The following is a 55,951-nucleotide window of genomic DNA, read 5'->3' as shown; positions in this document are numbered from 1 at the left end:
GGAGCCGGGGTCCAGCAGGAGCCCGATGCGCTCCCGGGCCGTCAGCTTGCCCTTGGCATGCTGCGACGCGGTGGCCCGCTCACCGGGGCCGGCCGCGGCCGCCGCCCGGATCTCGGCGAGTTCCGCCGTGCGCCCGCCGGTCAGCTCGTGGGTGACCTCGTAGGTCACAGACATGGTCCCTCCTCGGGTTCCTCAGGCGGTGTGGACGTGCGGGCTCCGCTCGGCGGCGAACGGGCACGTGCCCGCCCCCGAGCACAGGGCGGCGAATCCGCGGTCCACGTAGACCGCCGGCACCCCCTTCTCCTCGGCGTGCACGGACTGCACCTCGCCGAGCAGGATGATGTGGTCGCCCGCGGGGTAGCGGTCGCGGACCGTGCACTCGACGACCGCGAGCGCTCCGTCGAGCACGGTCGATCCCCGGGCGGTGCGGATGAACTCTCCGCCCGCGAACTTGTCCGCGGACTTGCGCGCGAAGCGCATGGCCAGCTCGGTGTGGTCGTCGCGCAGCACGCTCACCGCGAACTCGCTGCAACTGTCGAACACCGGGAAGGAGTTGGCCGTACGGGCGAGGCAGACCAGCGCGAGCGGCGGCTCCATCGAGACGGACACGAACGAGCTGGCGGTGAAACCGTGCGGAACTCCCCTCCGGTCATGGGCGGTGACGAGCGCCACCCCGGCCGGCACCCGCGCCATGGCGTCACGGAGCATTCCCTGGTCGATGGCCATCCTTGACTCCTTGACTCCTTGACTCCTCAGGCGAGGCACGTGGGCAGCCGCCCGCCGTTGTAGACGACCAGCTCCGCGAAGATCTCCATGGCGTCGCGTCCGGGTCCGCCCAGCAGCTCCTCGTGAGCCCGGTGCAGGTTCGCCACGAGGCGCTCCGCGTCCAGCAGGTCGGCGAAGGCTCCGAGGTCCGCCTCGCGCGCGGCCTGCAGTGGCGTCAGCCCACTGTCGGCCGCCTCGGCGGCGAGGTGCTGGACCCACTGCAGGTAGGCCCGGTTGGCGTCGAGCACCTCGGGTCCCGCCACCGGGCCGTGCCCGCCGACGACCACCTCGGGCTCCAGCTCCGCCAGCCGGTCGAGCGCGGCCAGCGTGCCGGCCACCGAACCGAACAGCACGAACGGGGTGACGCCCGACATGACGATGTCCCCCGCGAACAGCACCCGCTCCTCGGGCAGCCAGACCACCACGTCGTGTCCGGTGTGCGCGGGGCCGACGCAGAGCAGTTCGGCCCGTCGTTCACCGACGTGCACGGTGAGGCGGTCGCGGAAGGTCACGTTCGGCGGCGTCACCTCGATCTCGCCCCAGTCGGTCCGTGGCCAGAGCCCGGTGAGGGCCAGGCCCGTCGACACCATGGCGGTCCGCATGTCCTCGTGCGCGATGATCGGCGTCCCCGGCGGGAAGACCTGGTTGCCGAACGCGTGGTCGCCGTGGAAGTGGGTGTTGACCAGGGTGCGGCCCGGTCCCGCGGCGAGCTTGTCCACCGTCTCGGCCAGCTGCCGGGCCCTCGGGATCGTCGACAGCGTGTCGACCACGAGCGCGCCGTCGCCGCCCACGACGATGCCCGCGTTGCTGACACACCAGCCGCCGGGGGGCTGTTCGTAGGCGTAGACCCCCTCGGCGACCTCGTGGACGGCGGCCGTCACGGCGCCGGCCTGGCGGCAGCGGCCGCAGCGTGGCTGAGCGTGGCCCGGCTGTTGGCGCCGAGCGCCTCGCGCAGGTAGACGCGGGCGTCGGCGACGGTCTTGCCCTTGCCCAGGACCTCCTCGATCCGGGTCGGGTCGATCACCACGGTGTGCCGGGCGGTGACCGTGGCCCTGTCGAAGAGCCAGGCACCGCTGTGGCCGATGAGCAGGGCGGGCGGAACGAGCTGCTTGTACACGATGCTCTCGCCGGGGAAGCAGAGCCGGATCGAACGGGTCGTGTGCGTACTTCCGTCGGCGGTCACGGTCTCCATCGTCATGTCCTGAACGCCGGGGGAACCGGCGCCCGCCGCCTCCTCGGTCAGGGTCACCTTCCCCACGTGCGGCAGCCGGTCCGGCCACAGGTCGCTGCGGTCGATGAAGGCGTAGGCGTCGTCCCCCGACGGCACCTCCAGGGTGTCCTCGAACGTGAACAGGAGCTCCTCGACCGGGTACGGCTGCTCCGCGAGCCGGGCCAGCGCGGCCAGCTCCCGCTCGCTGTTCGCGTCCAGCGCCTCGCGCAGTCCCGGCAGGGCCGCCTCGTCGACCGCGGCGAAGTCGTGGGTGAGCACCACCTCGGTGATCTGGCCGTCGCCCCGGAACTCCCAGCTCCCGCCCATCGAGGCGATGGGCGGCTGGGTGCGCTCCTGCCGGAACGTGACCCGCAGGGCGTCGGGGTCCAGTGTCCGCCGCGACGTCCAGGCCTTCACCTGGCCGGCCACGCGCGCCCAGATCTGGAAGCGTTCGGTGCCCGGGCCGCGCTCCAGCATCCGCACATGCACGGTGGGCTCGAAGACGGCCGGCCAGTGCTCGGCCCGCGCGACCAGCTCGTAGAGCCGCCGCGCCGGGGCCGAGACCTTCAAGGTGTGCACCACCCGGTGCTCTTCCGGCCCGCTCATGCCTCGGCCAGCGCGCCGTTGACCAGGTCGAGCAGCTCTCGCGGCGTGGCGACGCGGACCGCGATGTCGTCGGGGACGGACACCTGGTAGCGGTTCTCCAGCCGTGCCGCGGTCTCCATGAGCGCGAGCGAGTCGTAACCGATGGTCTCGAAGCGGGTGTCGAGTATGTCGCCGGACAGGTCCGTCGCGTCCGACTCACCGGCGCATTCGATGAGGATGCGGCGCAGGTCGTCGATGGTCAGCAGTGTTGCCATGTCGGTCTCCAGTTCTCTGTTTCTCTACGGGGTCGGTTCGGGACGGCGCAGGACGACCGCCGAGTTGAACCCCCAGCGGCCTCGGGCCAGGACCAGGGCGGTCCGCAGGGGCGCGGTGCGCGGCTCGCCGAGCACCAGGTCGATGCCGTACTCCTGCGGTACGGACCGGACGCCCGCGGTCGGCGGGATCACGCCTTCGCGGAAGGACATCAGGGCGGTGACCGCGTCGAGCGGGCCGCCGCCGGAGTAGAGCCGGCCGGTCGTCGTCTTCGGCGCGGTGACAGGTACGCCGTGGCTGCCGAACACCTGCCGGAGGGCAAGGGCCTCCGCGGCGTCCAGCTCGGGTACGCCCGCGGCGTCGGCGAACACCACGTCGACGTCCTCGGGGCCGATCCCGGCGTCGGTCAGCGCGAGCCGGATCGCGCGCTCCAGGCCCGGGGGACGTCCGGAGCCGGGGGCGGGGTCGAAGGTCGAGGCGTAGCCCGCGAGTTCGCCGTACGCGTCGTGCCGGCCCCGGGCCTCGGCCGCGGCGCTGTCCTCCAGGACGAGGATGGCGCCGCCCTCGCCGGGAACATAACCGGCCGCCTGCTCGTCGAAGGGCAGATAGGCCCGCTCCGGGTCGGTGGCGGTGCTGATCCGCCCGCTCGCGATCTGCGAGACCCAGCCCCACGGGTCGAGCGCCGAGTCGACGCCGCCGGAGACCACCAGCGGGGTGCCCCGCCGGATCGTCCGGCGGGCGTGGCCGAGGGCGTCCAGGCCTCCGGCCTGCTCGGCGACCAGGGCGCTGCTCGGGCCGCGCATGCCGTGCCTGATGGAGATCTGGCCGGTGTTCACCGCGTAGAACCAGGCGAAGGACTCGTACACGCTGACCGACTTGGGACCCTCGGTCCACAGCTTGCGGAACTCCCGGTGCGTGAAGGCGAAACCGCCGCACGCGTTGGCCGTCACCACACCCATGTCGTAGTCGGTCAGCGACTCCGGATCGGCCTTCGCGTCCTCGAGCGCCCAGGCCGCGGCGGTCAGCGCGAGCCGGGTGGACGGGTCCGTCTGCGGCAGCAGCCGGCTGGGGACGTGGTCGGGGGCGTGGAAGTCGTCGATCTGGCCGGCGAGCGTCGCCGCGTACCGGCTCACGTCGAAGCCGGTGACCGGGCCGAGGCCGGAGCGGCCGGTCAGCACGGCCGCCCAGTAAGGCTCCAGGCCAAGGCCGTTGGGGGCCACGACACCGACACCTGTGATCAGCACGCTCATGCGACGGCCCCCGCCGCCTCGGCGCCGCGCAGGACCATCGCGCTCTGGAAGCCGCCGAAGCCGCTGCCCACCGTGAGCACGGTCCCCAGTTTCCGTTCCCGCGCCTCGAGCGGGACATAGTCGAGATCGCATTCGGGGTCGTTGGTATGCAGGTTCGCGGTCGGGGGCACCACGCCGTGTTCGAGCGCGAGCACGCTGGCCGCGATCTCCAGCGAGCCGATCGCGCCGAGCGAGTGGCCGACCATCGACTTGATCGAGCTGACCGGGGTGCGGCGGGCGTGATCGCCGAGCGCGCGCTTGTACGCCGCGGTCTCGTGGCGGTCGTTCTGCCGGGTGCCGGAGCCGTGGGCGTTGATGTAGTCGATGTCCGTCGCGTCCGTGCGGGACTCGCCGAGGGCGACCTGGATGGCCTCCGCCATCTCCCGGCCGTCGGTCTTCAGCCCCGTCATGTGGTACGCGTTGCAGCGCGTCGCGTACCCCGAGATCTCGGCGTGGATGCGGGCGCCTCGGGCCAGCGCACTGTCGTACTCCTCCAGGACGAACATCGCGGCTCCCTCGGCCAGGACGAAGCCGTCACGCGTACCGTCGAACGGACGCGAGGCGTGCTCCGGGTCGTCGTTGCGCGCCGTCGTGGCGCGGATCGCGTCGAAGCAGGCGACGACGATCGGGGTGATCGGGGTGTCGGCGGCCCCCGCGAGCATCACGTCGGCGCTGCCCTCCTCGATCAGCCGCACCGCGTGGCCCACGGAGTCGAGGCCCGAGGTGCAGCCGTTGGAGACCATCGCGACCGGGCCCTCGGCACCGACCGCCCAGGCCACTTCGGCTGGCATGACGCTGGGCACCAGGTAGTCGAACATGTGCCGGGACAGCCAGGCGGCGTCGACCTCCCACTCGCGGCCGGAGTCCGACAGCAGCAGATACTCACGTTCCAGGCTGGTCGCGGCGGCCACCGCACTGCCGAGGCTGACCCCGACACGGGCGGGGTCCAGGGTGTCGAACTCGAGCCCGCTCGCCGTGACGGCTTCCCGGGCGCAGGCCACGGCGAACTGCGAGGCCCGGTCCATCCGGTCGAGCTCCCGTGGGCCGAAGCCCTCGGCGACCGGGTCGAAGTCGGCCTCCGCGGCAACCTGTGAACGGTAGGGCGACGGGTCGAAGAGCGAGATCCGGCGCGTCGCCGTCCGCCCGGAGGTGAGCAGCTCCCAGAACTGGCGCGTGCCGTTCCCGCCCGGGGCGCGAACGCCGACGCCGGTGATGACGACTCTGCGTTTCAATCGGAACAGCTCCTTCGATGAGTTCGCCCGGTGGTCGTCGTCATCGTCGGCTCGTTGGCTCGAAAGCGGCTCGAAGGCCGATATGGAGCCCCTCGACAGCGGATCCACCGTCGCGGCGTCCAGTTGCACCCCAACCCCTTTCGACCGCCGTTCGAGGCCGGGGCCAAAGGATGGGCAGGTCCGGGACCGCGAAGCAGGGAGAGGGACACATGGCCACGCAGGCCTCGAAGGTCGCACTGTTGACGGGCGCAACCAGCGGTATCGGGCTGGAAATCGCCCGAAGGCTCGGTAAGGAGGGGCTGCATGTCTTCATCTGCGCGCGCGGCGAGGAGGCGCTGCGCTCGACACTGAAGGAGTTGCAGGAAGCGGGGGTGGAGGCGGACGGCCGGACTTGCGACGTCCGGTCGCTCCCCGACATCGAGGCGCTCGTGGCGGCGGTGGTCGAGCGCTACGGTCCGGTCGACGTCCTGGTGAACAACGCGGGCCGGCCCGGCGGCGGCGCCACGGCCGAGCTCGCCGACGAGCTCTGGCTCGACGTGATCGACACCAATCTCACCAGTGTGTTCCGGGTGACCAAGCAGGTCCTGACGGCCGGCGGCATGCTCGAACGGGGAGCCGGCCGGATCATCAACATCGCCTCGACGGGTGGGAAGCAGGGCGTCGTGCACGCCGCCCCGTACTCGGCGTCGAAGCACGGCGTGGTCGGTTTCACCAAGGCGCTGGGCCTCGAACTGGCCCGGACGGGCATCACGGTGAACGCCGTCTGCCCCGGCTTCGTCGAGACGCCGATGGCGGCGTCCGTGCGCGAGCACTACTCGGAGATCTGGCAGGTGTCGACCGACGAGGCCTTCGACCGGATCACGGCGCGAGTGCCGATCGGCCGGTACGTACAGCCGTCCGAGGTGGCGGAGATGGTGGCCTATCTGATCGGGGACGGGGCGGCCGCGGTCACCGCGCAGGCGCTGAATGTCTGTGGTGGCCTGGGGAACTACTGACGCCCGGCCGCCCGTGAATGCAGTGAAGCCCCTTGCGGTCCGCAAGGGGCTTCACTGCATTCACGGGCCGGTGCCTACGCGAGCACGGGATCACCGTTGAGAATCTCCATGTGCATGCGCTGGATTTCCGGCGTCGGGTCCACCCCGAGTTCGTCGGACAGAATCTTCCGGAGATTTCGGTACGACTCCAGTGCCTCCGCCCGCCGGCCCACCCGATAGAGCGCGCCCATCAACTTGGCGTGCAGGGTCTCGTTCAGCGGATGTGAAACCACCAGGGATCGAAGTTCCGGAATCAGCGGGCCTATTCTGCCGAGCCGCCAATTCGCTTCTATACGGAGCTGCAGTCCGAAGATCCGGAGCTCTTCCAGATGAGCGATATGGCTTTCGAGCACCCGGCCGCACGGCACCGTGGACAGCGCCGGGCCGTGCCAGAGATCCAGGCCCGCGTTCAGCGCGGCGAGCGCCTCCCTGGGCCGGTTGTCCTCGAGCAGCCGGCTGCCCGTGCGGATCAGCCGCTCGAAGACCGTGACATCGAGCTCTTCGTCGTCGATCAGGGCGAAGTAGCCGGGCGGCCGGGTCAGCAGCAACTCCCGCTGCTTGCCGGTCACCTGCTGCTGCGCCAGCAGCCGGCGGGTGTGGTAGACGTACGTCTGCAGCGTGGTCATGGCACTGCGCGGCGGATCGTCCGCCCACAGCTCCTCGATGAGCACCCCGGCCCCCACCACCTGATGCCGCCTGAGCAGCAGCAGTGCCAGGAGCTGGGTCGCCTTCGACGATTTAAGCGGAATCAGTCTCCCCGTATCAGTGACTACGTGCATCTGGCCTAACAGATTGAATCTCACTTTGCCGCCCCCGTCGAGATTCTCCGTTTTCTTTCCTGAGGGCGAGGATAACAGGCAGGCTTGACATACTCAACGTGGTCAGGGTCACAGGAAGATCGTACGTTTCTCAAATATAAATCAGCACGGCAAGCCGTGCTGATTCATATTCCCGCTTTTTACGTGGAAAGGGGAGCCGGTACCTCCGAATCCGCTGAATCGGAGGAACTCGCTCCGGCCATTTCCTCGGGTGAGTCATCCCGCCGGGAGAGCGGGTGCGGCCACCACATCCACCGGCCGACGTCGAGCGTGAGCGCGGTGACCAGCACCGAGCGCACGATCATGGTGTCGAGCAGGATGCCCACCGCCACCGCGAAGCCCAGTTCGGCGATGAAGACCAGCGGCAGCGTGGCCAGTGCGGCGAAGGTCCCGGCCAGCACCAGGCCGGCCGCGGTGATCACACCGCCGGTCGAGGTGAGACCCTTGATCGCACCCTGCCGGGTGCCGAGTCGGCCGCTTTCCTCCCTGATCCGGGTGACGAGAAAGATGTTGTAGTCGACGCCCAGGGCAACCAGGAACACGAACACCCAGAGCGGGAAGGCGGAGTCGGCCCCCGCGAAGTCGAACACGTGGTTGAAGAAGAAGGCGGCGAGACCGAGCGCCGTGAAGAAGGACAGCACCACGCTGGCGATCAGCAGCAGCGGGGCCACCAGCGCCCGCAGCAGCAGAGCCAGGATGCAGAACACCACGAACAGGATCACCGGGATGATGAGCCCGCGGTCACGGCTGGACGCCTCGCGCATGTCGTGCACGACGGCACTGCTGCCGCCCACCCTCGCCTGTGCGCCGTCCAGCCGGCCGAGGGTCTCGCGGGCCGCCGTGACCGCCGCCATCGCCTCCGGGCTGTCGGCTCCGGGGCCGAGAGTCGCCTCGATGTAGGCCAGGCCGTCCTTGACTTCGGGATCCGCGACCTCGGTGACGCCGGGCACCTTCTCCAGTGCGCCGCGCACCTCGGACGCCGAGGAGTCCTTGGCGATGACGACCATCGGCTCGCCGGAACCGGCCGGGAAGTGCCGGGCGAGGATCTCCTCGCCGACCACCGACTCCGGCCTGCTCTTGAAGCCGTCCTTCTGCTGCAGTCCGTCGGCGTTCAGGGTGAAGGCCAGCGTGGCCACCGCCCCCAGCACCAGGCTGGTGGCGATCCAGACCGTACGCGGGCGACCGGAGACCAGCCGGGCGACCCGCGTCCACACGCCCCGGGTGACGTCGGGCTCCGTACCGTGCTTCGGCCGGGCCGGCCAGAAGATCCAGCGTCCGAAGATCACCAGCAGGGCGGGCAGCAGCGTCATCATCGCCAGCAGGCCGACCAGCACGCCGACGGCGCAGACCGGTCCGAGGCCCTTGGTGGAGTTCAGGCCGGCCAGCAGCAGGAGGAGCATGCTGATGGCGACGGTGGCGGCGCTGGCCACGATGGCGGGGCCCGCACGGTGCAGCGCCTCGGCCATGGCCTCGTGCCGGTCCTCGTGCCGCCGCAGTTCCTCCCGGTAGCGGGCGACGAGCAGCAGCGCGTAGTCGGTGGCCGCGCCGAGCACCAGCACCGTGAGGATCATCGCGGTCTGGGCGTTGACCGTGAGTCCCGCGTTCTTGGCCAGCAGGTAGATGATGGCCTGCGAGATGACCAGGGACATGCCCGCGGAGATCATCGGCAGCAGCCAGAGCAACGGGCTGCGGTAGGTGATGACGAGGATCGTCACGACGATGAGCAGGGTGACCAGGGTGAGCTTGAAGTCGGCGCTGCTGAAGGACTCCGCGGAGTCGGCGGCATAGCCGGTCGGGCCCGTCACATGGATGCCGAGTCCGTCGGGCGCGTTCGGCTGCGCGGTCTCCCGCAGATCCTTGGTGGCCTCGTTGAGCCCCTCCCAGCCCTCCTTGCCGAGATGGACGTTGACCACGGTGCGCAGGGCCTTGCCGTCGTCCGAGCGCACCGGGCCGTACGGCTCGCCCACCACGCCGGCGCCGTCCGCGAACTCCGCGGCGTCCGCCCGGGCCTTCTTCTCGTCGGCGGCCGTGATCCCGGACGGGCGGTCGTAGACGACGATGGCCGGGCTGGTGTCGGCAGGCTGGAACTTCTCGGAGAGCTCGAGCACTTCGGTCGATTCCGCGTTGCCGGGAAGCCAGGCCGCGGCGTCGTTGGACTCGACGTCGCCGAGCTTTCCGGCAAGTGGCTGGAGCACGATCAGCAGACCGATCCAGCCCACCAGCACCAGCCACTTGGCCCGGCGTCCGCCCGGCCAGGACAGCAGTTTGCGTGTCATCAGAAACCCTCTTCCTCACGGGGCTTGGGCGGCAGCCGGAATGCCAGCAGGAAGGACACCGCCAGCAGCCCGATCACCACCCAGAGCATGCGGACCATCGCGCTGCTGAAGTTCTCGGTGTGGGCCGTCCGCCAGGCCCGTGCCGCAGCCTCGGCCGCCTTGGGCTCGACCTGCTGGACACTGCGGCAGCTGTCGGGCGCCTGGTCGGAGTCCTGCTGGCTCGCTGATTCCTTCAGGCACAGGCGCAGGTCGGCGAGCAGCCGGTCCTGCTCGGCCGGGGCCACCCCGGCCGCGGTGAGTTCGGCCCGGGTCCGCCTCTCGCCGTCGGCGACGCTCGCCGATGCGTGGGAGCCGAGCAGCCCGAAGAAGAGCGTCGCGAGCACCGCGACACCGACCGCGAAGCCGAGCTGCTGGACCGCGGTGAGGATCCCGGAGGCGGTGCCGGCCTCCTGCTTGTCGACATCGGCCAGGGCGATGTCGAAGAGCAGACCGATCATGATGCCCATGCCGAGCCCGGCCACGGCGATGCCGGGGACGAGCTCCCAGCTGGTCAGCCCGCCGGCCTGGTCGCCGATCGTCAGCAGCATGATCAGTACGCCCAGTGCCAGCACCGCGAGCCCGCCGTGCAGGGCCTTGCGGCCGAACTTCGCACCCAGCACCGCCCCGGTCAGGATGGCGCCGACGACCAGGAACACCGACCAGGGCGTCATCGTCAGCGCCGCCCGGGTCGGGCTGAAGCCCAGGCCCATCTGCAGATGCAGGCCGAGCAGCAGCGACATGCCGGAGATCCCGGTGAAGAACACCAGCGCCACGGCCAGCCCCGCGGCATAGCGGGACCTGCGCAGCAGGCTGAGCTCGATGAGCGTGGCACCGCCGCGCTTCTCCTGCCGCAGCTCGTAGGCCACGAAGGCGGCGAGCACGGCCACTGCGACCACCATCAGCGCGAACGTCCAGGCAGGCCAGCCGCGTTCGCGCCCCTGGACCAGCGGGAAGATCAGCAGGGTCAGCCCGAGCGTCACGAGCAGCGTGCCCCCGACATCGAACCTCGGCCGCACGGGCGCCCTGCCCTCGGGCAGCAGCACCACCGCACCGATGATCACGGCTGCCCCGATCGGCAGGTTGATCAGGAATACGGACCGCCAGCCCGACCCGAACAGGTCGGCGTCGATGAGAAAGCCGGCGACGATCGGGCCGAGCACGGCGCCCAGCCCGATGGCGGGCCCGAACGCGCCGAACGCCGCCGCGGTCTCCTTGGGCGGGAACATCTGCTTGATGAGGCCGAGCCCCTGCGGAATCATCAGCGCGCCCAGCCCGCCCTGCAGGAAACGCGCGGCGATGAGCATCTCGGAACTGCCCGCCACCGCGCACAGCACGGAGGCCAGGGTGAATCCGACGGCGCCGAAGACGAACATGCGCTTGCGGCCGTAGATGTCGCCCAGCCGGCCGCCGACCACGAGCAGGACGGCGAAGGCGAGCGTGTACCCGACAGTGATCCACTGGATGACGCTGAGGCTGCCGCCCAGATCGTCGCGGACCGACGGCGCGGCCACGTTCATGATCGTGCCGTCGAGCAGGTCCATGATCTCGGCGCCGAGGATGACACCCAGTGCCGCCCAGCGGCGCGCGTAGGGCGGGGTCTCGGTCGCGGTCCGGTCCGACCCAGGACCCTGTTCCGGCATCGGCGCCGCCTGGGGCGCCGCTGCCTGCTCCGGTTCGTCTGCTTCAACGGAAGTCATGGCATCCCATGCAGTGCATCGACAGTAGGTCTTTGAGCGACCACCGTTCTATAGTGGAACGGTGGTCGTGTCAAGGAACAGTGGCCCGACGATGCCATACGATGAGGTCCACCAACTGCGAAGGAAAAAGGGAAGGAGGCCCATGCCCGAGGAGATCCCCGTACCTCCGTGGCGCCGGCCGAAGAAGGCCCCGCCGCGCATGCCCCTGAGCCAGGATCTGATCGTCCACACGGCGCTCGGCATCCTGGACGCCGAGGGGCTCGAGGCCCTGAGCATGCGGCGGCTCGCGCAGGAGCTGAAGACCGGACACGCTTCGCTGTACGCGCACGTGGAGAACCGGGACGAGGTGCTCGACCTCGTCTTCGACCTCGTGCTGACCGAGGTGGAGATCCCGGAACCGGAGCCGGGCCGCTGGGTGGAGCAGGTCAAGGAGATGCTCCGGTCACTGCGACGCGTATTCCTGGCGCACCGGGACCTGGCGCGTATCGCGATCGACCGGGTGCCGCTGGGCCCCAACGGGATCATGGGCATGGAACGCACCCTGAATCTGCTGCGCGCGGGGGGCCTGCAGGACGAACTCGCCGCCTACGCGGGCGACCTGCTGTCGACCTTTGTCACGGCGGAGACCATGGAGGAGTCGTCCCGGCAGCCCGCCACGGAGCAGAGCCGGGAGCAGGCCGGCATGTTCGCCGACCAGCTCCACGGCTATCTGAAGTCGCTGCCGGCCGCCCAGTTCCCGAACCTGGTCCACCTGGCCGGCCCGATCACCTCGCTCGACTCCGACCGCCGGTTCGAGCTCGGCCTCGAGATCATGATCGCCGGCCTGGTGGCCTGTGCCGGCGACGGTGCGGGCGATGACGTCAAGCCGGCAGGACAGACCCCTCCGGCGTCATGAAGACGGCCTTCGGCGGTCCGGTCAGCCCGGGCAGAGCGCTCAGCGCCTCCCGCAGCTTCGCCGAGCGCGGATCGGCGGCGAAGTTCTCCCGGTAGGCCTGTTCGCTCTCCCACTGGGCGTAGTTGACGACCGCCGAGCCGTCCGTGCTCGCGTGATACGTGGCCGACAGAAAGCCGGGCACCTCACGGATCCACTCCTGCACCCCGCCCGTGGCCAGCTCCACCAGCTTGCGCTGGGTGGCGGGGCCGTCCACCGGGAAGGTGACGAGGGCGACAAAACCCACCTGCGGATCGTTCACTTCAGTCATCGTTGCTCCTCCTCAGCAGCTCTCCGGCATACAGCGCCGCTCCCGGACCGAACTGCAGCCCGATATGGCTCGCAGCCGCGTGCACATCGCGCCAGAAGCGCTGCATCGGGCTGTCCTCCGCCTGCGCCCTGGTGCCCGCGCAGGCGAACAGCCGGTCGGTCGCGGCGGTCAGCAGCTCGGCCGCCAGGGCGCAGTCCCGTGCCCCCCGGCCGACGAGTTCGTCGGTCACCCCGCCGGCATCGGCGACCGCGGCGACACGCTCCAGCAGCAGCTGGGCCGCGTCGATCTCGCCGGTGGCCCGGGCCAGGGTGTGCTCGTACAGCACGCGGTCGTGGGACGAGATGGCGTTCTGCCCGGTCGGCCCGGCCAGCTTCGCGGCGATCCACGAGGTCCAGACGGCAGCGGCACCGCGGGCCGCGCCGAGCAGCGGCAGTGCGAAGGCCAGCCCGTTGACCGCCCGCATGGGCACGGTGTGACAGATAGCCTCGGCGCCCGGCCCGAGGCCGGTCGCGATGGCCGCACGGGTGCAGGCCCGGGAGTCCGGCACGAACACCCCGTCGATGACAAGGGTGTTGCTGCCCGTCCCGCGCATACCCATCGGGTACCAGCTGTCGACGATCCCGTACGCCTGTCGCGGCACCGCGAAGAACCACGGCTCGTCCCCCGCCTTGGCGCACACCAGCGCCCAGTCGGAGTGGTCGACGGCGCTGACGAACGGCCAGGTGCCCGAGACATGCCAGCCGCCCGCCGTCCTCTCGGCGCGGCCGAGCGGCATCAGGGCGCCGACGATCAGGGCGTCGGGGCCGTCGGACCACAGCTCGGACCGGCCCTCTTCCGGCAGGTAGGCGGCCATCCGGCCGAGACTCGCGGTGAGCGACGCGTACCAGGCGGTCGAGGCGCAGGCCTCGCCCAGCACCGCGACCGGCTCCACGAGCTCGGCGAAGGTCGCCGCCCTGCCGCCCTGCGCCGCCGGAACGAAGTGCGCGGCGAAACCGGCCTCCAGGACGGCACGGACGACCTCGGGGCTCAGCCGGCGCTGCTGCTCTGCCTCGGCTGCCCGCTTCCCGGCGAGCTCGGCGATCCGGCGGGCCTCGGCCGCCAGGGGTGACTGCTCCTGGGCCATCGCGTCCTCACTCATGCCGGATCCATCGGGGCCCAGCCGGTCTTGGCCAGCCACTGGTCGAGGGTGAGCAGCTGCGGGAAACGGGCGCGCAGCGTGGGAATGTCGGCGTGATAGCCGATCCCGTTCAGCCAGGTGTACGAGATCGCCTGCCATTCGAAGCCCGTGCGGTGCAGCTCCGGTATCGGCACCGAGACGAAACGGGCGGGCAGTCCGGTGTGGCGGCCGAACGCGTCCGCGATCTGCTCGCCGGTCAGCTCGTCCCCGGCCAGCTCGATCTTGGCGCCGCTGAAGGTCCCGGGGTCGTCGAAGGCGTCGGCCGCGAAGTACCCGATGTCGGGGCCGCTGATCATCTGCAGGGTGTTGGTGGGCCCGAGCCCCCGCCGGAAGGTCAGCACGCCGTCCTCCATGACGAGGGGCGACATGTCGTGGTTGAGGTTCTCCATGAAGTACGACGGCCGCAGGAACGTGAAGTTGAGCTCGTTCTCCTGGATCCGCTGCTCGATCGCGAGCTTGGACAGCCGCCAGTTCACGCCCTCCGGCTGCTCCGCCCCGCCGACCGAGCTGTGTACGTAGTGCTGGATGCCGAGGTCGCGAGCGGCATCGGCGCAGATCTTGCCCTGCCGCTCCTCGCCCTCCACGCCCGCCGGTGTCATCGGCGTCTGGATGCTGAACACGCCGTACGCGCCCTTCATCGCGGCGCGCACCGACTCGGCGTCCTCCAGGTCGCCGGTGTGCAGGCTCGCGCCCAGCTCCCGCAGCTCCTTGGCCTTGGGCGCGTCCGGGTCGCGGACGAAGGCCCGGACGGTCCAGCCGCGTTCAATCAGGTACCGGGCCGCGGAGCCGCCTTGTTTGCCGGTGGCGCCGAGGACCAGTACGGGCTTGTTCTCATCGGGCATGGCTCTGCCTTTCGTTGGTGGTCGTCACGAGTCGCGGGAACCGGCGGGGGAGGTGGACACCCGCAGTCGGCTGACGGACAGCCGCACCCCTTGGCCGAAATAGCGCTCCAGGAAAAGCCCCAGGCCGAAGCTGAGTCCGCGCGGCTGTACGGGCTCCTCCCGGCCGCCGTTGTCCCGCCGGAGCCAGCGCGCGTCCAGCGCGCGGAAGCCGATCCGGTCCACGGACAGCACGGTCTCCCCGTCCGCCTTCCAATGGGCGGTGGCGGCCGCGGCGTCGTAGCAGACCTCGAGCCGGTGGAGCTGGTCCGGGGTGCGGTCCGCGACCGGGACGACGTAGGTGAAGGACGCGAACGCGGCGTCCGGCTGCAACGCGAGCCGCTCGTAGACCGCGTAGAGCCGGCTGTGCGTGAGGAAGAAGTCGAAGATGATCCCGGTCTCGAGGTCGACCGAGATCAGGCCGCCCGTGCCGAGGCCGGTGTCCGCGGTCGGCTCGGCCACGTCGTCGTACGGATGGGAGCCCAGGCCGAAGCCGCGCAGTCCCATCTCCGCTGTGACCGAGAGCAGTTCGCCGGGCACCGCGGCGAACCCGCCGCGCGCACCGGCGGTGCCGCCGGTGGTGAAGGCCCCCCACCGCAGATGGTGCGGGGCCCCGCCGTTCGGTCCCGGCTTGGGCTCGGTGAACGCGGGCCTGCCCGTCCGGGGATGGGTGGCGCTCGGCACGACCACCAGGCCGTCGGGCCCGCCGCGGACCACCCCGTCGCCTTCGGCGAGACCGTCGACCGGGCGCAACCTCCACGGTGCGCCCGGTCCTTCGGTCACCAGTCCCCCGGTGAAATCCTCACGGAAGAGTTCTGAGCCCATCCGGCCCTCCCCATTGTGTGCCCGTCCAACGGGCTCCACCCTGGCAAGGGCTCGTCGAGGTCCGCTCGAAGCGGAGTCGAAGGCGTCTCAGTCAGACATTCCGGCCGCTCTGTGCGGCGTCGCCGCCGAGACCCCAGGTGATGATGCGCTTGGGGTGGATGCGGATCATCGCGGTGCCGAAGTACGGGTGCGGCGGCTGCGCGTCGGTCAGCGCCTCGGCCCGGCCGCGCACTTCGATACCGCGTACTTCCCAGGGCTGCATGGAGATCAGATCGTCGACGACGAAAGCGACCTGATCGTGCTTGACGACGTTCCGGAACTTCTTGCTGGCCGTCAGATTGTGTCCGCCGATGTCGATCGTGCCGGTCTCGGTGTTGATCCGGAACGAGACGGGATTGACCTGGGGCTGCCCGTCGGGCGCCACGGTGGCCAGTCGGCCGAGGTTCTGGGAGGCGTAGTAGTCGAGCTCGTCAGGAGTGAAAGGCATGTCAGTTTCCTTGGGCCTTGGTGTAGTTGGGGTGCTCCCGGCCGGGCGTGGGGCCCGCCGGGGGCTTCGGAGTCGTAACGGTCGAGGGCAGCCAGCGGAGCACGGCGAGGGCACCCGCGAAGGCCGCCACGGCGGCTGCCCCGGCGGCCAGGTGCATGGCGTCAAGGAACGCCTGCCGTGCGGGCCCGGCCAGTCCGCTCTCCCCCAGCCGGCTTGCGGCCAGGAGCGTGGCGTCCAGGGACTCACCGGCCTCGTGCCGCATGGAGGGCGGCAGTACGGCGAGTTCGCCCTCGATGCCGCTGCGGTAGGCGGCGCCCATGACCGAGCCGAGCACCGCGACGCCCAGAGCACCGCCGAGCTGGCGCATGGTGTTGTTCATCGCGGAGGCCACGCCCGCCTTCTCGCGAGGGATCGCGTTCATGATGGACACGGCTGCGGTCGGCATGACGCAGGCTACGCCTGCTCCCAGCGCGGCGAACAGGGCGAGGATCAGCCACACGGGAGCGTGCTGGGTGACGAAGGAGACCCCGGTCAGGGACGCTGTCACGGCCAGCATGCCCGCCGCGCACACGTACCGGGGGCCGATGGAGCGGACAAGGACCGTGCTGAGCGGTCCGAAGATCACGTTCGCGACGGCCAGCGCCACGGTACACGTCCCGGCCTGCAGCGGGGTGTAGCCACGCACGCTCTGCAGGTAGAAGGCGCTGAAGAAGAGGAAGCCCATCATCGCGAAGCTGACCAGGCCGACCGCCACGACGGCGGTGGAGAAGGCCTTCAACCGGAAGAACCCGAGTTCGAGCGAGGGTTCCGCGGTACGCCGCTCATGCCACAGGAACACGCCGAGCAGGCCGAGGCCGCCCAGGCCGGGTCCCCAGACCGTGGGCTCGGCGACCCCGCCGGTCCGGCCGGCCTCGATGATCCCGTAGACGAGGAGCACGAGACCGGCGATCGAGAGCAGCAGCCCGCCCGCGTCGACGCGCTTGCCCACGGCGCCCCGGGTCTCTGGCACCACCAGCACCGCCGCGATCAGGCTGACCGCCACGATCGGCACGTTGACCAGAAAGACCGAGCCCCACCAGAAGTGCGCGAGCAGCAGCCCGCCGGTGACGGGTCCGATGCCGAGGGCGAAGCCGACCGAAGCCGCCCAGATCCCGAGGGCCTTGGGGCGCTCCCGTGTCGGGAAGACGGCGGCGATGGTGGCGAGGGTGCTCGGCAGGACCGCCGCACCGCTCAGCCCCATGCAGGCGCGGGCGGCGATGAGCTGCTCCGGCGACCCGGCGTAGGCCCCGGCCAGGGACGAGAGCCCGAACAGGGCGAGTCCCAGGAGGAGTACACGCCTGCGGCCCAGCCGGTCGCCGAGCACACCCCAGGTGAACAGCGTCGCGGCGAAGGTCAGGGTGTAGGCGCTGAGCACCCATTCGACCTGGCTGTGCGAGGCACCGAGGCCCTGCTCCGGGTCGGTCAGGGTGCGCAGCGTCACGTTGAGCACGGTGTTGTCGAGGATGATGCTCACGAGGCTGAGGACCAGCACCGCGAGAATCGCCCAGCGCCGCGGATGCCCCTCGTCGGCCGGGCCGCCCGGCGTCACAGGGCCGGCACCAGGACTAGCTTCCCCCGCACGTGGCCCTGCTCCAGTGTGCGGTGGGCTGCCGCCGCCTCGGCGAAGGGGAAGACGGCATCGATGTGCGGCTGCAGGCTGCCGTCGGCGCAGAGCGCGGCCAGGGCGGCAAGCCGGGAGGCGGACCGCACCACCTGCGGCATGACGATGCCCTCCTGGGCCGCGGCACGGAAGTTGGCGATGGTGCCGATCCGGGCCCGGTCCGCGACGAGTTCGAGCGAGACGGCCAGCGCCTCCGGGCCGCCGTGGCAGTCCAGGGCCGCATCGATGCCGTCCGGGGCCAGGGCGCGCACCCGGTCGGCGAAGCCCGGGCCGTACGCGACGGGGAGCACGCCCAGCGAGCGCAGATAGTCGTGATTGCGCTCACTGGCGCTGCCGATCGCCGTGCCGCCCCGCTCCCGGACGAGCTGGACGGCGAGGCTGCCGACCCCGCCGGCCGCGGCGTGCACCAGCACGGTGTCGCCCTTGCCGACCCGCAGTTCGGTCAGGGCGATGTCCGCGGTCTGCCCCACGGCCGAGAGGGACCCCGCGACCTCCCACGACAGCCCCGGGGGCTTGGCGGTGATCTGGTCCGCGCCGACGGCGAGCACCTCGGCGCCGGACTGCAGCACGGCGAACCCCAGCACCTCGTCGCCGGGCGCGAACCCGGTCACCTCCGGGCCGGTCCGCTCGACGACCCCGGCGAACTCGTTGCCGAGGATCTGCGGGAACTCGACCGGATACCGGCCCCGCATGCCGCCGGAGCGCACCCGGCAGTCGAACCCGTTGACCCCGGCGGCCCGCACCCGGACCGTCACCTGGCCCGGTCCTGGCACCGGATCGGGAATATCGATGAGGCCCAGTACGTCCGGCCCGCCGAAGTCATGGATGGCTACGGCCTTAGGCATGCGTTCTCCACGTTGGTTGACGGTTGCTGCTACTTCTTGACCTGGGTGCTGGCCAGGACGGTCTGGGGCTTCGCCGGGTCGGGGAAGCACTCGAACGGGCCCCACTCGTCCAGGATCGGCTGGTAGCGGTACCAGTAGAAGCCGGGCTGCTCATAACTCGAGCCGCCAGGAACGAAGTTGAGCGTACCGGTGTCCTTCGGTGCCTTGTAGGTGACCTTCAGTGTCGGCAGGTCGAACTCGACGCCGCCCTCGAGAGGGCCGGACGCGCTGACGGTGATGTCCTCGCCCTCGACCTTGACCGAGAGAGTGGAGTCGCCGAGGCCGCTGCCGCCGGTGAGCTTGACGTGCTTGACCTTCGCGCCCGCCGGGATCCGGTAGGCGACCCGCACATCGGTGACGGTCTTGTTGTACTCGGCGAATGCGGTGATCGGGGCCGGGTCGTACGTGGCCTGGAAGCGTTCGCCCGGGCGGACCGAGGCGGGCACGGCGACATCGAATCCGCGCTGGTAGTCGTAGACCGGGTGCGTGTTGCCCTGCACCCAGGTGCGGCACTCGTACGGCACGGCGACGGTCGCGGCGTGCGCGCTGCCGCTCAGGCTCACGATTCCCGCCAGTGCGAGCCCGGCCGCGGTGGTCAGACGTATTCCCTGCTGGCCCAACGACGTCATGGAACGTTCTCCTTCGAACTCCGGAATGCGAAACGGATACGGCTCGGGATGAAAGGTCAGGAAATTCAGGGGACGTCACAAGGGACGTCAGGGGATGAGCACGACCCGGCCCAGCTGGGCCCTGGCCTCGACGATGGCGTGCGCCTCGGCGGCCTGCTCCAGGGGGAGCCGGGCATGTACGGCGGACTTCACCTGTCCGTCGGCCAGGAGGCGGGTGAGCTCGGCGACGCCCGCCTCGTACTCGTCCGGGCGGCCGCCCCGCCAGGCCGACAGCGCGAAGCCGGTGACGTACTTGATGCCGATGAGGTCCATCACCGACACCTGCGGGATCTCCAGCTCGCCGCCGGAGGAGCCGTAGAACACCAGCCGGCCGCCCGGGGCGAGCAGGCCGATGCCCTGTTGCAGGACCTCGGCGCCGACGCCGTCCAGGATCAGGTCGGGTCCGCGTCCGCCGGTGAGTTCCCGGACCTCCTCGGCCCAGTCCGGGGAGCGGTGGTCGACGACGGCGTCGGCGCCGGTCGCGCGGGCGAACTCGCGCTTGGCGACCGCGCCCGCGGTGCCGATGATCTGGCCGGCCCCGGCCGCCCGGGCGAGCTGGACCGCGATGTGGCCCACACCGCCGGCCGCCGCATGCACGAGCACGGTCTCGCCCTTGCGGAGTTGCCCGGTCCTGAGAATGCCGAGGGCGATCAGTCCGGTGCCCGGGAGGACCGCGGCCTCGGCTGCGTCCAGCTCCTCGGGTACGGGTACGACGGTGGCGGCGTCGACGACGACCTGCTCGGCGTAGGCGCCGTAGAGGGTGAAGGCCCCGGCCCGGTCCCCCGGGCGCAGGCCCTCGACGCCCGGTCCCACCTCGGTGATCCTGCCGACCACGTCGCCGCCGAGGACGACGGGGAAGACGGGCCGCCACATGGGCGCGGGGAAGACCTCGCGCCGCATCTGGGTCTGTGCATGGCCCACGCTGACCGCCTCGACGGCGATCCGCACCTGGCCGGGGCCGGGCTCGGGGACCGGGCGCTCGGCGACGTACAGGACGTCGGGGGCGCCGTACCGGTCGAACTGCACGGCACGCATCACTTCTTCTCCTCCTGCGACTGGTCGGCCCGCCCGAGGGCGGCCAGTACGGCGTGGTGGCGGTCGTCACGGTCCCGGACGAGTTCGGCATAGGTCCGGTGCCCATAGGCGGCTTCGGTCTGTTCGACCACGGTCTCGACGGCCTGCGGGGTGAGGGCGGGCTGTCCGAGCCCGCGCCAGCCCTGTTCGAGGCCGCTGCCGAGATGCTCGAGCCACTTGCGCAGCCCGCCCGGGCCGCCGCCCAGGTGGAAGGCGTGGAACGGTCCGATGGTGGACCAGCGCAGCCCGATCGACTCGGTGACGATCCGGTCGAGCTCCTCGACGGTCACCACGCCTTCGAGGACGAGGTGGATGCTCTCGCGCAGCAGCGCGGACTGCAGCCGGTTGGCGGCGAAGCCGGGCAGCGCCCTGCGCAGCACGACCGGGGTCCGCCCGACCGACTCCAGGAAGGCCACCGCCCTTTCGACGGCCTCCGGGTCGGTGCGTTCCCCGCCGATCACCTCCACCAGGGGGACGATGTGCGGCGGGTTGAACGGATGGGCGACGACCAGCCGGCCGGGCCCGGCCATGTCACGGCTCAGATCGTCGGGGAGCAGTTTCGATGTCGAGGACAGTACGAGTGCGCGGGCCGGGGCTGCCTCGCCGATCTCGGCGAACAGCCGCTGCTTGAGGGGCAGGTCGTCGGGGGCGTTCTCGGAGACGAGGTCCGCTCCGGCCACCGCCCGTGCGATGTCCGGCTCGTACTCGATCCGCTCGGCCAGCTCGTCCGCCCGGCCCGGGGAGAACAGCTCCAGCCCCTCTCGCACGATGCGCCGAACGTCAGGCCTGCGGCTGTTGACCCGTACGGTCAGCCCGCTGGCGCTGAACAGATTGATCCATCCCAGGCCGATCGTGCCCGCCCCGATCACTGTCACGGTGCTCATGGCGATGAGGCTGACAGTGCCCGCTCGAACCCGGCTCGAGCGGCCTTCGAGGCCTCGGGACGACCGTGGCCGTATGACCATCACAGCGCTTCCCACCGGCCTGTATGCCGAAGTCCTGTCGTTCTACGGCCACCAGATGCAGAAGCTGGACGGCCGCGACTTCGCCGGCTACGCCGCGACCTTCACCGAGGACGGCGAGTTCAAGCACTCCCCCTCGCTGCCTGCCGCCCACACCCGTGCCGGGATCATGGACGTCCTGGAGGACTTCCACCGGAAGTTCGACGCCCAAAGGATCCAGCGCCGGCACTGGTTCAACCACGTGGCGTTGGACGAGGCGGCCGACGGCTCGATCACGGCGACGAGCTACTGCCTGGTGCTCACCGTCCACGCGGACGTCAAGGAGCCGGAGTTCGGCCCGAGTTGTGTCGTCAACGATGTCCTGGTCCGGGGCGAGGACGGCGGGCTGCTGCTGCGGTCCCGCCGGGTCAGCCACGACCACGTCTTCCCCGCCTGACCCGCGTCTTCGCCATGACCGGCGCCGCCAGACGGTAGTGGCCAGCGGCGTCACCCCGGACCCGGATGTGCATCGGCGTCGGTCCGGCCACCGACACCATGTCCAACAGCCGTGAGGGCTCGTGCTCGGCGACACGGAGCACTTGGTCGATGCGTCTGCCCAGGAAGTAATGAGAAGGGGGCGGGCCGGGATCGCGGGCTTCGGGGTCAGCGCTGGGCGAACTGGACCTGGGTGGACTGCACGACGTTCGGCCGGATCGCGATCCCGTCGACGGTGAGTCGTTCTCCGAAGATGTCGGTGACCCTGATCGCGCCGCCGCAGCCGGTGCCGTCTTCGGAGAGGAAGTAGTTGTAGTCCGTACGCGCCAGTTGACGCCAACCGCTGCCGTCGCGCACCTCCAGCCGTGCCACCGGATTCCGGTGGCCTATCACCTGGATGCCGCACCAGTAACGACTGGACCCGGTCTTGTACCGGACGGCCATCGTGTCGGAGGTGCTGGGGCTCACCAGCTTCCATGTGATCGCGATCCGGCCGAGCGTGGGGTCGGCGAGCTTGGCGAAGGCCTCTGCACTGAGGTCGATCTGCCCGGGCACGCACTCCCCCGGGCATTCGTTGGTGATGCGGACCGTGAGGGAGGTCCCGTTGGCCGCGCGGACCGACACGTACGCTCCGCACGCCTTGGCCGACTCGTAGTCGGCGGAGTTCATCGCCCCGGTCATCACGTCGGCGCTCGGGTCGTACAGACAGGCGCCTGAGCCGTCCGAGTCGTAGAAGGTGGCGACTCCTTCGTAAGTGACGCCGGGCCGTATCCGCCCCGCGGGCGGTGCGCCGCCGGAGGCCGCTTGTGGGACGTCCGTGGCCGACGGCTTCGCCGACGCGCTGCTCGCGCCGGCGGACGGCGTCCGCGGAGTGACCTTGGCCGAGGGCTTCGCCGACGCGGTGGTCGCGCTGCCGGAGGGGCTCGGCGACCGCGTCGTGGGCGAGGTGTTCGCCGAGGCGCCGGCGACGGGTGTGGCCGCGGCATGCCCGGCGTCGGCCTCGTGGTCGGAGAGGAACACCGCGACCAAGGAGGCGACTATGAGCGCCGCGGCCGCCGACAGGAACAGCCACCGCCTGGACACCGGACCTCCTTGAGGCCGCCACCCGTTGGTGGGGTGACGAGCGCAGTGATCGTGCCAGACCCGGAACACGGCGGCAAGCCCGAATCCCGGGGGGCAGTTGGGGCCGAAGGGGTCGGGGCGGCGCTCGATCGGGACGGCTGGCCCCGCGGATTCCGATCGCAGCTTCCGGCATGCCGGGGCCCGGTGGGGAGCGTTCCGGGCTCCGGGCAGGCGTTCACCCGCGACCTGCGGTGCGGACTCTCCGTGCCCGGACCGCTACGGAGACAGCCACGGTTCGGCGCGAGCGGTGTCCAGTGCCTCGCGCAGGCCGTCGGGGCGCCCCGTCGCCGTGACGGGCGGCAAGGGTCTCGGCCACGGTCCGTGCCGCGGAGTGTGACCGGGCCCCCGGGGTACTCGGCAGCCGCCGGACGTCGCCGATCACGAAGGGAGAGGTCTGATGGACGACCGCCCGAACCTGACCGACACGGACCTGCTCGGCATCTACCTCAACGATCACCTCGCCGGAGCCGGCCTCGCCGTGGACCGGGCGCGGATACTGGCCGACGCCGAGTCCGAGCGGGACCCGGCGCTCACCGACGCCGTGCGGCCGATCGCCGACGAGATCGCCGAGGACCGGGCAGAGCTGCTGAAGATCATGCGGGGGCTCGAGGTCCCCGTACGCCGCTACAAGATCGTCGCGGGCCGACTGGCCGAGAGGGTGGGCCGGCTCAAGGCCAACGGCCGGCTCGTCAGGCGTTCTCCGCTCAGCCCCATGCTGGAACTGGAGCTGTTGCGTCTGGGCGTGGAGGGTAAGGCCGCCGCCTGGCGGACGCTGCGCCGGCTGTCCGACGCGGACAACCGTCTGGATCCCGTGCACCTCGACGACTTGCTGGAACGCGCCCACGCCCAGCTGGACACGCTGGAACGGCTGCGCATGCGACAGGTCACGACTGCCTTCCAGCAGACCGACGACCAGCCCGCACACCAGGAGTCACTCGCATGAACGAGCACGCCCCTCCCGGGCGTAAGGGGAGCCCGACGACAGGTCCTGAGCCGCTCTGAGTTTGCACACAGCAAGATCCCACCCGGATTCCGGGCAGGATCTTCCTGTCGCGGGCGACTACTTGTCGGGCGTGTCCCGCCACACCTGCGCCGCGAGCTGTTCCGCTTCCGCCTGCGGCGTACCTGCCCTGACCAGGATGATTCCCCGAGACCCGTCCGGGAACGTCACCTCGCGCATCGCCGTACCCAACGGGCCCGGCGTCGACTCCTCCGGCATGACGACCCCAATCATTGGACGAACCTCCAGCGTAACGGAATCGCCCCGCCGAGCCGCGGGACGTCTCCGGCCGGGGCTGTCGTCAGGGCAGCTCGGTCACCCGGTCGGTGCCGGGCGGGGCGAGAGGGCTGTGGGCGGTGAGGTAGTCGGTGAGGGCGGCGATGTCGTCCCCGCCGCCGATGGTGTCGGTGCCCTCGGCGAAGGTGGTGAATCCGTCGCCGCCCGCCGCGAGGAAGGTGTTCGCGGTCACCCGGTAGGTGGCGTCCGGCTTCAGGCGTTCGCCGTCGAGCGTGATCGACGCCGGGTCGATACGGTCGCCGACCGGGGCGCCGCGCGAGAAGGAGTACGTCAGGCCTTTGGAGACGCCGAGCATGAGGGTGGGTGCCCGAGTGCCGGAGTCGTTGAACTGCTCCTCCAGGATCTTCTCGATCTGAGCCCCTGTCAGGTTCACGGAGACCAGGGACCCGGCGAAGGGCTGTACGGCGAAGGCCTCCGCGTACGTGATCTCCCCGGGCGCCTCACCACCCGTCGACGACGCGTACACCAGGTCCGCCCGCACCCCGCCCGGGTTCATCAGGGCGATCTGCGCCCCACCGCGCTCCGGTGCCGAGGTCGCGGCGAGTTGGGCGTCGGCGACGAGGTTCGCCAGGTCGGACTCGGCGTCGCGGGTCTCGGAGCGGGTGATGTCGGCGGTGACGCTGCCGACGAGCCGGTTGGCCAGCGGCGCCGACAGGGCCTTCCACTTGTCGATGACGGCACTCTGGTCGGCGTCCTTGGCACCGGTGCGGGTGACGAGATGGTTCATCGCGGCGACCTGGTCCCGTACGACGTCCCCGGTACGGCGGTCCACCGTCAGCCGGGTCTCGGTGACCACCCGGCCGAACGACGACGCCGAGGTGACCAGGCGGGGGTTCCCCGCCGGATCGGGCAGGGAGCAGATGTACGGCTGGTGGGTGTGGCCGGTCACCACGGTGTCGATCGCCGGGTCGAGCTTCTTGGCGATGTCCACGATCGGGCCGGAGATGCCGTCGCACTGACCGTACGATCCCGCCTGCACCCCGCCCTCGTGCAGCAGCACGACGATCGCCTCCACGCCCTGACGCCGCAGTTCGCGGGCGGAGGCGTTGGCGGTCTCGACCTCGTCCAGGAAGCGTACGGACTTGATGCCGGACTGGCCGGTGACCTCGGGCGTGCCCTCCAGGGTCATGCCGATGAAGCCGACCTTCACCCCGTCCGCCTCCTTCACCCAGGTGGGCGCCAGGAGGGGTTTGCCGGAGGCGCGGTCGATGACGTTGGCGGCCAGCCAGGGGAAGTCGGCGCCGTCGTACGGCTCGTCCTTGAGGTAGCAGCCGTCCTCGGGGTGGCAGCCTCCGTGTTGCATGCGCAGCAGTTCGTCGGTGCCCTCGTCGAACTCGTGGTTGCCGACGCTGGTGACGTCAAGGTGCAGCTTCTCCATGGATTCGACGGTGGGTTCGTCGTGGAAGAGGCCGGACAGGAAGGGACTGGCGCCGATGATGTCGCCCGCGGCTACGGTCAGCGAGGTGTCGGTGCCCTGCCGGAGCTGCCCCAGCCGGGTCGCGAGATATTCGGCGCCGCCGACCGGCGTCGACTTCGGGTCGAGCTTGGAGCCGAGGTTGGCGTCGCGTCCGGTGGGCGGTTCCAGGTTGCCGTGGAAGTCGTTGAAGGACAGCAGTTGGACGTCGACGGTGGACGGCGGGTTCCGGGTTGTGGGGAAGGCGCGGGTGTACGAGATCCAGAGCCGGACGTCGGCGGCGTCCGTACGGCCGTTGCCGTCGAGGTCTCCGGCCGCGCCGGCGGTCGGGACGGCCGCCAGGTCCTTGGCGCTGACGGCACCGTCGCCGTTGACGTCCGGGGTGCGGGTGGCGAGGAGATCCGGGCGGACGGACAGCAGGTGGAACTTCGTGACGCTGCCGTTGAAGCCGAAGTTGTCGTCGGCGACGAGGACGAGCGAGCGGGAGCCGTCGGGCAGTTGCGGTCCCCAGGTGATGCCCTCGACGTTGTCGGCGTCGGTGCCGGAGGTGGTGAAGTCGTACAGCAGCTTCTTCGGCATCGGTTTCTCGGTGCCGGACAGGGCGTCCTTGCCGTTGACGTCCGTCGCGCCGATGGTGCTGGTCCAGTAGAGGCGGATGGAGAAGCCGACACCGGAGGCGAAGGACCGTTCGACGGTGAGGTAGTCGGTCTCGTTGATGGCGAGGATCTCGGAGACTCCGCGGTCCGCCGAGTACGTGCCGACCGGGGCGGGCAGGGGTGCGGTGGGCGCGTCGGAGATCGGGTCGACCTCGTAGACGTGCTCCGCCTTCGGCTCGCCTGTCCGACGGTCCATCTGCAGCAGCCGGGACGGGCTCTTGACCGTCAGCCCGGCCGCGGGGCCGTCCTGGACGAGGGCGTTCTCGGTGATGGTGGCCACCGTGCGCCCGTCCGGGGAGAGGGTGAGCCCTTCCAGGGCCTGGTTGTTGCGCACCCCGGCGGTGAGTGTGCCGGCGGCCGACCGCACGGGGGCGTAGGCCTTGGGGAGCGGCAGTTCGCGTACGTACCCGCCGGAGGTGGCCGCCTCACGGACGAAGGCGGGCTGCCCGGCGGAAGAGGCGCCCTCGCTGGTCCACAGCAGGCTCTCGCCACCCGGCGTCCAGCGGATCGCCTCGGGGTCCACCGCCTTGGGGGCGAAGGGTTCGCCGGTGGTGTCGGCAAGCACGGTCAGGCCGTCGAGGGCGGGCTTGTCGTCGGCGAAGGCTGAACCGTCGAGCGGCAGTCGGAGGGTGTAGAAGCGCGCTTTGCCGTTCTCCGAGCGGTCGTCGCTGAGGGCGACGTACTCGCCGGACTGCGGGTCGTAGTCGATCCCGGACAACCCGCCGAAGGGCATGCCGAGTTCGCTCGTCCCGGCGGGCACCGTGAGGGTGTCGAGGAGCCGCACGTCCTGCGGCTTCCCGGAGGTGTCCGTCTCGGGTTCCGCCGCGAAGCCGTTCGTGAGGGCCAGGCTGCCGAGGAGGCCGGCCGCGGCGAGGGAGGCGAGGAGCGCGCGTCTGCGGCGCGCTGGGGATCTGTGGCGCATGAGTGTCCTTCCAAGGGGAGGCGCACGGGCGTGCGGGCATGGCTCGCCGGCCCGTTCGCTCGGCGAGGCGCGGGGTGGTGGAAGAGCTCTGTGGTTGAGGGACGAGGGGTGGCGCCGAGGCGTCAGAGCGAGGCGGCGGCCGGCACAGAACGGCCTCGGCGCTTGCGGCGCCACGCGTACAGCGTGAGGGCGACCAGCGTCATGACGTACGGGATCGTCGACACCAGTTGCGGTGGCACATCGAGGGTGCCGAGCTGCACGGCCAGTGCCTCCGCCGCTCCGAAGCCGAGCGCGGCGAGGAAGACACCCCACGGCCGCAGGCCGCCGAGGAACACCGCGGCGAGGGCGATGAAGCCCCGGCCGGCCGTCATGTCCCGTACGAAGAAGGAGACGTAGCCCATGCTGAGGAAGACCCCGGCAAGTCCCGCGAGGGCCCCGCTGAGGGCGAGTCCGGTGTACTGGACACGCCGTACCGCGATCCCGACCGACTCGGCGGCGTCGGGCATCTCGCCGACCGCGCGCAGGTGGAAGCCGAAGCGGGTGCGGTAGAACAGCCAGGCGACGAACGGCGCGGCCAGGAAGGCCAGCCAGGTGATCAGGTTCTGGCCGCTCAGCACATCGCCGAGCACCGGCACGTTCTCGACCCCCGGCAGGGTGACCGTCGGCAGGCTGCCGCTCTTCAGGCCGGAGGTGCCGCCCTTGTCGTCGAGGAGGCTGTAGACCGCGTAGGCGGTGCCGCCGGAGGCGAGGAGGTTGAGGCCGATGCCCGCGATGATCGCGTCGGCGCCCAGCTCCAGCCGCAGCGCGGCGAGCAGCACGCCCAGCAGTGTCGCCATCGCGACGCCGCTGACCGCGCCCAGCGCGACGGAGCCGCTGTAGCCGGCGACCAGCGCTCCGGTGCAGGCGGCGGAGAGCATCTGGCCCTCCAGGGCGATGTTGCTGATGCCGGCGCGTTCGGCGACCAGCCCGCCGAACGCGGCGAGCAGGTACGGCGTGGCGATCCGCAGCACGGCCGCCAGGAAGGCACTGCTGAGGACGACGTCGAGCACGGAACTCATCGGACGCCCACCTGCCTCCGCGCCATTCGCCGCTTGAGCAGGTTCGGCAGGGCCTGGGCGGTGACCAGCAGCACGATGACCGCCTGGATGACCACCACGATCTCGGTGCCGACGTCCGTCTGCTGTTCCATGATGTCGCCCCCGGCGCGCAGGTAGGAGTAGAAGAGTCCGGCGACCACGACGACCAGCGGGTTGTTCCTGGCCAGCAGCGCGACCACGATCCCTTCGAAGGCGAGGCTTCCGGCGAGCCCGGGTTCCAGTCGCCCGTACACGCCCTGGACGAGATGGGCTCCGGCGAGGCCCGCGACGGCGCCACCGATGACGAAGCTCCACTCGATGACACGGGGCACGCGGATGCCGCCGTACGCCGCGAAGTCGGGGTTGGCCCCGGTCATGCGGATGCGGTAGCCGAGCGGGGTGCGGGTGATGAGCAGCCACAGCGCGACGGCGGTCAGCAGCATCACCCCGAAACCGATGTTGGCCCGGCCCAGCGGGACGCCGAACCAGTCGCTCAACGGCGTGAGTACGGAGTCCTGTTGGATGGACTTCGAGTGCACGGCGCTGCTGCCAGACTCCTTCAGCGGGCCGTTGACCAGGTAGTCGTAGACGCGGACGACGATGGCGTTGAGCATCAGCGTGGCCACGATCTCGTTGGCGCCGAGGCGTGCCTTCATCGCGCCGGGCACCAGGCCCATCCCGGCGCCCGCGGCGGCGGCCGCGGCCATGGGGACGATCACAGCGACGACCGGCGGCAGCGGCACGAAGATCGCGACCGTCGCGGCCGCCAGCGCACCGGCGTACACCTGGCTCTCGGCGCCGAGGCTGATCTGCCGGGCGCGGAAGGGGATCGCGACCGAAAGCCCGAGCAGGGTGAGCGTGGTGGCGTCCTCCAGCCAGCGGCCGACACGGAAGGAGCGTTCCAGCGGCCCGGTGAGCATCACTTCGTACGCGCGGATCGGGTCGTTGCCGGTGGCGAGCATGACGAGGAAGCCGATGGCCAGGGCGGCCAGGATGGTGGCCAGGGCCATGCTGAGGTCGACGACGAAGTCTCGGCGCCGGGTCTCCCTGTACTCGCGGCGGTCCTCGGTCTCGATCAGGGTCATGGGAGTGGTGGTCACGGGGTCTCCCCCAGGTCTTCCGGACCGGCCTTGAGGTCATCCGGACCGGCCTTGAGGTCGTCCAGGCCGGCCGTGAGGTCGTCCAGGCCGGCCGTGAGCCGGTCGCGGTCGTGCTGTTCGACGCCGAGCATGTAGAGGCCGACGCGCTTCTCGGTGAGGCCGGTCGTGTCGTCGAACCGGGCGGCCAGGCGGCCCTCCTTGAGGACGAGCAACCGGTCGGAGAGGGCGAGGAGTTCGGTGAGGTCCGCCGAGATCAGCAGGACGGCCGCGCCCGCGTCACGCGCGGCGACGAGACGCTCGTACATGAACCGCATCGCGCCGATGTCCACCCCGCGGGTGACCTGGGATGCGATCAACAGCCGTGGCCCTGCGGAGAGTTCGCGGGCGACGATCACCTTCTGCATGTTGCCGCCGGACAGTGCGCGTACCGGGACCGACGGGTCCGGCGTGCGGATCGCGTACTGGTCGATCAGCCGGTCGGCGTGGGCGCGTACGGCACCCGGGTGCAGGACGCCGCGGCGGGCGAGGGGCGGTCGGTCGTGGCGGTCGACGACGAGGTTGTCGGCGATCGACGCGTCGAGAGCGGCGCCGTTGTGCAGCCGGTCCTCCGGTACGTAGCCGATGCCTGCCCTGCGATGCCCTGCCACGTCGAGACCGGCCGTGTCGGTGCCGTCGATGTGGACCGTGCCCGCGGTGGGGCGGCGCAACCCGGCGAGGATCTCGGCGAGTTCGCTCTGGCCGTTGCCCTCGATGCCGGCCAGGCCGACGATCTCCCCGGCGGCCACGTCGAAGTCGAGGCCGTGCAGGGACTGGCCGGTCGGGGCCTCGTAGCCGAGGCTCCGCACCCGCAGGGTGGTCTGCGTAGGGCGGGCAGGGGTGCGGTCCACGTCCAGGGACATGTCGCGGCCGACCATCATGGAGGCGAGCGACCGCTCGGTGGCGTCGGCGGTGGCGACCGTCCCCACCAGGGAGCCGGCGCGCATCACGCTGACCTTGTCGCTGATCTCCCGTACCTCGCGCAGCTTGTGGGAGATGAACAGCACGGTCATCCCGTTGTCGCGCAGCCGGCGTACGGCGGCGAACAGGTCCTCGGTCTCCTGCGGGGTGAGCACGGCGGTCGGCTCGTCGAGGATCAGCACGCGGACCCGCCGGTGGAGCGCCTTGAGGATCTCCGTGCGCTGGCGCATCCCGACCGACACCTCCTCGACGCGCGCCCTGGGGTCGACGACGAGTCCGGACTCCTCGGCGAGCCGGGCGGTCGTCTCCACGGCCGCCTTCGGGTCGACGAGGCCGCGTCGGCCCGGCTCCACGCCGAGGACGACGTTCTGGGCGACGGTGAAGGACGGCACCAGCATGAGGTTCTGGTGCACCATGCCCACGCCCAGCGCGATCGCCGAGGCCGGGCCCCGCAGCACCCGGGGCCGTCCGCCGACCAGGATCTCGCCCGCGCCGGGCTGTTCGAGGCCGTAGAACATCTTCATCAGCGTGGACTTGCCCGCGCCGTTCTCACCGACGACCGCCCGGATCTCGCCCGGCGGGACCTCCAGGTCCACGGCGCGCACCGCCCGGACCCCGTTGGCGTAGGTCTTGGTGACCTGGCGGGCGGCGACGGCCGGTCCGTCCTTGCCCCATGGCTCGTTCATCATCAAGGCCGTTCGGCTAGAGGGCGCTGGGCACCGTGACGGAGCCGGACTTGACCTGGTCGGCGGCTTCCTGGACCTCGGTACGGATCTTCTCGGGCACCAACTCCTTGAAGTGGTCGTCGTTCACATAGCCGACGGCGTCCTCGGCGAGGCCGACGGTGGAGACGGCGCCGTACTTCAGGGAGTCCTTCTGGTCCTTCTGCGCGGCCTCGTACAGGGCGTTGCCGACGTTCTTGAGGATGGAGGTGACGACGATGTCCTTCTGCGCCTGGTCGCTGAGGGTCTGGTACTGGTCGGAGTCGACGCCGAACGCGTACCGCTCGGCGCCGACGGCCGACTCGAAGGTGCCGAGCCCGGAGAGCCCGGCGACCGGCCACACCAGCGCGGCGCCCTGGCCGTACATGGCGGTGCTGATCTCCTTGCCCTTGGCCGGGTCGCCGAACGGCTTGTCGCCGCCCACGTACTGCACGAGGACGTCGGAGTTCTTTCCGCCGGCGGCCTGGAAGCCCGACTTGAAGCCGACGACGAAGTCCTCGATCAACGGGATCTTCACGCCGCCCATGACGCCGACCTTCTTCAGCGATTCGGTTCCCTTGAGGGCTTTCGCGGCCACCAGCTTCTCGGCCAGGAATCCCGCGAGATAACCGCCCTCGTTCTGCTTGAAGGTGACGGAGTAGACGTTCTCGCACTTGTTGGAACAGGCGCCGTTCTTGCCGCTGTAGTCGACCGGCGCGTCGAAGACCCAGAACTTCTTGTCCGGGAATTCCGGGGCGAGTTTGCCGATGTAGTCGGTGACGTCGAAGGTGCCGGCGGCGAGGATGTCGTAGTCGTCGGCCGAGGCGGCGTCCTCGAAGCCGGGCTCCCACTTGGTGCGGTCGGAGCCGAGCTCCACCACCTTGAGCTCGTAGCCGAGGTCCTTCTCGGCCTTCTTCAGGCCCGCGTAGGCGGAGTCGAAGAACGACTTGTCGCCCAGCCCGCCATTGAGCACCAATTTGATGCGCGGCTTGCCGGAGGATTCCGCTCCGGAGTCGTCCCCGCCCGATCCGCCGCACGCGGTCAGCGCGAGCATCCCTGTCACCGCGACGGCGGCGCTTCTTCCGTATCGCATCATCGACCTCCTGATCATTTTGTTGCCGAGTGAGCGGCTGGGTTGACAGTAGAAAGTGCAAAACGCTTTGGCTACGTTGCCCGGTTTCGGTTTGATTTCCGGTGAGGGAATTTCAGACATCGGTGAGCAGCGCGGTCGCGGCGATGCGCAGCGTCCGGTCGAAGTCCGTCTCGCGTTCCTCGGCGGTGAGGGCGTCACCGGTGCGGAGGTGGTCGGACACGGTCAGCACGGCGAGGGCCTCGCCGCCCTCCGCACAGGCCACGGCGTACAGCCCCGCCGCCTCCATCTCGACGGCGAGCGTGCCCCGGCGCTCCAGGGCGTCGAAGAGGGCGGGGCGGTCGAGGTAGAAGTGGTCGCTGCTGAAGACCGGTCCGATGTGCACGGCCTCGCCGTCGGAGAGCTCCCGCTCGGCGGCGCCCGCGGCGGCACGCAGCAGCCGGTAGGAGGGAGCGAGCGAGAGGGTCACGCCGTCCACGAGGAGGCGGCTGAGGCTGGAGTCGGTGTGCGCGGCGGAGGCGATCACCACATCCCGTACGGAGACCGAGACCGGGATCGCACCGGCGGTGCCGACCCGGACGATCCTGCGCACGCCGTAGTGGCGGAACAGCTCCGTCGCGTAGATCGTCACGGACGGGATGCCCATGCCGGAGGCGAGCACCGACATCGGCACGCCCAGGTGGCTTCCGGTGTAGCCGAGGACGCCGCGTACGTCGGTGACCTGCCGCGCGTCCTTGAGGAACGTCTCGGCGATCCGCCGGGCGCGGTGCGGGTCGCCCGGCATCAGCACGAGCGGCGCGAAGTCGCCCGGCCGAGCCGCGATGTGCGGTGTGCCGGTGACGGACGTTGTCCTCACGTGTCCTGCCATCACAGCTCCGCTCCCGCGAGCCAGCGCACCAGCCGGTCCCAGAGCTCGGGGTAGCCCTTCCAGTCCAGGAACAGCGGCGGTGCCCAGTGCGGTGCCACGTCGGAGGTGAACGCCGCCGATCTGCCCGCGCCGTGGTCGCCGACGACGAGCAGCGGATGCCCGGCGCACTCGGCCAGCAGCGACGCCTCCGGCCGCGCGGTGACCTCGTTGAGGCCGAGGAGCGCGGGCCAGGACCGCTCAAGGCCCCGTACGACCGCGTGCTCGCCCACCACCTCGGGGACGGCGCCGGCCGGGAGCTCCACCCGGTCGTCGCGGTCCAGCATCGTCACCGGCAGGGCGGCGGCCAGCGGGGACCGCCCCCATCGTGCGCGGGCGTCGATGCCGCTGAAGGTCAGATAGCCGCCGATCATCAGCACCCCGCCGCCCCCCTCCACGAAGCCGCGTACCAGCTCGGACCGGTCGGGCGCGGGGACGGAGCGGTTGAAGGTCTCGGGCGGGAGCTGGAAGCTGTTGGCGCCCACATCGCTGATGACGACGACGTCGTACGCGTCGAAGCCGTCGGCGGAGGCCGGAACCCGGCTCGGGATCTCGTGCGAGGGCACGTAGGTCACCTCGTGGCCGCGCGAGCGGAGCGCGTCCAGGAAGGCACCTCCGCCCTCGGTGTACTCGGAGGTGTGGAAGGCGTCGAAGCCTTTCTGGTGGACCGTGTGGGTGAACCAGGACTCGCCCACGACGAGCACTCTGGGCATGGCGAACCGCCTTTCGGGGCAGGGGGTATTGCCACGCGGCACGGCAACTGCGTGCGCCGCGTGTGCAGTTGGGTCAGGTGAGGGTCAGCGGGCGGTGGGCGCCGTGCTGCCGCGTACCTTGAGTTCGACGGGAAGCGTGTGCCGGGAGGCGGGTGGGACCTCGCCCCGGGTGACGTACTGGAGGAGTTGGGCGGTGGCGGTGCGGCCCACGTCGTAAGCGGGCTGGTGGACGGTGGTCAGGGGCGGATGCGCCAGCGAGGCCGCCCGGATGTCGTCGAAACCGACCACCGAGACGTCGTCCGGCACCGACAGTCCCGCCTCGCGGAGCGCGGTGAGGGCGCCGAACGCCATGAGGTCGTTGGCCGCGAAGACGGCCGTGCAGTCGTCGGGGAGACCGCCCGCCTTGAGGAGTTCGGCGACGAGGCCGTATCCGGAGGTCTCCTTGAAGTCGCCGACGCACTCGACGACCTCGCCGCGGAAGGCCCGTACGAAACCGTTCGCACGGGCGTTGCTGCTCTTCAGGGCGCGTGGGCCGGTCAGCATCAGGGCCCGGCGGTGGCCGAGCGCCCGGAGGTGCTCCCCGACCAGCCGCCCGCCCGCCTCGTGGTCGGCGGTGGCGATGAGGGCGCCTTCGAGGCCCTCGACCTCCTCGTCGGCGAGCGCGATGGGGAACTTGCCCATCAGCGCCTCCAGCCTCCGTCGGGACGGCGGGGACCCCGAGGCGTACACCATGCCGTCGATGAACCGGCTGCGGATCATGCCGAGGTAGCGGTCCTCGCGGTCGGCGTCGAACTCGGTGTTGCACAGGATCAGGCCGTAGCCGAGGTCGTGGGCGGCGTCCTCGGCGCCCTTGGCGAGTTCGGCGAAGAAGGTGTTGCTGATGTCGGGGATCAGCAGGCCGATCACCGAGGTGGAACCGGCCTGGAGGCTGCGGGCCAGCGACGCCGGGACGTAGCCGAGCCGGTTGACGACGCTGCGGACCCGGGCGGCGGTGTGCTCGTTGACCGGCCGGTTGCCGCTGAGGACGTGGGAGACGGTGGTGGCGCTGACGCCTGCGGCGGCGGCCACGTCCTTGATGGACGCGGGGCGCCGGACGGCCGCCCGGTTGTACGGCTCAGGGGTCATAGTGCTGCACCGCCCTCCCGTGGGAGGTGTCGAGGATCCGGGCCACCCGGGCGTCGGCCTCGGCCAGCAGCGCGGGCTCGTCCACGGTGAGCAGCCGGCCGTCGCGCATCAGGACCCGGCCGTCGACGACGACCGTCCGTACGTCACCGGCGCGGGCGCTGTAGACCAGCGCGGCGCGCGGATCGTGCAGCGGACGGCAGTGCAGCCCCGACAGGTCGGTCAGGACGATGTCGGCGCGCATGCCCGGCTCCAGCGCCCCGATCTCCTTCTGCAGGCCGAGGGCACGGGCCCCTCCGCGCATGGCCAGACGCAGGGTGTCGGAGACGGTCATCCACGTGGCGTCCCGCACCGCCTGCTTCTGGGTGAGGGCGACCAGCCGCAGCGCTTCCCACACGTCCAGCGTGTTGTGGCCGGCGGCACCGTCCGTACCGACGGCGACCGTGACTCCGGCGGCGAGCAGGTCGCGGACCGGGGTGAGCGGGGACAGGGCGTGCTTGAGATACACCTTGGGGCAGCAGGCGACGGCGGTCGTGCCGGCGTACTCGGCGAGCAGCGGCAGGTCGTCGTCGACGATCCCGCAGCCGTGCGCGATCAGCGCCCCGGCCTCCAGTACCCCGGTCTCGTGCAGCACCCGGATCGGGGTGATGCCGCGCCGCTCCAGGCTGGACTGCGTCTGCTCCAGGTGCTCGGCGGCGTGGATGTGCATCCGCAGGCCGAGCCTGCGGGCGTGCCCGGCGAGGGTCCGCAGGTCGCCGTCGTCGACCGTGTACGGGGCGTGCGGCCCGAGCGAGACGGTGACCCGGCCGTCGGCGCGGCCGTGCCACGCCTCCGCGAACTTGACCGTGTCCTCCAGGGCTGCCTCGCCCCGGCTGCTGAAGTACGTGGGCGCGATGTCGGCCCGCAGGCCGGTCTCGGCGACCGCCTCGGCGATCTGCTCGGGGAAGAAGTAGTGGTCGGCGAAGGTGGTGACACCGGAGCGGATCATCTCGGCGCAGGCCAGCCTCGCCCCGATCCGTACGTCGGCGGGGGTGAGGTTGGACTCCATGGGCCAGACGCGGTCGTTGAACCAGCCCTCGACCGTCACGTCCTCGGCCGCCCCGCGCATCAGCACCATGGGGCTGTGCGTGTGTGCGTTGACCAGTCCGGGGACGGCCAGCAGTCCGCGTCCGTCGATCACGTCGGCCGCGGGGCCCGGACCGAAGGGGCCCCCGGTGGGTCGTACGTCCTCGATGACGCCGTCCGCCACCACGATGTCCTGCGCCCGCAGGATCTCGCACTCGCCCTGCGTCGGAACCCGCAGCACATCGCACCCGCTCACCAGGAGGCGGCCGGTCGGCGGAGGCGTTCTGTCGCTCATGGCGCACAAGCTAGATATCCAAAACGTTTTGCACAACCATCGGTCTTCGCCGGTCCGACGTCTCGGGATCTCTCCTGTCCGCCTCGGACGCTACTCGGCGGTGACCACGACCTCGACCGGATCGCACTCGGGTGCGGAGGCCAGGAGGCGGATCTTGCCGGGGCCGGTGGGGCGGAGGACGGCCAGGGCGCGGCCTTCGTACGTACGGCGTTCGCTGGCGTCGAAGCGTTCCTCGGTGGACGGGTCGGCGCTGCCGAAGCCGAGCAGGACGCCCGCCCCCGACACCTCCACGCGCACCGGGCGGTCGGCCGCGGTGTGGAGGGTGCCGTCCGGGTCCGTCAGGGAAAGGGTGACGTACGCGAGGTCGCCGCCGGCTGCCGTGATGACCGGGCGGTCGGCCTCGGCTCGCAACCGCACCGGGCCGGTCGCGGAGCGGAGGGTGGTGCGGCCGGTTTCGGTGCCGTCGCGGTAGGCGACGGCCAGGAGTTCACCGGGCTCGTACGCCGTCTCGAACTCGGTGCGGAAGCGGTGCTCCTCCCCCACCGGCCGGCGTCCGAGGGAGCGGCCGCCCAGGAGGAGTTCGACCTCGTCGGCGTCGCCGTAGACCTCGATGGTGATCGGTTTGCCCTCGAAGCCGGGCCAGGTCCAGCCGGCGACGGTGTCGCTCCATGCCCACGGTGTTCCCGCGTAGGTCTTGCCGTGGTGCTCGGGCCGCCGGACCGCGATGTAGGGCTGGGTGCGCAGGCCGAAGACGATCTCGCGGTAGTGGGAGGCGGGGCGGCGGTGGCCGGTGATGTCGATGTCGCCGCAGCCCGCGACCAGGTAGGGGTAGGGCGCGGTGTGGGAGGGGCGGGGCGTGTCGGGGGTGAGGTACTGGGGGCGTCCGATGCCGACCTCGCCCAGGTAGTCCCAGCCGGTCCAGGTGAAGTCGCCGATGACGTGGCCGTGTTGCTTCACCAGCCGCCAGTTGCCGTCGATGCGGGTGGGGAAGGTCTCGGTGCCGAGGATGATCCGGTGGGGGAACAGGTCGCGGTCCAGGGCGTAGCGGGCCTCGGCGTAGTTCATGCCGGCGACGTCGAGTACGGCGACCACCGGCAGGGGTGTACAGGCGTATGCCCTGAGCCTCGTCGAGGTCTCTTGCGTCGACCGTCTCGACCGGCTCGCCCGGCCCGCGCCGACGGACCAGGGCGCGCACCAGGCGCCGCCCCCACGTCCGGCGGATCGGCAGGCGCGGCATTCGCGCGACGCTGCGGCGCAGTTCCGGGTCGACCAGGTCGAGCCTCATGGAACGCCTCTCCTCGAATCCGGCCCCCGTAGCCGACAGCAGGTGCCCTCCCTCGTCTCGCCTCGCTGCCGCCGACGGGCCTGCGCCGATCACCCCGCCCCGCGCGAGACACCCGGCAACGGAGGCAGCACCGGCAGGCCGGTCAGTTCCGCCGACCGCTCCCACCGCACCCTCCACCCCGGGATGTCGCGCACCCACGACGATCCGGCCCACATCCAGGACCTGACGTCACCGGAATGTGACCCACGCCATAACGAGAACGATACCGTTTCGATAGGAGCCGGGGCTAGCCTTCCCGTGTGAACGAAACCGTTTCGTTCAGGGGGGCGAGAGGGGCACGCCCGGCATGACTTCCGTACTCGTGGTCCACGACCAGGCTCTGCAACGCCTCGGCTTCCGGATGCTCCTCGCGGCCCAGCCCGACCTGACCGTCGTAGGTGAGGCGTCCGGCGGATTCGAGGCCGTCCGCCTGAGCGCCGAACTCCGCCCCGACGTCGTCGTGATGGACGCCCGCACACCCGGCACCGACGGCATCGAGACCATTCGCCGCATCACCCGCGCCCCCTCGCTCCCCCAGCCCTCCGGCTCCGCCCGAGCCGTGCGGAACCCTCCGCAGGTACTCGCCCTGACCAGCGCCGGCCTCGACGAGTACGCCTCGGCAGCACTGCGCGCCGGAGCCCGCGGATTCCTCCTCGACGACGCCACGCCGGACGAACTGACCGCGGCCGTCCGCATCGTCGCCACCGGAGACGCCGTCATCACACCCGGCCTCACCCGTGCACTCATCGACGCCGTACGTCAACAGCGGCCCGGCCACTTCGTGGAGCGGGAGGTCGGACTCGAAGCCCTCACCGAGCGCGAACGCGATGTGCTGGTCGCCGTCGCCTCCGGCTGGTCCAACGCGGAGATCGCCGCGCGACTGTCGATCGCCCCCACCACCGTCAAGTCCCACGTCAGCAACATCCTCGGCAAGATCGGTGCCCGCGCCCGCGTCCAAGCCGTGGTGTTCGCCTACGAATCCGGCCTGGTTCGCCCGGCCTGACACCCCTCAGTCCCGGACCGAGGACCATCCCCCAAGATCCGGCCGCCATCAGGTTCGTTCGGCCCATCGGACATCGTTCGAAAACTCTTGACGCTGCACCACACCCCGATTGACACTCTCGCAACACGACGTCACACAGCCGAAACGGCGGGGCGCCCTGGCCGAGGCCCCTTCACCCAATCGTGTCTCAGCAGGGGAACTCCACATGACGTACAGCGCACCACTTCGCGACCGCGCGAGACGTTGGGCGAGCCGACTCGCCGGACTGACCGCCGCGTCACTGTTCCTGGGCCTCGCCGGGGCCCCCGCTCCGGTGCAGGCAGCGGAGATCACCGACGGCCTCGCCCTCTGGTACAAGCTCGACGCCACCTCCGGCACCACCGTGGCCGACGCCTCCGGCAACGGCCGGACGGGCACCGTCAACGGCACCGCCGCGTGGTCCGGCACCGGCGAGGGACTCTCCTTCAACGGTTCCGACACCTACGTCAAGGTGCCGGACAACGTCATGCGCGACATGAACTCGATCACCGTCTCGATGGACGTGAAGATCGACTCCACGCAGGCCACCCCGTACTTCATCTACGGCTTCGGCAACACGAGCGGCACCGCCGGCAACGGCTACCTGTTCACCACCGGCAACACCTTCCGGACCTCCATCGCCTCCGGCAACTGGTCGACGGAACAGAACACCCAGCCCTCCCCCGCGCGCGCCATGACCCGCGCCGTGTGGAAGCAGGTCACCTACACCCAGACCGGCACCACCGGTGTGCTCTACGAGGACGGCGTGGAGGTGGCCCGCAACACGGCGGTGACCATCACCCCCGGTTCCATCGGCGCAGGCACGACCACCGCCAACTACATCGGCAAGTCCGTGTACCCCGGCGACAAGCTCTTCAAGGGCAAGATCCGCGACTTCCGCGTGTACCAGCGCGCGCTGGCCGGCTCGGAGGTCGAGCAGCTCTCCCTCCCCGTCGCCACCCAGGGCGTCGCCGACGACAAGGCCGCCCTCACGCTGGGCGACACCAGCGCCGTCGTCGCGGACCTGACCCTGCCGGCCACCGGCACAGCGGGCGGTTCCACGATCAGCTGGAACAGCGACACCCCCTCGGTGGTGTCCGACACCGGGGCCGTCACCCGCCCCGCCGCCGGTCAGCCGGACGGCCACGCGACGCTGACGGCGACCCTGAAGAAGGGATCGGTGACCGACACCAAGACCTTCGACATCACGGTCCCCGCCGCGCTCGACGACGACGCGGCCACCAAGCAGGCCGCCGAGGCGCTGACGGTCCACAACCTCGACGACGTGCGCGGCAACATCACTCTGCCGACGACCGGCGTGTACGGCACGGACGTCACGTGGTCCTCCGCGAAGCCGGACGTCATCTCCGCCGACGGTGTGGTCCACCGCCCCGCGCACGGCGACGGCGGCACCACCGTCGAGCTGACCGCGACCGTCACCAAGGGCGACGCCGAGGCGACCCGCGTCCTCACGGCCACGGTGCCCGAGCTCCCCGCCAAGGAAGCCCTCAAGGGCTACATGTTCAGCTATTTCACCGGCGAGGGCACCGCGGACGGGGAGCAGCTCTACGCGGCGCTGAGCAAGGGCAACGACCCGCTGAAATGGCGGGAGTTGAACGACGGCAAGCCCGTCCTGACGTCCACGCTCGGCGAGAAGGGCCTGCGCGACCCGTTCATCATCCGCTCCCCCGAGGGCGACAAGTTCTACCAGATAGCCACCGACCTGCGGATCTACGGCAACGGCAACTGGGACGCCTCCCAGCGCACCGGCAGCAAGTCCATCATGGTCTGGGAGTCCACCGACCTGGTGCACTGGACCGACCAGCGCCTGGTCAAGGTCTCGCCCGACTCGGCCGGCAACACCTGGGCGCCGGAAGCCTTCTACGACGAGAAGCTCGGCGAGTACGTGGTCTTCTGGGCGTCGAAGCTGTACAGCAACCCGGAGCACTCCGGCGACACGTACAACCGCATGATGTACGCCACCACCCGCGACTTCCGCACCTTCAGCGAGCCCAAGGTCTGGATCGACCGCGGCTACTCGGTCATCGACTCCACGATGATCAAGCACGACGGCATGTACTACCGCTTGTCCAAGGACGAGCGGAACAACACCTCCTCCACCCCCAACAGCAAGTTCATCTTCGAGGAGAAGAGCGACTCGATCCTCGACCTCTCCTACGACGCCGTGGCCGAGGGCATCGGCAAGGGGGCGATGAGCGCCGCCGAGGGACCGCTGGTCTTCAAGTCCAACACCGAGGAGAAGTGGTACGCGTTCCTCGACGAGTTCGGCGGCCGCGGCTACATCCCGTTCGAGACGACGGATCTCGCCTCCGGCCAGTGGACCCCGTCCACCACCTACGACCTGCCCAGCAAGCCCCGCCACGGCACCGTACTCCCGGTCACCCAGGCCGAGTACGACCGGCTGCTGCGGGCCTACCAGCCGGACCAGCTCGTCGAGTCCGTCGAGGACGTCTCCGTGACGACGGGCATCGGTGACGCCCCGGTCCTGCCGGCCACCGTGATCGCCGACTACGCCGACGGTGTCAAGCGGCCCGTCTCCGTCACCTGGGACGACGTCCCGGCCTCGGCGTACGCGCAGGCCGGCAGCTTCACGGTGACGGGCAGCCTGCCCGACGGCGCCGCGCTCAAGGTGAAGGCCGAGGTCACCGTCTCGGTGGAAGGCCCGAAGGTACCGGCCGACCTGCTCCTCGACTACGACTTCGACGAGACCGGCGGCAACATCGCCCGCGACTCCAGCGGCCACGGCTACCACGGCACCTACGTGCGCACCCCCGACTTCGGCACCGGGGTGGACGGCGGCTCGTTCAAGATGTCCGGCGGTTCCAGCAGCTCCACCACCTCGCCGTACGTCAGGATCCCCAACGGCGTTCTGAAGGACGCCGACAGCGTCACCGTCTCCACCCACGTGAAGTGGAACGGCGGGGACAACTTCCAGTGGCTCTTCGGACTGGGTCCCGACAGCAACAAGTACCTCTTCGCCTCCCCCTCCAACGGCGGCGGCAAGCTCTTCTCCGCGATCACGAAGGCCACCTGGTCGGGCGAGAAGCAGATGACGGCGGGCTCCCGGCTCACCCCCGGTGAGTGGCAGCACGTCACCGTCACCGTGGACAGCGCGACCGAGACCGCGGTCCTCTACGTGAACGGCATCGAGGCAGCCCGGGCCACCGGGGTCACCATCAAGCCGTCCGAGCTCTACGACTCCTCCAAGGGCTACTCCGGCTACATCGGCAAGTCCCTGTACTCCCCGGACCCCTACTTCGGCGGCGAGGTCGACGACTTCCGGATCTACAACCGGGCCCTGTCGAGCACCGAGGTCCTGGAGCTCAGCGGCAACACCACGGGCATCGCCGCGGCGACCCACCCCGCGCTGAAGGTCGACGCGATCGTCGACGACACGGACAGCAGGATCACCCTCCCGCTGGCCGAGGGCAGCGATCTCACCGCCCTGGCGCCGGAGTTCACCCTGGCCCACGGCGCGTCCATCAGCCCCGCCTCCGGCACGCTGCACGACTTCACCGAGCCGGTGACGTACGAGGTGACCGGCTCGGACGGCGCCAAGCGCACCTGGACGGTCACGGCACTGGAGATGAAGAGCCCGGTCCTGCCGGGGCTCAACGCCGACCCGAACATCGTCAGGTTCGGCGACACCTTCTACATCTACCCGACCACCGACGGCTTCCCGGGCTGGAGCGGCACGCAGTTCAAGGCGTACTCCTCCACCGACCTGGTCCACTGGAAGGACCACGGCGTCATCCTCGACCTGGGACCGGACGTCAGCTGGGCCGACAGCAGGGCCTGGGCGCCGACGATCGCCGAGAAGAACGGGAAGTACTACTTCTACTTCAGCGCCGACGCCAACATCGGCGTCGCGGTCTCCGACTCGCCGACCGGTCCGTTCAAGGATCCTCTCGGCCAACCGCTGCTCAAGGCGGGTCAGTTGACCGGCCAGATGATCGACCCGGCGGTCTTCACGGACGACGACGGCACGTCGTACCTCTACTTCGGCAACGGCCGCGCCTACGTCGTCCCGCTGAACGACGACATGACGTCCCTCGACACCTCGAAGATCAAGGACATCACCCCGAGCGGCTACAACGAGGGCTCCTTCGTCATCAAGCGCAAGGGCACCTACTACTTCATGTGGTCGGAGAACGACACCCGGGACGAGAACTACCGCGTCGCCTACGCGACCGGATCCTCGCCCCTGGGCCCCTGGACCAAGCAGGGTGTGATCCTGGAGAAGCGGCTGAGCCTCGGCATCAAGGGCACCGGCCACCACTCCGTGGTCCACGTCCCTGGCACCGACGACTGGTACATCGCCTACCACCGCTTCGCCATCCCCGGCGGTGACGGCACGAACCGCGAAACCACCATCGACAAGCTGGAGTTCGACACCGACGGCCTGATCAAGAAGGTCGTCCCGACCCTGACGAGCATCGACCCGGTCACCATCGTCCACGCGGGTCCGAACGCGAGCGGCACGGAGGGCAGCGCGATCTCCCTCACCGGCACCCTCTCCGGCGCCGGCGGCCCCAAGTGGACGGTGGAGGACGGAGCACCCTGCACCTTCTCCGACCCCGGTGCCATCCTCACGGCCCTCACCTGCGCCGACGACGGCACTTACAAGGTCACCCTGACCGGCGGCCGCAGCAGCGACTCGCTCACCGTCACGGTCGCCAACGCGGCCCCGGTGATCACGGCGGCCGCGGGCCCGAAGCCGGTTGCGGCCGGCCAGGGCGCGGTGGTCACGGCGGACTTCACCGACCTGGGCACGGCAGACACCCAGACCTGCCGGGTCGACTGGAAGGACGGCACCGCACCGACCGCCGGCAAGATCACCGGCTCCCGCTGCGAGGCCACCCATGCCTACGCCAAGGCGGGCATCCAGCGCCCGGAGATCACCGTCACCGACGACGACGGCGGCTCGGACACCACCGAGCTCCCCGAACTGATCGTCTACGACCGTGCGGCCGGTCCCATCGCGGGCGTCGGCATCATCTCCTCGCCGGCCGGCGCCTACCCGGCCAAGCCCACCCTGACCGGCCCGGCCGGGTTCTCCTTCGGGGCCGAGTACAAGAAGGGCGCCACCGTCCCCTCCGGGAACGCGAGCTTCGACTTCGGCGCCGCCCGGCTGGCGTTCCGCTCCACCGGCTCCGACTGGCTGGTGGTCACCGGAAACCGAGCCGTTTACCAGGGATCCGGCACGGTCAACGGCACGGCTGGCTACGGTTTCCGTGTCACCGCCACGGACGGCCCGGACACCTTCCGTATCGAGATCTGGAAGAAGTCCACCGGCTACGTGGTCTACGACAACGCCACGGCGGCCAATGCCCCCGGCTTCGTCACCGTGGGAGGCCGCCTGTAAGCCGACCAGGGGAGGACGCCCTCATGACCGGACCGCAGCAGCAGACCGGGACGACCGTCGCAGACGTGTTCAGCGCGGGGTCCGAGGAGTTCCACCGCTGGTCGCCGCTGCTGTGGGATCCGGTCGGGGAGGCGACGGCCGCCACCGCCGCGCCCGGTCCCGGGGAGCGGGTGCTGGACGCCTGTTGCGGGGCCGGTGCCTCCGCGTTGCCCGCCGCGCGTGCCGTCGGCCCGGCGGGCGCGGTCGACGGGGTCGACCTGTCCGGGGCGCTGTTGGACATCGCCGCCGACCGGGCCCGGCAGGAGGGGCTGCGGAATGTCCGCTTCCACCGTCACGACATCACGGCCTGGCCCGCTCCCGACGGCGGCTACGACCTGGTGCAGTGCGCGCTCGGGGTGTTCTTCCTCCCCGACATGGACCGCAGCACCGCGGCACTGGTCCGCCTGCTGCGTCCCGGCGGGCGGCTCGCCGTGACCGTGTGGGAGAAAGGGGCCCTCACCGACTGGTGGCAGGCGCTGAGGGGCGCGGTGGAGACCGAGCGCGCCTGGCCGGACTCTCCGACGACGGCCCGGCTCGCCCGCATCGAGACCGCCGACACGCTCGCCGCCTGGCTGGAGGGCCTCGGTCTCACCGCCGCGCGTGTCGAGCCGCGGCGGCTCGCCGTTGCGCTGACACCCGACACGGCGTGGGGCCTGGTCGTGGGAAGCGGCACCCGAGCCCTGCTCCACGGCCTCGACCCCGCCGCCGTCGAGAGACTGCGAAGGGAGTTCACGGCCCGGCTCACCGCCGCCTCGGTGACCGAGCTGGACGTGCGGATCCTCACGGGTACGGCCGTCGCGTGACGGGCGCGCACTGGCTCGACTCCGACGCGGCCGAGTCGGTCAACGCCGACGCGTGGGACGCGTACGGGATCCACCACCTGCGGCGCGGCACCGTATTGCCGGAGGTGGAGCGGATCGACTGGGGCTTTTGGGGCACCGGGCCGGGGGACGAGATCCTCGGCGAGCTGTCGGACCGGCGTGTCCTGGACCTCGGATGCGGCCCCGCCCGGCACGCCGCGCATCTCGTCCGGGCCCACGGCGCCTTCGTGGACGCGGTCGACTCCTCGCCGAGCCAGTGCGAACGGGCCCGAGCCCGCTACGGCTCGTTGTCCGGCCTGCGACTGGTCCAGGCCGACGCCGTCGAGCACCTGCGGGCCTGCGAACCGTACGACGTCGTCTACTCCCTCAACGCCGTGCCGTACATCGATCCCCGTCGGCTGCTGCCCGCCCTGGCCGGTGCGCTCAAGCCCGGCGGGACGCTGTGTTTCACCGTGCTCCACACCAACTCTCGCGGCGACGGTCCCTCGTCCGTCGTCACGTCCCGGCCCGAGATCCTGCCTCTCGCCGGCGGCGGCGAGACGACCGTGCGGATGTGGGTGCTCGCCCCGGAGCTCTGGTCGGACCTGCTCGCCGAGCACGGGCTGCGCGTCGAGCGGATCGAGGTCCTCGACGCGCCGGACGAGGACAACCAGGCCTCCTACCGGGTCTTCCGGGCGACCCGCCCGGTCCGGGTCTCCTCCCGCCCCCGCTCCTCCCGGCCGCCCCTCCCGCACGCCGCGATCGGTGCCGGCGCCATCCTGCACGGTCCTCGCGGCCTGCTCCTGGGCCGCCATCGCCGGGGCACCTGGGAGCTGCCGGGCGGCACGGTGGAACCCGGCGAGTCGCTCCAGGAGACGGTGGTGAGGGAGCTTTGTGAGGAGACGGGGATCGACGCCCGTCCGGCCGACGTACGGCTTCTGGGCACGCTCCTCGACCACGTCGACGGTGTCGTACGGGTCACCGTGGCCGCCCGTGTGACGGCGTGGCGCGGAGAGGCCGGCGACCAGCCCGGCGAACGCGTCGGCGACTGGCGCTGGTTCCCCCTGGACCGGCTGCCGGAAAACCTGTTCGTGTGCAGCGCCCAGGGCCTCACCGCCTGGCGCCCCGACCTGCCGATCGACCACACGCCGGCCCACTTCACCCCGTACGGCGGCTGACCCGCAACCCTCTCGCAACCTTCGCCGTGCTCCACTCACCGACCATGCCCGAAGAATCCGCAACCCCCGACTACGACGAGGTCCCTCGCGTCCAGCTCACCCCCGCCGCCGCCGACCTGCTGCGGCGGCTGCGCGAGACGCACGGTCCGCTGATGTTCCACCAGTCCGGCGGCTGCTGTGACGGCAGCGCCCCCATGTGCTACCCGGCCGGCGAGTTCCGCACCGGCGGCTCCGACGTGCTGCTCGCGGAGCTGGACGTCGCCGGGGTCGAGGAGCCGGTGACGTTCTGGATGTCGCGGAGCCAGTACGAGGTGTGGAGCCACACCCGGCTGATCGTGGACGTCGTCGAGGGCCGGGGCAGCGGGTTCTCGCTGGAGGCGCCCGAGGGGGTGCGTTTCCTCATCCGTTCGCGGGTCGTCGGCACATAGCCACCCGAGCGGCCGTCTCCGTCTGGTGCACCTCCCCTGAGTCCTGGGACAGTTGACGAGACCTCAGGGAGGACTGTGACGCATCGTCAAGGACGGTTCGCAGCGGGCAGATCGGCACTGACGTTACTCACGGCACTCGGCACGCTGGCCGGTGCGACCCTGCTGGGGGCTGCACCGGCCGGCGCCGTGCAGGAGCGGACCCGGATCGCGGCGGGTGTCGTGTACGAGCAGTTCGACATCCCGGCGGCCAGGGGAATGGCGCACGCCCATGTGGTGACCGTCGACCTGCGCGATCCGCGCGTACGCGTGGACCTGCTGTATCCGGGAGCGGTGGCCGCGCGGGCCACGGTCTCCGGGCTGGCCGATTCCGAGGGCGCCGTGGCGGGCGTCAACGGCGACTTCTTCAACATCACCGAGACCCAGCACCCGGGCGTGGAGGCCACCGGCGCGAGCGTGGGACCGGCGATCGCGAAGGGCCGCGCCCTCAAGTCGGCGGTCCCGGACGGCCAGCGCTTCGGTCCGGCACTGCCACCCGGCACCAGCACCAGGGACGTGATGGGGGTGGGCGTCGACCGCCGGGCCCGGATCGGCGGGCTGGCCCTGATCGGCTCGGTCCGCACGCCCGAGGAGCGGCTGCCGCTCGGCGGGCTGAACCAGTACGCGCTGCCGGTCGGATCCGTCGGGGCGTTCACCTCGGACTGGGGCAGCGCCTCCCGGGTCCGGGCGACCTGCGGCACGGACACCGACCGGGCCGCTCCGTGCAGCACGGACACCTACGAGGTGACGGTCCGCGACGGACGGGTCGTGTCGGCCGTGGACCGGCCGGGCAGCGGGGCCATCGCCCCTGGCACCACGGTGCTCGTCGGCCGGGAGGCGGGCGCCCAGCAGCTGCGGAAACTGTCCACGGGCGAGGCGGTGAAGGTACGGCACCGGCTGGTGGCGTCGGTGTCGCAGACCCCGTACCGCTTCGCGCTCGGCGGCTTCCCGGTCCTGAGGTACGGTCGGCCGCTGCCGGGCCTGGACGACACGACGTCGGCCGTACGCACCGCCGTGGGTATCGCGGACGGCGGACGGCGCCTGCTGCTGCTCGCACTGGACGGGGCAGCGGAGTACCGCTCCGGCCTGACCATCGCCGAAGTGGCTGACACCCTGCGGGGGTTGGGTGCGGTCCACGGCTTCGGCCTGGACGGCGGCGGGTCGACGACCCTGGTCGCCCGCGATCCGGGCGCCACCGCCGTCACCGTACGGAACCACCCTTCCGGAGGCGCGGAACGCCCCGTTCCGAACGGCGTCGGCATCTTCTCGCAGGGGTAGGTCTCAGGGTCTCAGACCGCTGACGATGCCCGCGGTCGCCGTGACGCCGCTCCTGATGGTGGGCGCGATGCTCGTGCCGGCCAGATAGAAGCCGAGCAGCAGGCACACCAGCGCGTGCGAGATCTTCAGCCCGCCGCTGCGCACGAAGATCACCGCCAGGATCAGCAGCAGCATCACCACAGAGATGGAAATCGCCATCGTCAACCTCCTCCGCCACGCCCGATTCGCGGCGTTAGGCCGCAAGTGTGGCGTAGCGGAGGCTTCGTCCGGGCGGCTGACCTGCCCTCCGAACGGGTGAAGTCTGTGCCTATTGGCGGGCGTCCAGGAAGGCTTCCAGCCCAGCGAGGTCGTCGGTGTTGAGGTGGTCGACGCCGGCGGCCAGCAGTTCGGCCCACAACGCGTCCCGGGCGGGGCCGGCCAGGTCCGGGGTGGCCCAGAACCTGACCCGCTGTCCGCGCGAGTGCGCCGTCCGCACGATGGTCCGCAGTTTCTGGCGTTCGGCGTCCGGGAAGGCGCCCACGCCCAGCCAGGTGAAGTTGAGCGTCCAGTTGTCGCTGATCAGCGGGACGAAGGAGGCCGGCGCCGAGGTGCCGAGGTCGGCGAGCCGGCCGTCGTAGAACGCGCGCCGGACGGTCTGGGCCTCCATGGGCGTACGGGCGGCGCGGTCGCCGGAGATCACGGCGGTGACCGGGCCAGGGAGGACGCGGCCGTGGGCGTACGTCGTGAACAGGTGCTTGTAGCGCCTGAGATGCCGGTCGAGTTCGAGGTACGTCGACGAGCCCTCGGTCTTGATGTCGACGAGGAGTTGCAGGGGCTTGCGGTAACCCCGGTACACGGAACCGTGGTTGGCCCGGACGCGCGCGGCGAGGGGGTCCAGGTAGAGGGATTCGAGGGTGCGGTTCGGGTCGAGGTCGACCGGGTCGTGGGCGACGAGGAGCTGGTCGCCGACGAGGTAGATGTCCGCCTCGACGCTGCTGAAGCGGTGGTCGAGGGCGTCGAGGAGGGGGCGCGGGTGCTCGTAGTCGTTGTGGGCGTGGGCGCGCCACAACGGCCGCGGGCCGTGCTTCTGTTCGCCGGCCAGCGCACTGGTGGCGGGCAGGGCGACCGTGCCCGCGAGGGCGGCGCCGAGGGTGGTGAGGGCTCTGCGACGGGTGGTGAGGGCCATGCTCTGCCTCCCTGGTAGGCCTTACCGGACCGCAGAGAGTATGCGTTCCTGAAGGGCCCAAGGAGCAGTGCCAGGAGAGGAGTTGGCCGGACTGCCGCTGTCCGTTCATTTCGGCGCAGCGGGGCGCACGAAAAAGCCCGCCCCAGGTGGGGCGGGCTTTTCGTCGGCTTCTTCCGGTGAACGTCAGGGAGCCTGGAGGCCGACGAGTTCGGCCACCGCCTCCCGGTGCGCGCCCGCAGTCCCGTACGCGATCGAGTCGGCCTTGGACCGCTTCAGATACAGGTGCGCCGGGTGCTCCCAGGTCATCCCGATACCGCCGTGCAACTGCACGGCCTCCTCGGCCGCGTGCACGGCGACGGAGCCGGCGTACGCCTGCGCGACGGAGACCGCCAGGTCCGCGTCCTCGCCGGTCGCGAGCGCGTCCGCCGCGCCCCGTGCGGCGGCCCGCAGGTTGACGACCTCCAGCCAGAGTTGGGCGAGCCGGTGCTTGAGGGCCTGGAAGCCGCCGACGGGCCGGTTGAACTGCTTGCGGTCCTTGAGATACCGGACGGTCTCCGTCAACGCCCAGTCGGCGAGCCCGAGTTGCTCGGAGGCGAGCAGCCCCGCTCCGGCGCGCAGGGCACGTCGTACGGCGGGTTCGGCGTCCCCGATCCGACGGGCGGCGGCCCCGTCGAGGGTGACGGTCGCGAGCGGCCGGGTCAGGTCCAGCGACACCTGCGGGGTGATGGACACGGCGTCCGCGTCGACCGCGTACAGCCCGCCGTCCCCGACGGGGACGAGCAGCACGTCGGCCGCCGCCGCGTCCGCGATGCCGGTCAGCTTCCCGTGCAGGGTGCCGTCTTCCAGCCGTACGGTCTGGTAGGCGCCGCCCGGAGCGACGTTCAGGGCGACGGCCAGGGCGCCGATCCGCCGGCCGGACGCCAGGTCGGCCAGCAGGTCGTCTGCCTCGCAGGCCAGCAGCGCCTCGGTGGCGACCACGGCACTGGTCAGGTAGGGCACGGGGGCAACCGCCCGCCCCAACTCCTCCAGGACGACAGCGGCTTCGCGGTGCGAGGCGCCCTGGCCGCCCTGCGCCTCGGGCACCAGGAGCCCGGCGAGGCCCATGCCGTCGGCGAGCGCCTTCCACAGCGAGCGGTCGTGCGGCGCGTCGGACTCGGTCCGCACGATCACCCCCGCCGCGTCGCAGTGGTCCGTGAGCAGGTCGCGGACGGCGGCGCGCAGCGCCTCTTCCTCCTCCGAGTACAACAGGTCGGTCATCGAGCGAGGTCCTTCCAGGCGACGTCCTTGTCGGTGCGCGGCTCGCTGGGCAGGCCCAGGACGCGCTCGGCGACGATGTTCAGCAGGACCTCCGTGGTCCCGCCCTCGATGCTGTTGCCCTTGGAACGGAGGTAGCGGTAACCGGCGTCGCGGCCGGTGAAGTCGACCAGCTCCGGTCGGCGCATGGTCCAGTCTTCGTACAACAGACCCTCCTCGCCGAGGAGTTCGACCTCCAGGCCGCTGATCTCCTGGTTGAGGCGGGCGAACGCGAGCTTCATGCCGGAGCCCTCGGGGCCGGGCTGTCCCGCGACGAGTTGCTGGCGCAGCCGCTCGCCGGTGAGGCGGGCGACCTCGGCCTCCACCCAGAGCTTGAGCAGACGCTGGTGGAGGTCGTGGGTGCGCAGTTCGGGGCGCTCGCGCCAGGTCTTGGCGACCGGGCCGATCATGCCGCCCTCGCGGGGCAGCCGCATGCCGCCGATGGCGACACGTTCGTTGTTCAGCGTGGTCTGCGCGACCCGCCAGCCGTCACCGACGTCGCCGAGCCGACGGGAGTCGGGGATACGGACGTCGGTGAGGAAGACCTCGTTGAACTCCGCCTCACCGGTGATCTGGCGCAGCGGCCGGACTTCGACGCCCGGGTCGGTCATGTCGCAGATGAAGTACGTGATGCCCCGGTGCTTGGGCACGTCCGGGTCGGTGCGGGCGATGAGGATGGCCCAGCGGGCGAGATGCGCGCTGGAGGTCCACACCTTCTGCCCGTTGACGACCCAGTCGTCGCCCTCACGGACCGCACGCGTACGAAGCGCGGCCAGGTCGGATCCGGCGCCGGGCTCGCTGAACAGCTGGCACCAGACCTCCTCCCCCACCCACAGGGGCCGCAGATACCGCTGCTTCTGCTCCTCCGTGCCGTAGCCGAGGATCGTCGGAGCGGCCATGCCCAGACCGATGCCGATCCGGCGCGGGTCGTTGTCGGGGGCGCCCGCGGCCTCCAGTTCGGCGTCCACGACGGCCTGGAGGGAGCGCGGGGCACCGAGTCCGCCGAGGCCCTCCGGGTAGTGCACCCACGCCAGACCGGCGTCGAAGCGGGCCTTCAGGAAGTCCGTCCGGTCGGTGGTCGCAGGCGGGTACGCGGCGAGCAACTTGGCGGTACGGCGCTTGAGTTCGGCTGCGTCGGTCATGCCGCGCCTCCTTCGGTGAGGCCGGGGACGACGGTGACCCGGCCGGTGGTGACACCGTCCGCGACCCGCTGCACGGCCGCAGCGGCCCCGTCCAGCGGCACGCGCTCGCTCACCAGCGGCTTGATCGCGCCCCGGGCGGCCAGCTCGGTGAGCTGTTCGTGGCAGTGCTGGACCAGTTTCGGGTTCTTGGTGTTGTACAGGCCCCAGTGCAGGCCGAGGACCGAGTAGTTCTTCACCAGGGCGTGGTTGAGCGACGGGCTGGGGATCGTGCCGCTCGCGAAGCCGACGACGACGATCCGGCCCTCGAAGGCCACGACCTTGGTCGACTGGGTGTAGGCCTCGCCGCCGACCGGGTCGTAGATCACGTCGGCACCCCGGCCGCCGGTGGCCTCCTTCACGGCGGCGACAACCTCCTCGCTCCGCCGGTCGATCACCACGTCACAGCCCAGCTCCCGGGCGACGACGGCCTTGTCGGCGCCGCCGACGACACCGATCACCCTCGCTCCGGCCGCCTTCCCGAGCTGCACGGCCGCGCTGCCGACCCCTCCTGCGGCAGCGTGGACGAGCAGCGTCTCGCCGGCTTCCAGACGGGCCCGCCGGTGCAGACCGAACCAGCCCGTCTGGTAGCCGATGTGCAGGGCGGCGGCCTCGGCGTCGTCCAGCGAGTCCGGGGCGGACAGCAGAGCGGCGGCGTCCGCGACGGCGTACTCGGCGAAACCGCCGTACGGCAGCGCGGGGTTGGCGATGACCCGCCGCCCGTCCTCGGTCTCGCCGCAGATCTCCACGCCCGGCGTGAACGGCAGCGGCGGCCTGACCTGGTAGTGGCCCCGGACCATGAGCACGTCCGGGAAGTTGATGTTCGCGGCACGCACCTTCAGCAGGACCTGGCCGTCGCCGGGCGTGGGCCGCGCCACGTCCTCCAGGCGCATCACCTCGCCCGGCTCGCCGTTCTCGTGCACTTGCCATGCCTGCATGCGGGGCCTCCACGGGACTGCTTCGTCTGACCGGGGTCCCTCGCATACTAAGCGGTCGCTTGCCGATCAGGGAACAGTCATGTGCGTCACGACCGCTTGGGCCGCGCCCGAACGTGCATCCGCTCCCCCTGCGGCCCGAACAGACTGAGGAACTCCGCGGGCCCCTCCCCCGTCGACCCGAACCAGTGCGGCACCCGGGTGTCGAACTCGACGGCCTCACCGGCCGTCAGGACGGCATCATGCCCGCCCAGCACCAGCCGGAGCCGGCCCGCCAGCACGTACAGCCACTCGTAGCCCTCGTGGGTCCGCGGCTCCGGTTCCTCGTTCCCCTGCGGCACCAGCACCTTGAAGGCCTGGAGCCCCCCGGGCTGGCGGGTGAGCGGCCAGTAGGTGCGACCGTGCCGGGAGATCGGCGCGGCCCGCACCCGCGGATCCCGCACCGCCGGCGCCGCCACCAGTTCGTCCAGCGCCACCTCGTGCGCCCGAGCGATCGGCAGCAGCAGCTCCAGGCTGGGCTTGCGCAGGCCCGACTCCAGCCGGGAGAGCGTGCTGACCGAGATGCCGGTCGCCTCGGACAGCCCGGCCAGCGTGCCCCCTCGATCCTTCCGGATCCGCCGCAGCCTCGGGCCGACCTCGGCGAGGACCTCGTCCATGTCGTCGTCACTCATGACATCCATTGCAGTTTCGGCAAACACATTTGTCAATGTCGCAGCGGGAGAGCGACTGTCTCGGTGGAGGTGGTCATCCATGACCGAGAACTACGAAGTGGTCGTCGTCGGAGGCGGCGCGGCCGGTCTGTCCGCCGCGCTGGTCCTGGGCCGGGCCCGGCGCCACACGCTGGTGGTCGACGCGGGCGAGCCGCGCAACGCGCCCGCCGCGCACATGCAGGGCTATCTGTCCCGGGACGGCATGCCGCCCGCCGAGTTCCTGGCCGTCGGACGGGAGGAGATCGCGCGGTACGGGGTGGAGCTCGTCCGGGACCGGGTGGTGGACGTCGGGCGGGACGGGGACTTCACCGTGTTCCTGGCGGGCGGCCGAACCGTGCGCGCCCGTCGCCTGGTGATCGCCACCGGACTCAGGGACGAGCTGCCGCAGGTCGAGGGCCTCGCCGAACGGTTCGGGCGGGACGTGCTGCACTGCCCGTACTGCCACGGCTGGGAGGTCCGCGACCGGGCGTTCGGTGTGCTCGCCACCACCCCGATGAGCGTGCACCAGGCGTTGATCGTGTCCCGGTGGTCGAAGGACGTGACCTTCTTCCTGCACGAGGTCGCCGAAGAAGAACTGTCGGACGACGACCTGCGCAGGCTCGCCGCGGCCGGCGTCAAGGTGGTGCCCGGCGAGGTCGCGGACGTGACGGTCGAGGACGACCGGCTCACCGGGGTCCGCCTCACGGACGGCACCACCCACGACCGGGAGGTGCTGTTCGTGGCGCCCCGGGCCGTCCCGCAGACCGACCTGCTGCGACGCCTCGGTGCAAAGCTGCGCGAGACCCCGTTCGGCGCGTACCCCGTGGTCGACGAGACGGGTCTGACGACCGTGCCCGGCGTGTGGTCGGCGGGTAACGCGACGGGCTTCGCGGAGCAGGTCGTCAACGCGGCGGCCGGCGGCTACCGAGCCGCCGCGACGATCAACGGCGAGCTGCTGATGACGGACCTCGACGCGGCCGTCCGGGTGTAGAGCGCCCGCCTGAGGTGCACCATGGCTGCATGCTGCTGACCCGGCTGGCCCGTGTGTCCCAGGAGGTCGCCGCGACCTCGGCGCGCTCCCGGAAGATCGCGCTCCTCGCCGAGCTCTTCCGGGACGCCGAGGCGTCGGACGTGCCGATCGTCATCCCGTATCTGGCGGGACGCCTGCCCCAGGGACGGCTGGGCGTCGGCTGGAAGGTGCTCAGCCGCCCGGTCGCCCCGGCCGCCGAGCCGACCCTGACCGTGCGCGAGGTGGACGCCCTGCTGAGCGTGCTGGGCAAGGTCTCGGGCGCCGGCTCGCAGGCCGAGCGGACCCGGCTGGTCGGTGAGCTGATGGGCGCGGCCACGGAGGACGAGCAGCGGTTCCTGCTGGGGCTGATCAGCGGCGAGGTGCGACAGGGCGCGCTCGACGCGGTCGCGATCGAGGGCCTCGCCCGGGCGACGGAGGCTCCACCGGCGGACGTACGGCGGGCCGTGATGCTCGCGGGCTCCCTCCAGACGGTGGCCGAGGCCCTGCTCGCGGACGGCCCGAACGCCCTGGACCGCTTCCGGCTGACCGTCGGACGCCCGGTCCTGCCGATGCTGGCGCACAGCGCCTCCTCGGTGGCCGAGGCGGTCGAGAAGCTGGGCCCCTGCGCGGTCGAGGAGAAGCTGGACGGCATCCGCGTCCAGGTCCACCGCGACGGCAGTGCCGTACGGCTGTACACCCGCACCCTCGACGACATCACCGACCGCCTGCCCGAACTGGCCTCGGCGGCCCTGGAGTTGAGGGGCGACCACTTCATCCTGGACGGCGAGGTCATCGCCTTCGGCGCGGCGGGCCGCCCCCGCTCCTTCCAGGAGACCGCCGGCCGGGTCGGCTCCCGCGTGGACGTGACGACGGCCGCCGAGGCCGTCCCGGTCTCCCCCGTCTTCTTCGACGCCCTCCGCGTCGACGACCGCGACCTGCTCGACCTGCCGTTCGCCGAACGGCACGCGGAGCTGGCCCGGCTGGTGCCCGAGCCGATGCGGGTGCGCCGGACACTGGTGTCGGGCCCGGAGGACGTGCACGCGGCCGGGGAGTTCCTCGCCGAGACCCTGAAGCGCGGCCACGAGGGTGTCGTCGTGAAGTCCCTCGACGCCCCCTACAGCGCGGGCCGGCGCGGCGCGTCCTGGCTGAAGGTCAAGCCCGTCCACACCCTCGACCTGGTGGTCCTGGCCGCCGAGTGGGGCCACGGCCGCCGCACCGGCAAGCTCTCCAACCTGCACCTCGGCGCCCGCACCGCGGACGGCTCCTTCGCGATGCTCGGCAAGACCTTCAAGGGCATGACCGACGCGATGCTGACCTGGCAGACCGGGCGGCTCCAGGAGCTGGCGGTGGACACCGAAGGCCACGTGGTGACCGTACGCCCCGAACTCGTCGTCGAGATCGCCTACGACGGTCTGCAGAAGTCCACGCGCTACCCGGCCGGCGTCACCCTCCGCTTCGCCCGCGTGGTCCGCTACCGCGAGGACAAGCGCCCCCAGGACGCGGACACGGTGGAGACGCTGCTGGCAGCCCATCCGGAGGTGGCACCGTGACCGGCAGGCGCAGCGCGGGCCTGCTGCTGTTCCGCCGCACCGACCACGGGCCGGAGGTGCTGCTCGGCCACATGGGCGGGCCCTTCTTCGCGCGCCGCGACGCCGGGGCGTGGACCGTGCCGAAGGGCGAGTACGACCCCGAGGAGACCGCCTGGGACGCGGCCCGCCGTGAGTTCCAGGAGGAGCTGGGGCTGCCGCCGCCGGACGGCGAGGCCGTAGCGCTCGGCGAGGTCCGGCAGACGGGCGGCAAGGTCGTCACGGCGTGGGCGATCGAGGCGGACCTCGATCCGGCGGCCGTCACCCCGGGGACCTTCCGGATGGAGTGGCCGCCGAAGTCCGGGCAGACCCGGGAGTTTCCCGAGGTGGACCGCGTGCAGTGGTTCGACCTGGATCGCGCGCGGGCCGTGATCGTCAAGGCGCAGGCGGTGTTTCTCGACCGGTTGGCGGAGCACTCGGCCTGAGTCGTGAGCCGTAGCCCCGCAGGCGAACAAATCAATACGGCTGCGCACGCGTTGCGGTCCCCACCGCCGCGCGGGAAGGTCGAGAACACAGCCCGTCCCCAGGGAGGTCAGCCATGCCCATCGCAACGGTCAACCCGGCGAACGGCGAGACACTCAAGACGTACGAGGCCATGGGCGAGGAGGAGATCGAGCGCCGGCTCCAGCTCGCGCAGGCCACGTTCCGCACATACCGGACGAC

General features: G+C 71.0%; 52 protein-coding genes and 1 pseudogene (2 of these 53 running past the window's edge). 14 read left to right on the top strand and 39 right to left on the bottom strand.

Going from position 1 to position 55,951, the window contains the following annotated elements:
- The 7 genes in view from ADK57_RS21620 to ADK57_RS21590 are tightly spaced (at most 26 nt apart) and all read right to left on the bottom strand, a layout consistent with a single transcriptional unit that may run on beyond the window.
- Nucleotides 1-174, bottom strand: the beginning of a protein-coding gene (locus ADK57_RS21620; RefSeq protein WP_053751145.1) for an acyl-CoA carboxylase subunit beta. It extends 1,404 nt beyond the left edge of the window; only the first 174 of its 1,578 coding nucleotides appear in the window; it begins with the start codon at nt 172-174; its stop codon lies off the left edge, out of view.
- An 18-nt stretch (nt 175-192) separates the two neighbouring features.
- Nucleotides 193-726 carry a flavin reductase family protein gene (locus ADK57_RS21615; RefSeq protein ID WP_053751144.1) on the bottom strand — a complete coding sequence of 178 codons (534 nt, stop codon included), beginning with the start codon at nt 724-726 and terminating at the stop codon, nt 193-195.
- Between the two features lie 26 nt (nt 727-752).
- Complete coding sequence (locus tag ADK57_RS21610) at nt 753-1,646, bottom strand: MBL fold metallo-hydrolase (RefSeq protein WP_053751143.1); 894 nt, start codon at nt 1,644-1,646, stop codon at nt 753-755.
- Nucleotides 1,643-2,581 carry an aromatase/cyclase gene (locus ADK57_RS21605; protein ID WP_053751142.1) on the bottom strand — a complete coding sequence of 313 codons (939 nt, stop codon included), beginning with the start codon at nt 2,579-2,581 and terminating at the stop codon, nt 1,643-1,645. The genes ADK57_RS21610 and ADK57_RS21605 overlap by 4 nt, the downstream gene beginning before the upstream one ends.
- Complete coding sequence (locus ADK57_RS21600) at nt 2,578-2,835, bottom strand: acyl carrier protein (protein WP_053751141.1); 258 nt, start codon at nt 2,833-2,835, stop codon at nt 2,578-2,580. The genes ADK57_RS21605 and ADK57_RS21600 overlap by 4 nt, the downstream gene beginning before the upstream one ends.
- A 24-nt stretch (nt 2,836-2,859) precedes the next feature.
- Nucleotides 2,860-4,083, bottom strand: a complete 1,224-nt coding sequence (locus tag ADK57_RS21595) for a ketosynthase chain-length factor (RefSeq protein WP_053751140.1) — start codon at nt 4,081-4,083, stop codon at nt 2,860-2,862.
- Nucleotides 4,080-5,483, bottom strand: coding sequence for a beta-ketoacyl-[acyl-carrier-protein] synthase family protein (locus tag ADK57_RS21590; RefSeq protein ID WP_053751139.1), 1,404 nt, complete (start codon nt 5,481-5,483; stop codon nt 4,080-4,082). Before ADK57_RS21590 ends, ADK57_RS21595 begins: the two co-directional genes overlap by 4 nt.
- Nucleotides 5,484-5,563: 80 nt before the next feature.
- Here ADK57_RS21590 and ADK57_RS21585 point away from each other — a divergent pair, with 80 nt between their 5' ends.
- Entirely contained in the window at nt 5,564-6,349 is a 786-nt protein-coding gene (locus tag ADK57_RS21585; protein WP_053751138.1) for a 3-oxoacyl-ACP reductase, read from the top strand.
- A gap of 74 nt (nt 6,350-6,423) precedes the next feature.
- On the opposite strand, the gene ADK57_RS21580 is transcribed toward ADK57_RS21585, so the two are convergent.
- The 3 genes from ADK57_RS21580 to ADK57_RS21570 all read right to left on the bottom strand — a co-directional run bounded on the left by ADK57_RS21580 (nt 6,424) and on the right by ADK57_RS21570 (nt 11,218).
- Nucleotides 6,424-7,191 carry an AfsR/SARP family transcriptional regulator gene (locus ADK57_RS21580; protein WP_053751137.1) on the bottom strand — a complete coding sequence of 256 codons (768 nt, stop codon included), beginning with the start codon at nt 7,189-7,191 and terminating at the stop codon, nt 6,424-6,426.
- 155 nt (nt 7,192-7,346) lie between these two features.
- Entirely contained in the window at nt 7,347-9,482 is a 2,136-nt protein-coding gene (locus ADK57_RS21575) for an MMPL family transporter (RefSeq protein ID WP_053751136.1), read from the bottom strand.
- On the bottom strand, nt 9,482-11,218 hold the full coding sequence (locus ADK57_RS21570) for an MFS transporter (protein ID WP_078973256.1): 1,737 nt from the start codon (nt 11,216-11,218) through the stop codon (nt 9,482-9,484). Before ADK57_RS21570 ends, ADK57_RS21575 begins: the two co-directional genes overlap by 1 nt.
- 142 nt (nt 11,219-11,360) lie before the next feature.
- Here ADK57_RS21570 and ADK57_RS21565 point away from each other — a divergent pair, with 142 nt between their 5' ends.
- Nucleotides 11,361-12,113 carry a TetR/AcrR family transcriptional regulator gene (locus ADK57_RS21565; RefSeq protein WP_053751134.1) on the top strand — a complete coding sequence of 251 codons (753 nt, stop codon included), beginning with the start codon at nt 11,361-11,363 and terminating at the stop codon, nt 12,111-12,113.
- On the opposite strand, the gene ADK57_RS21560 is transcribed toward ADK57_RS21565, so the two are convergent.
- From ADK57_RS21560 to ADK57_RS21515, 10 genes are all read right to left on the bottom strand, one after another.
- The gene (locus tag ADK57_RS21560; protein WP_053751133.1) at nt 12,079-12,420 is read right to left on the bottom strand and encodes an antibiotic biosynthesis monooxygenase; all 342 of its coding nucleotides are present in this window, start codon (nt 12,418-12,420) and stop codon (nt 12,079-12,081) included. The genes ADK57_RS21565 and ADK57_RS21560 overlap by 35 nt on opposite strands.
- Nucleotides 12,413-13,558 (bottom strand): acyl-CoA dehydrogenase family protein, encoded by a 1,146-nt coding sequence (locus tag ADK57_RS21555; protein WP_107091615.1) that lies wholly within the window; start codon nt 13,556-13,558, stop codon nt 12,413-12,415. Before ADK57_RS21555 ends, ADK57_RS21560 begins: the two co-directional genes overlap by 8 nt.
- On the bottom strand, nt 13,555-14,439 hold the full coding sequence (locus ADK57_RS21550; RefSeq protein WP_053751131.1) for an NmrA/HSCARG family protein: 885 nt from the start codon (nt 14,437-14,439) through the stop codon (nt 13,555-13,557). Before ADK57_RS21550 ends, ADK57_RS21555 begins: the two co-directional genes overlap by 4 nt.
- A 24-nt stretch (nt 14,440-14,463) precedes the next feature.
- Entirely contained in the window at nt 14,464-15,300 is an 837-nt protein-coding gene (locus ADK57_RS21545; protein ID WP_053751130.1) for a DUF6081 family protein, read from the bottom strand.
- 91 nt (nt 15,301-15,391) lie between these two features.
- Complete coding sequence (locus tag ADK57_RS21540; protein WP_053751129.1) at nt 15,392-15,787, bottom strand: PPOX class F420-dependent oxidoreductase; 396 nt, start codon at nt 15,785-15,787, stop codon at nt 15,392-15,394.
- Nucleotide 15,788: 1 nt separating this feature from the next.
- On the bottom strand, nt 15,789-17,375 hold the full coding sequence (locus tag ADK57_RS21535; RefSeq protein ID WP_053751128.1) for an MFS transporter: 1,587 nt from the start codon (nt 17,373-17,375) through the stop codon (nt 15,789-15,791).
- Nucleotides 17,372-18,292 (bottom strand): NADP-dependent oxidoreductase, encoded by a 921-nt coding sequence (locus tag ADK57_RS21530; RefSeq protein ID WP_053751127.1) that lies wholly within the window; start codon nt 18,290-18,292, stop codon nt 17,372-17,374. The genes ADK57_RS21535 and ADK57_RS21530 overlap by 4 nt, the downstream gene beginning before the upstream one ends.
- A 29-nt stretch (nt 18,293-18,321) precedes the next feature.
- On the bottom strand, nt 18,322-18,960 hold the full coding sequence (locus ADK57_RS21525) for a hypothetical protein (RefSeq protein WP_053751126.1): 639 nt from the start codon (nt 18,958-18,960) through the stop codon (nt 18,322-18,324).
- Between the two features lie 87 nt (nt 18,961-19,047).
- Nucleotides 19,048-20,034 carry a quinone oxidoreductase family protein gene (locus ADK57_RS21520; protein WP_053751125.1) on the bottom strand — a complete coding sequence of 329 codons (987 nt, stop codon included), beginning with the start codon at nt 20,032-20,034 and terminating at the stop codon, nt 19,048-19,050.
- Nucleotides 20,034-20,957, bottom strand: a complete 924-nt coding sequence (locus ADK57_RS21515) for a 3-hydroxyacyl-CoA dehydrogenase NAD-binding domain-containing protein (RefSeq protein WP_053751124.1) — start codon at nt 20,955-20,957, stop codon at nt 20,034-20,036. The genes ADK57_RS21520 and ADK57_RS21515 overlap by 1 nt, the downstream gene beginning before the upstream one ends.
- 73 nt (nt 20,958-21,030) lie before the next feature.
- Between ADK57_RS21515 and ADK57_RS21510 the strand changes: the two genes are divergently transcribed.
- Nucleotides 21,031-21,471 carry a nuclear transport factor 2 family protein gene (locus tag ADK57_RS21510; protein ID WP_053751123.1) on the top strand — a complete coding sequence of 147 codons (441 nt, stop codon included), beginning with the start codon at nt 21,031-21,033 and terminating at the stop codon, nt 21,469-21,471.
- Here the strand turns inward: ADK57_RS21510 and ADK57_RS52480 are convergent.
- Nucleotides 21,443-21,640, bottom strand: a pseudogene (locus ADK57_RS52480) (hypothetical protein); the annotation flags it as partial. The gene ADK57_RS21510 and the pseudogene ADK57_RS52480 sit on opposite strands and share 29 nt — an antisense overlap.
- Before the next feature lie 37 nt (nt 21,641-21,677).
- Nucleotides 21,678-22,592 carry an expansin EXLX1 family cellulose-binding protein gene (locus tag ADK57_RS21505; RefSeq protein ID WP_053751122.1) on the bottom strand — a complete coding sequence of 305 codons (915 nt, stop codon included), beginning with the start codon at nt 22,590-22,592 and terminating at the stop codon, nt 21,678-21,680.
- A 436-nt stretch (nt 22,593-23,028) separates the two neighbouring features.
- On the opposite strand from ADK57_RS21505, the gene ADK57_RS21500 reads away from it, so the two are divergent.
- Entirely contained in the window at nt 23,029-23,574 is a 546-nt protein-coding gene (locus ADK57_RS21500) for a hypothetical protein (protein WP_053751121.1), read from the top strand.
- Between the two features lie 117 nt (nt 23,575-23,691).
- Here ADK57_RS21500 and ADK57_RS49995 read toward each other — a convergent pair whose 3' ends face one another.
- The 11 genes from ADK57_RS49995 to ADK57_RS21450 all read right to left on the bottom strand — a co-directional run bounded on the left by ADK57_RS49995 (nt 23,692) and on the right by ADK57_RS21450 (nt 37,035).
- Nucleotides 23,692-23,865 carry a hypothetical protein gene (locus tag ADK57_RS49995; RefSeq protein WP_159050117.1) on the bottom strand — a complete coding sequence of 58 codons (174 nt, stop codon included), beginning with the start codon at nt 23,863-23,865 and terminating at the stop codon, nt 23,692-23,694.
- A 67-nt stretch (nt 23,866-23,932) separates the two neighbouring features.
- Entirely contained in the window at nt 23,933-26,920 is a 2,988-nt protein-coding gene (locus ADK57_RS47655; RefSeq protein ID WP_078973254.1) for an esterase-like activity of phytase family protein, read from the bottom strand.
- Nucleotides 26,921-27,042: 122 nt separating this feature from the next.
- Entirely contained in the window at nt 27,043-27,978 is a 936-nt protein-coding gene (locus tag ADK57_RS21490; protein WP_053751120.1) for an ABC transporter permease, read from the bottom strand.
- A complete protein-coding gene (locus ADK57_RS21485) occupies nt 27,975-29,096 on the bottom strand; it encodes an ABC transporter permease (RefSeq protein ID WP_234390346.1) in 1,122 nt (373 codons plus the stop codon). Before ADK57_RS21485 ends, ADK57_RS21490 begins: the two co-directional genes overlap by 4 nt.
- Entirely contained in the window at nt 29,093-30,742 is a 1,650-nt protein-coding gene (locus ADK57_RS21480; RefSeq protein ID WP_078973253.1) for an ABC transporter ATP-binding protein, read from the bottom strand. Before ADK57_RS21480 ends, ADK57_RS21485 begins: the two co-directional genes overlap by 4 nt.
- 13 nt (nt 30,743-30,755) lie before the next feature.
- Complete coding sequence (locus tag ADK57_RS21475) at nt 30,756-31,847, bottom strand: BMP family lipoprotein (RefSeq protein WP_234390344.1); 1,092 nt, start codon at nt 31,845-31,847, stop codon at nt 30,756-30,758.
- Nucleotides 31,848-31,959: 112 nt separating this feature from the next.
- Nucleotides 31,960-32,712 carry a purine-nucleoside phosphorylase gene (gene deoD, locus ADK57_RS21470; RefSeq protein ID WP_053751118.1) on the bottom strand — a complete coding sequence of 251 codons (753 nt, stop codon included), beginning with the start codon at nt 32,710-32,712 and terminating at the stop codon, nt 31,960-31,962.
- A complete protein-coding gene (locus ADK57_RS21465; RefSeq protein WP_053751117.1) occupies nt 32,712-33,461 on the bottom strand; it encodes a glutamine amidotransferase in 750 nt (249 codons plus the stop codon). Before ADK57_RS21465 ends, deoD begins: the two co-directional genes overlap by 1 nt.
- 84 nt (nt 33,462-33,545) lie before the next feature.
- Complete coding sequence (locus ADK57_RS21460) at nt 33,546-34,586, bottom strand: LacI family DNA-binding transcriptional regulator (protein ID WP_053751116.1); 1,041 nt, start codon at nt 34,584-34,586, stop codon at nt 33,546-33,548.
- Nucleotides 34,576-35,943 (bottom strand): amidohydrolase, encoded by a 1,368-nt coding sequence (locus tag ADK57_RS21455; RefSeq protein ID WP_053751115.1) that lies wholly within the window; start codon nt 35,941-35,943, stop codon nt 34,576-34,578. Before ADK57_RS21455 ends, ADK57_RS21460 begins: the two co-directional genes overlap by 11 nt.
- Nucleotides 35,944-36,033: 90 nt before the next feature.
- Nucleotides 36,034-37,035 carry a DUF4982 domain-containing protein gene (locus ADK57_RS21450; protein ID WP_234390342.1) on the bottom strand — a complete coding sequence of 334 codons (1,002 nt, stop codon included), beginning with the start codon at nt 37,033-37,035 and terminating at the stop codon, nt 36,034-36,036.
- Nucleotides 37,036-37,574: 539 nt separating this feature from the next.
- On the opposite strand from ADK57_RS21450, the gene ADK57_RS21445 reads away from it, so the two are divergent.
- The 6 genes from ADK57_RS21445 (at nt 37,575) to ADK57_RS21420 (ending at nt 47,433) form a co-directional block, all read left to right on the top strand.
- Nucleotides 37,575-38,270, top strand: a complete 696-nt coding sequence (locus tag ADK57_RS21445; RefSeq protein ID WP_053751114.1) for a LuxR C-terminal-related transcriptional regulator — start codon at nt 37,575-37,577, stop codon at nt 38,268-38,270.
- 205 nt (nt 38,271-38,475) lie between these two features.
- Nucleotides 38,476-43,674 carry a family 43 glycosylhydrolase gene (locus tag ADK57_RS21440; protein WP_053751113.1) on the top strand — a complete coding sequence of 1,733 codons (5,199 nt, stop codon included), beginning with the start codon at nt 38,476-38,478 and terminating at the stop codon, nt 43,672-43,674.
- Between the two features lie 23 nt (nt 43,675-43,697).
- A complete protein-coding gene (locus ADK57_RS21435; RefSeq protein WP_053751112.1) occupies nt 43,698-44,516 on the top strand; it encodes a class I SAM-dependent methyltransferase in 819 nt (272 codons plus the stop codon).
- Nucleotides 44,513-45,691: a bifunctional class I SAM-dependent methyltransferase/NUDIX hydrolase gene (locus tag ADK57_RS21430; RefSeq protein WP_053751111.1), complete on the top strand. Its 1,179-nt coding sequence runs from the start codon at nt 44,513-44,515 to the stop codon at nt 45,689-45,691. The genes ADK57_RS21435 and ADK57_RS21430 overlap by 4 nt, the downstream gene beginning before the upstream one ends.
- 44 nt (nt 45,692-45,735) lie before the next feature.
- Nucleotides 45,736-46,119: a DUF779 domain-containing protein gene (locus ADK57_RS21425; protein WP_053751110.1), complete on the top strand. Its 384-nt coding sequence runs from the start codon at nt 45,736-45,738 to the stop codon at nt 46,117-46,119.
- Between the two features lie 75 nt (nt 46,120-46,194).
- Nucleotides 46,195-47,433 (top strand): phosphodiester glycosidase family protein, encoded by a 1,239-nt coding sequence (locus ADK57_RS21420; protein WP_053751109.1) that lies wholly within the window; start codon nt 46,195-46,197, stop codon nt 47,431-47,433.
- 3 nt (nt 47,434-47,436) lie between these two features.
- Here the strand turns inward: ADK57_RS21420 and ADK57_RS21415 are convergent, their stop codons facing one another.
- From ADK57_RS21415 to ADK57_RS21390, 6 genes are all read right to left on the bottom strand, one after another.
- Nucleotides 47,437-47,631: a hypothetical protein gene (locus ADK57_RS21415; RefSeq protein WP_053751108.1), complete on the bottom strand. Its 195-nt coding sequence runs from the start codon at nt 47,629-47,631 to the stop codon at nt 47,437-47,439.
- Between the two features lie 109 nt (nt 47,632-47,740).
- Complete coding sequence (locus ADK57_RS21410) at nt 47,741-48,598, bottom strand: phosphatidylinositol-specific phospholipase C/glycerophosphodiester phosphodiesterase family protein (RefSeq protein WP_053751107.1); 858 nt, start codon at nt 48,596-48,598, stop codon at nt 47,741-47,743.
- Between the two features lie 183 nt (nt 48,599-48,781).
- Complete coding sequence (locus ADK57_RS21405; protein ID WP_053751106.1) at nt 48,782-49,855, bottom strand: acyl-CoA dehydrogenase family protein; 1,074 nt, start codon at nt 49,853-49,855, stop codon at nt 48,782-48,784.
- Nucleotides 49,852-51,033, bottom strand: a complete 1,182-nt coding sequence (locus ADK57_RS21400; protein WP_053751105.1) for an acyl-CoA dehydrogenase family protein — start codon at nt 51,031-51,033, stop codon at nt 49,852-49,854. The genes ADK57_RS21405 and ADK57_RS21400 overlap by 4 nt, the downstream gene beginning before the upstream one ends.
- Nucleotides 51,030-52,007 carry an NADPH:quinone oxidoreductase family protein gene (locus tag ADK57_RS21395; protein ID WP_053751104.1) on the bottom strand — a complete coding sequence of 326 codons (978 nt, stop codon included), beginning with the start codon at nt 52,005-52,007 and terminating at the stop codon, nt 51,030-51,032. Before ADK57_RS21395 ends, ADK57_RS21400 begins: the two co-directional genes overlap by 4 nt.
- 86 nt (nt 52,008-52,093) lie before the next feature.
- Nucleotides 52,094-52,684 carry a helix-turn-helix domain-containing protein gene (locus ADK57_RS21390; protein WP_420711879.1) on the bottom strand — a complete coding sequence of 197 codons (591 nt, stop codon included), beginning with the start codon at nt 52,682-52,684 and terminating at the stop codon, nt 52,094-52,096.
- A gap of 70 nt (nt 52,685-52,754) precedes the next feature.
- Here ADK57_RS21390 and ADK57_RS21385 point away from each other — a divergent pair, with 70 nt between their 5' ends.
- The 4 genes from ADK57_RS21385 to ADK57_RS21370 all read left to right on the top strand — a co-directional run.
- Nucleotides 52,755-53,684 (top strand): NAD(P)/FAD-dependent oxidoreductase, encoded by a 930-nt coding sequence (locus ADK57_RS21385; protein ID WP_053751103.1) that lies wholly within the window; start codon nt 52,755-52,757, stop codon nt 53,682-53,684.
- A 29-nt stretch (nt 53,685-53,713) separates the two neighbouring features.
- Nucleotides 53,714-55,252 (top strand): ATP-dependent DNA ligase, encoded by a 1,539-nt coding sequence (locus ADK57_RS21380; protein ID WP_053751102.1) that lies wholly within the window; start codon nt 53,714-53,716, stop codon nt 55,250-55,252.
- Entirely contained in the window at nt 55,249-55,713 is a 465-nt protein-coding gene (locus tag ADK57_RS21375; protein WP_053751101.1) for an NUDIX domain-containing protein, read from the top strand. Before ADK57_RS21380 ends, ADK57_RS21375 begins: the two co-directional genes overlap by 4 nt.
- 113 nt (nt 55,714-55,826) lie before the next feature.
- A protein-coding gene (locus ADK57_RS21370; RefSeq protein WP_053751100.1) for an NADP-dependent succinic semialdehyde dehydrogenase crosses the window boundary here: on the top strand, nt 55,827-55,951 show its beginning. Its footprint extends 1,261 nt past the window's final position; 125 of the gene's 1,386 nt are visible here — the first part of the coding sequence; its start codon is at nt 55,827-55,829; its stop codon lies off the right edge, out of view.

The sequence above is a fragment of the Streptomyces sp. MMG1533 genome, assembly GCF_001279775.1.
GTDB lineage: Bacteria > Actinomycetota > Actinomycetes > Streptomycetales > Streptomycetaceae > Streptomyces.
Note: the sequence above shows the minus strand (reverse complement) of the source record. Positions and strands in the feature narration are given on the sequence as shown.

What these genes read in the sequence shown, in the direction of transcription:
- ADK57_RS21615 (WP_053751144.1), bottom strand. Translation starts at nt 726, where the DNA reads ATGGCCATCGACCAGGGAATGCTCCGTGACGCCATGGCGCGGGTGCCG.
- ADK57_RS21605 (WP_053751142.1), bottom strand. Translation starts at nt 2,581, where the DNA reads ATGAGCGGGCCGGAAGAGCACCGGGTGGTGCACACCTTGAAGGTCTCG.
- ADK57_RS21600 (WP_053751141.1), bottom strand. Translation starts at nt 2,835, where the DNA reads ATGGCAACACTGCTGACCATCGACGACCTGCGCCGCATCCTCATCGAA.
- ADK57_RS21595 (WP_053751140.1), bottom strand. Translation starts at nt 4,083, where the DNA reads ATGAGCGTGCTGATCACAGGTGTCGGTGTCGTGGCCCCCAACGGCCTT.
- ADK57_RS21585 (WP_053751138.1), top strand. Translation starts at nt 5,564, where the DNA reads ATGGCCACGCAGGCCTCGAAGGTCGCACTGTTGACGGGCGCAACCAGC.
- ADK57_RS21575 (WP_053751136.1), bottom strand. Translation starts at nt 9,482, where the DNA reads ATGACACGCAAACTGCTGTCCTGGCCGGGCGGACGCCGGGCCAAGTGG.
- ADK57_RS21570 (WP_078973256.1), bottom strand. Translation starts at nt 11,218, where the DNA reads ATGACTTCCGTTGAAGCAGACGAACCGGAGCAGGCAGCGGCGCCCCAG.
- ADK57_RS21565 (WP_053751134.1), top strand. Translation starts at nt 11,361, where the DNA reads ATGCCCGAGGAGATCCCCGTACCTCCGTGGCGCCGGCCGAAGAAGGCC.
- ADK57_RS21560 (WP_053751133.1), bottom strand. Translation starts at nt 12,420, where the DNA reads ATGACTGAAGTGAACGATCCGCAGGTGGGTTTTGTCGCCCTCGTCACC.
- ADK57_RS21555 (WP_107091615.1), bottom strand. Translation starts at nt 13,558, where the DNA reads ATGAGTGAGGACGCGATGGCCCAGGAGCAGTCACCCCTGGCGGCCGAG.
- ADK57_RS21550 (WP_053751131.1), bottom strand. Translation starts at nt 14,439, where the DNA reads ATGCCCGATGAGAACAAGCCCGTACTGGTCCTCGGCGCCACCGGCAAA.
- ADK57_RS21545 (WP_053751130.1), bottom strand. Translation starts at nt 15,300, where the DNA reads ATGGGCTCAGAACTCTTCCGTGAGGATTTCACCGGGGGACTGGTGACC.
- ADK57_RS21540 (WP_053751129.1), bottom strand. Translation starts at nt 15,787, where the DNA reads ATGCCTTTCACTCCTGACGAGCTCGACTACTACGCCTCCCAGAACCTC.
- ADK57_RS21530 (WP_053751127.1), bottom strand. Translation starts at nt 18,292, where the DNA reads ATGCCTAAGGCCGTAGCCATCCATGACTTCGGCGGGCCGGACGTACTG.
- ADK57_RS21525 (WP_053751126.1), bottom strand. Translation starts at nt 18,960, where the DNA reads ATGACGTCGTTGGGCCAGCAGGGAATACGTCTGACCACCGCGGCCGGG.
- ADK57_RS21520 (WP_053751125.1), bottom strand. Translation starts at nt 20,034, where the DNA reads ATGCGTGCCGTGCAGTTCGACCGGTACGGCGCCCCCGACGTCCTGTAC.
- ADK57_RS21515 (WP_053751124.1), bottom strand. Translation starts at nt 20,957, where the DNA reads ATGAGCACCGTGACAGTGATCGGGGCGGGCACGATCGGCCTGGGATGG.
- ADK57_RS21510 (WP_053751123.1), top strand. Translation starts at nt 21,031, where the DNA reads ATGACCATCACAGCGCTTCCCACCGGCCTGTATGCCGAAGTCCTGTCG.
- ADK57_RS21500 (WP_053751121.1), top strand. Translation starts at nt 23,029, where the DNA reads ATGGACGACCGCCCGAACCTGACCGACACGGACCTGCTCGGCATCTAC.
- ADK57_RS49995 (WP_159050117.1), bottom strand. Translation starts at nt 23,865, where the DNA reads ATGATTGGGGTCGTCATGCCGGAGGAGTCGACGCCGGGCCCGTTGGGT.
- ADK57_RS47655 (WP_078973254.1), bottom strand. Translation starts at nt 26,920, where the DNA reads ATGCGCCACAGATCCCCAGCGCGCCGCAGACGCGCGCTCCTCGCCTCC.
- ADK57_RS21490 (WP_053751120.1), bottom strand. Translation starts at nt 27,978, where the DNA reads ATGAGTTCCGTGCTCGACGTCGTCCTCAGCAGTGCCTTCCTGGCGGCC.
- ADK57_RS21480 (WP_078973253.1), bottom strand. Translation starts at nt 30,742, where the DNA reads ATGATGAACGAGCCATGGGGCAAGGACGGACCGGCCGTCGCCGCCCGC.
- ADK57_RS21475 (WP_234390344.1), bottom strand. Translation starts at nt 31,847, where the DNA reads ATGCGATACGGAAGAAGCGCCGCCGTCGCGGTGACAGGGATGCTCGCG.
- deoD (WP_053751118.1), bottom strand. Translation starts at nt 32,712, where the DNA reads ATGGCAGGACACGTGAGGACAACGTCCGTCACCGGCACACCGCACATC.
- ADK57_RS21465 (WP_053751117.1), bottom strand. Translation starts at nt 33,461, where the DNA reads ATGCCCAGAGTGCTCGTCGTGGGCGAGTCCTGGTTCACCCACACGGTC.
- ADK57_RS21460 (WP_053751116.1), bottom strand. Translation starts at nt 34,586, where the DNA reads ATGACCCCTGAGCCGTACAACCGGGCGGCCGTCCGGCGCCCCGCGTCC.
- ADK57_RS21455 (WP_053751115.1), bottom strand. Translation starts at nt 35,943, where the DNA reads ATGAGCGACAGAACGCCTCCGCCGACCGGCCGCCTCCTGGTGAGCGGG.
- ADK57_RS21445 (WP_053751114.1), top strand. Translation starts at nt 37,575, where the DNA reads ATGACTTCCGTACTCGTGGTCCACGACCAGGCTCTGCAACGCCTCGGC.
- ADK57_RS21440 (WP_053751113.1), top strand. Translation starts at nt 38,476, where the DNA reads ATGACGTACAGCGCACCACTTCGCGACCGCGCGAGACGTTGGGCGAGC.
- ADK57_RS21435 (WP_053751112.1), top strand. Translation starts at nt 43,698, where the DNA reads ATGACCGGACCGCAGCAGCAGACCGGGACGACCGTCGCAGACGTGTTC.
- ADK57_RS21425 (WP_053751110.1), top strand. Translation starts at nt 45,736, where the DNA reads ATGCCCGAAGAATCCGCAACCCCCGACTACGACGAGGTCCCTCGCGTC.
- ADK57_RS21415 (WP_053751108.1), bottom strand. Translation starts at nt 47,631, where the DNA reads ATGGCGATTTCCATCTCTGTGGTGATGCTGCTGCTGATCCTGGCGGTG.
- ADK57_RS21410 (WP_053751107.1), bottom strand. Translation starts at nt 48,598, where the DNA reads ATGGCCCTCACCACCCGTCGCAGAGCCCTCACCACCCTCGGCGCCGCC.
- ADK57_RS21405 (WP_053751106.1), bottom strand. Translation starts at nt 49,855, where the DNA reads ATGACCGACCTGTTGTACTCGGAGGAGGAAGAGGCGCTGCGCGCCGCC.
- ADK57_RS21400 (WP_053751105.1), bottom strand. Translation starts at nt 51,033, where the DNA reads ATGACCGACGCAGCCGAACTCAAGCGCCGTACCGCCAAGTTGCTCGCC.
- ADK57_RS21395 (WP_053751104.1), bottom strand. Translation starts at nt 52,007, where the DNA reads ATGCAGGCATGGCAAGTGCACGAGAACGGCGAGCCGGGCGAGGTGATG.
- ADK57_RS21390 (WP_420711879.1), bottom strand. Translation starts at nt 52,684, where the DNA reads ATGGATGTCATGAGTGACGACGACATGGACGAGGTCCTCGCCGAGGTC.
- ADK57_RS21385 (WP_053751103.1), top strand. Translation starts at nt 52,755, where the DNA reads ATGACCGAGAACTACGAAGTGGTCGTCGTCGGAGGCGGCGCGGCCGGT.
- ADK57_RS21380 (WP_053751102.1), top strand. Translation starts at nt 53,714, where the DNA reads ATGCTGCTGACCCGGCTGGCCCGTGTGTCCCAGGAGGTCGCCGCGACC.